The organism is Kitasatospora sp. NPDC101235, assembly GCF_044767505.1.
GTDB lineage: Bacteria > Actinomycetota > Actinomycetes > Streptomycetales > Streptomycetaceae > Kitasatospora.
The window spans coordinates 274,976-331,780 of the sequence record NZ_JBIWNZ010000004.1 but is presented as its reverse complement, the minus strand read 5'-3'; the positions used below and the strand labels follow the sequence as shown (position 1 = coordinate 331,780).

General features: G+C 74.3%; 47 protein-coding genes and 2 pseudogenes (2 of these 49 only partly in view). 23 read left to right on the top strand and 26 right to left on the bottom strand.

From position 1 onward, the window contains the following. A protein-coding gene (locus ACIRRH_RS10275) for a M28 family peptidase (protein WP_403064524.1) crosses the window boundary here: on the bottom strand, positions 1-1,489 show its 5' portion. The gene continues 143 nt to the left of window position 1, outside the view; 1,489 of the gene's 1,632 nt are visible here — the first part of the coding sequence; the start codon lies at positions 1,487-1,489; its stop codon lies off the left edge, out of view. Positions 1,490-1,640: 151 nt separating this feature from the next. Here ACIRRH_RS10275 and ACIRRH_RS10270 point away from each other — a divergent pair, with 151 nt between their 5' ends. Continuing rightward, on the top strand, positions 1,641-1,823 hold the full coding sequence (locus ACIRRH_RS10270) for an antitoxin (protein ID WP_224280119.1): 183 nt from the start codon (positions 1,641-1,643) through the stop codon (positions 1,821-1,823). An 80-nt stretch (positions 1,824-1,903) separates the two neighbouring features. On the opposite strand, the gene ACIRRH_RS10265 is transcribed toward ACIRRH_RS10270, so the two are convergent. Both ACIRRH_RS10265 and ACIRRH_RS10260 read right to left on the bottom strand, forming a co-directional pair. Further along, entirely contained in the window at positions 1,904-2,092 is a 189-nt protein-coding gene (locus ACIRRH_RS10265; protein ID WP_403064520.1) for a hypothetical protein, read from the bottom strand. A 166-nt stretch (positions 2,093-2,258) separates the two neighbouring features. Then, positions 2,259-2,785: pseudogene (locus ACIRRH_RS10260) on the bottom strand (DinB family protein). A gap of 420 nt (positions 2,786-3,205) precedes the next feature. Here ACIRRH_RS10260 and ACIRRH_RS10255 point away from each other — a divergent pair. After that, entirely contained in the window at positions 3,206-4,084 is an 879-nt protein-coding gene (locus tag ACIRRH_RS10255; RefSeq protein WP_403064517.1) for a class I SAM-dependent methyltransferase, read from the top strand. Positions 4,085-4,263: 179 nt separating this feature from the next. Here ACIRRH_RS10255 and ACIRRH_RS10250 read toward each other — a convergent pair whose 3' ends face one another. Beyond that, a complete protein-coding gene (locus ACIRRH_RS10250) occupies positions 4,264-4,458 on the bottom strand; it encodes a hypothetical protein (protein WP_403064514.1) in 195 nt (64 codons plus the stop codon). A 160-nt stretch (positions 4,459-4,618) separates the two neighbouring features. On the opposite strand from ACIRRH_RS10250, the gene ACIRRH_RS10245 reads away from it, so the two are divergent. The 3 genes from ACIRRH_RS10245 to ACIRRH_RS10235 all read left to right on the top strand — a co-directional run bounded on the left by ACIRRH_RS10245 (position 4,619) and on the right by ACIRRH_RS10235 (position 6,929). Beyond that, positions 4,619-5,506, top strand: a complete 888-nt coding sequence (locus tag ACIRRH_RS10245) for an oxaloacetate decarboxylase (RefSeq protein WP_403064511.1) — start codon at positions 4,619-4,621, stop codon at positions 5,504-5,506. Next, a complete protein-coding gene (locus ACIRRH_RS10240) occupies positions 5,503-5,820 on the top strand; it encodes a hypothetical protein (RefSeq protein WP_403064508.1) in 318 nt (105 codons plus the stop codon). Before ACIRRH_RS10245 ends, ACIRRH_RS10240 begins: the two co-directional genes overlap by 4 nt. 122 nt (positions 5,821-5,942) lie before the next feature. Continuing rightward, the gene (locus ACIRRH_RS10235) at positions 5,943-6,929 is read left to right on the top strand and encodes a bile acid:sodium symporter family protein (protein ID WP_403064732.1); all 987 of its coding nucleotides are present in this window, start codon (positions 5,943-5,945) and stop codon (positions 6,927-6,929) included. Here the strand turns inward: ACIRRH_RS10235 and ACIRRH_RS10230 are convergent. From ACIRRH_RS10230 to ACIRRH_RS10205, 6 genes are all read right to left on the bottom strand, one after another. Next, the gene (locus tag ACIRRH_RS10230) at positions 6,895-7,377 is read right to left on the bottom strand and encodes a hypothetical protein (RefSeq protein ID WP_403064505.1); all 483 of its coding nucleotides are present in this window, start codon (positions 7,375-7,377) and stop codon (positions 6,895-6,897) included. The two genes, ACIRRH_RS10235 and ACIRRH_RS10230, sit on opposite strands and share 35 nt — an antisense overlap. Positions 7,378-7,662: 285 nt before the next feature. Next, positions 7,663-8,505 (bottom strand): hypothetical protein, encoded by an 843-nt coding sequence (locus tag ACIRRH_RS10225; RefSeq protein ID WP_403064502.1) that lies wholly within the window; start codon positions 8,503-8,505, stop codon positions 7,663-7,665. Then, a complete protein-coding gene (locus ACIRRH_RS10220; RefSeq protein ID WP_403064499.1) occupies positions 8,502-10,343 on the bottom strand; it encodes a GMC family oxidoreductase in 1,842 nt (613 codons plus the stop codon). The genes ACIRRH_RS10225 and ACIRRH_RS10220 overlap by 4 nt, the downstream gene beginning before the upstream one ends. Next, positions 10,340-10,813: a hypothetical protein gene (locus tag ACIRRH_RS10215; protein ID WP_403064496.1), complete on the bottom strand. Its 474-nt coding sequence runs from the start codon at positions 10,811-10,813 to the stop codon at positions 10,340-10,342. The genes ACIRRH_RS10220 and ACIRRH_RS10215 overlap by 4 nt, the downstream gene beginning before the upstream one ends. Before the next feature lie 229 nt (positions 10,814-11,042). After that, positions 11,043-12,110 carry a TIGR03617 family F420-dependent LLM class oxidoreductase gene (locus tag ACIRRH_RS10210; RefSeq protein WP_403064493.1) on the bottom strand — a complete coding sequence of 356 codons (1,068 nt, stop codon included), beginning with the start codon at positions 12,108-12,110 and terminating at the stop codon, positions 11,043-11,045. A gap of 99 nt (positions 12,111-12,209) precedes the next feature. After that, complete coding sequence (locus ACIRRH_RS10205; protein WP_403064490.1) at positions 12,210-12,839, bottom strand: TetR/AcrR family transcriptional regulator; 630 nt, start codon at positions 12,837-12,839, stop codon at positions 12,210-12,212. A gap of 110 nt (positions 12,840-12,949) precedes the next feature. On the opposite strand from ACIRRH_RS10205, the gene ACIRRH_RS10200 reads away from it, so the two are divergent. Beyond that, positions 12,950-14,479 carry a carboxylesterase/lipase family protein gene (locus tag ACIRRH_RS10200; protein WP_403064487.1) on the top strand — a complete coding sequence of 510 codons (1,530 nt, stop codon included), beginning with the start codon at positions 12,950-12,952 and terminating at the stop codon, positions 14,477-14,479. A gap of 149 nt (positions 14,480-14,628) precedes the next feature. Here ACIRRH_RS10200 and ACIRRH_RS10195 read toward each other — a convergent pair whose 3' ends face one another. Next, positions 14,629-15,309: a type 1 glutamine amidotransferase domain-containing protein gene (locus ACIRRH_RS10195; RefSeq protein WP_403064485.1), complete on the bottom strand. Its 681-nt coding sequence runs from the start codon at positions 15,307-15,309 to the stop codon at positions 14,629-14,631. Between the two features lie 189 nt (positions 15,310-15,498). Between ACIRRH_RS10195 and ACIRRH_RS10190 the strand changes: the two genes are divergently transcribed. Then, on the top strand, positions 15,499-16,410 hold the full coding sequence (locus tag ACIRRH_RS10190) for a LysR family transcriptional regulator (RefSeq protein WP_403064482.1): 912 nt from the start codon (positions 15,499-15,501) through the stop codon (positions 16,408-16,410). Between the two features lie 8 nt (positions 16,411-16,418). Here the strand turns inward: ACIRRH_RS10190 and ACIRRH_RS10185 are convergent, their stop codons facing one another. The 8 genes and pseudogenes from ACIRRH_RS10185 to ACIRRH_RS10150 all read right to left on the bottom strand — a co-directional run bounded on the left by ACIRRH_RS10185 (position 16,419) and on the right by ACIRRH_RS10150 (position 23,718). Next, a complete protein-coding gene (locus ACIRRH_RS10185; protein WP_403064479.1) occupies positions 16,419-17,252 on the bottom strand; it encodes an ABC transporter permease subunit in 834 nt (277 codons plus the stop codon). Then, the gene (locus tag ACIRRH_RS10180) at positions 17,249-18,280 is read right to left on the bottom strand and encodes an ABC transporter ATP-binding protein (RefSeq protein ID WP_403064476.1); all 1,032 of its coding nucleotides are present in this window, start codon (positions 18,278-18,280) and stop codon (positions 17,249-17,251) included. The genes ACIRRH_RS10185 and ACIRRH_RS10180 overlap by 4 nt, the downstream gene beginning before the upstream one ends. A gap of 102 nt (positions 18,281-18,382) precedes the next feature. Continuing rightward, complete coding sequence (locus tag ACIRRH_RS10175; RefSeq protein ID WP_403064473.1) at positions 18,383-19,810, bottom strand: RtcB family protein; 1,428 nt, start codon at positions 19,808-19,810, stop codon at positions 18,383-18,385. A gap of 76 nt (positions 19,811-19,886) precedes the next feature. Further along, a complete protein-coding gene (locus tag ACIRRH_RS10170) occupies positions 19,887-20,360 on the bottom strand; it encodes an archease (protein ID WP_403064470.1) in 474 nt (157 codons plus the stop codon). Positions 20,361-20,424: 64 nt separating this feature from the next. Continuing rightward, a complete protein-coding gene (locus ACIRRH_RS10165) occupies positions 20,425-21,663 on the bottom strand; it encodes a styrene monooxygenase/indole monooxygenase family protein (protein WP_403064467.1) in 1,239 nt (412 codons plus the stop codon). 159 nt (positions 21,664-21,822) lie between these two features. Continuing rightward, positions 21,823-22,575 carry a thioesterase II family protein gene (locus tag ACIRRH_RS10160; RefSeq protein WP_403064465.1) on the bottom strand — a complete coding sequence of 251 codons (753 nt, stop codon included), beginning with the start codon at positions 22,573-22,575 and terminating at the stop codon, positions 21,823-21,825. 194 nt (positions 22,576-22,769) lie between these two features. Then, positions 22,770-23,003: pseudogene (locus tag ACIRRH_RS10155) on the bottom strand (transferase); the annotation flags it as partial. A gap of 121 nt (positions 23,004-23,124) precedes the next feature. Further along, positions 23,125-23,718: an AAA family ATPase gene (locus tag ACIRRH_RS10150; RefSeq protein ID WP_403064463.1), complete on the bottom strand. Its 594-nt coding sequence runs from the start codon at positions 23,716-23,718 to the stop codon at positions 23,125-23,127. A gap of 218 nt (positions 23,719-23,936) precedes the next feature. On the opposite strand from ACIRRH_RS10150, the gene ACIRRH_RS10145 reads away from it, so the two are divergent. After that, a complete protein-coding gene (locus ACIRRH_RS10145; protein ID WP_403064460.1) occupies positions 23,937-25,487 on the top strand; it encodes an AMP-binding protein in 1,551 nt (516 codons plus the stop codon). Between the two features lie 166 nt (positions 25,488-25,653). Then, complete coding sequence (locus ACIRRH_RS10140) at positions 25,654-25,836, top strand: hypothetical protein (protein ID WP_224281393.1); 183 nt, start codon at positions 25,654-25,656, stop codon at positions 25,834-25,836. A gap of 46 nt (positions 25,837-25,882) precedes the next feature. Here ACIRRH_RS10140 and ACIRRH_RS10135 read toward each other — a convergent pair whose 3' ends face one another. From ACIRRH_RS10135 to ACIRRH_RS10125, 3 genes are all read right to left on the bottom strand, one after another. Further along, on the bottom strand, positions 25,883-26,869 hold the full coding sequence (locus tag ACIRRH_RS10135; RefSeq protein WP_403064456.1) for an ABC transporter ATP-binding protein: 987 nt from the start codon (positions 26,867-26,869) through the stop codon (positions 25,883-25,885). Between the two features lie 136 nt (positions 26,870-27,005). Beyond that, positions 27,006-29,840 (bottom strand): hypothetical protein, encoded by a 2,835-nt coding sequence (locus ACIRRH_RS10130; protein ID WP_403064453.1) that lies wholly within the window; start codon positions 29,838-29,840, stop codon positions 27,006-27,008. Then, positions 29,837-33,166, bottom strand: coding sequence for an FtsX-like permease family protein (locus ACIRRH_RS10125; RefSeq protein ID WP_403064450.1), 3,330 nt, complete (start codon positions 33,164-33,166; stop codon positions 29,837-29,839). The genes ACIRRH_RS10130 and ACIRRH_RS10125 overlap by 4 nt, the downstream gene beginning before the upstream one ends. Positions 33,167-33,585: 419 nt before the next feature. On the opposite strand from ACIRRH_RS10125, the gene ACIRRH_RS10120 reads away from it, so the two are divergent. Continuing rightward, positions 33,586-34,320 (top strand): ABC transporter ATP-binding protein, encoded by a 735-nt coding sequence (locus tag ACIRRH_RS10120; protein WP_403064447.1) that lies wholly within the window; start codon positions 33,586-33,588, stop codon positions 34,318-34,320. Positions 34,321-34,761: 441 nt separating this feature from the next. Here the strand turns inward: ACIRRH_RS10120 and ACIRRH_RS10115 are convergent, their stop codons facing one another. Both ACIRRH_RS10115 and ACIRRH_RS10110 read right to left on the bottom strand, forming a co-directional pair. Next, complete coding sequence (locus tag ACIRRH_RS10115) at positions 34,762-36,381, bottom strand: alpha/beta hydrolase (RefSeq protein ID WP_403064444.1); 1,620 nt, start codon at positions 36,379-36,381, stop codon at positions 34,762-34,764. Between the two features lie 296 nt (positions 36,382-36,677). Beyond that, entirely contained in the window at positions 36,678-37,283 is a 606-nt protein-coding gene (locus ACIRRH_RS10110) for a TetR/AcrR family transcriptional regulator (protein ID WP_403064441.1), read from the bottom strand. A 183-nt stretch (positions 37,284-37,466) separates the two neighbouring features. Between ACIRRH_RS10110 and ACIRRH_RS10105 the strand changes: the two genes are divergently transcribed. The 9 genes from ACIRRH_RS10105 to ACIRRH_RS10065 all read left to right on the top strand — a co-directional run bounded on the left by ACIRRH_RS10105 (position 37,467) and on the right by ACIRRH_RS10065 (position 49,836). After that, positions 37,467-38,642, top strand: a complete 1,176-nt coding sequence (locus ACIRRH_RS10105; RefSeq protein WP_403064438.1) for an FAD-dependent monooxygenase — start codon at positions 37,467-37,469, stop codon at positions 38,640-38,642. A 56-nt stretch (positions 38,643-38,698) separates the two neighbouring features. Beyond that, a complete protein-coding gene (locus tag ACIRRH_RS10100) occupies positions 38,699-39,220 on the top strand; it encodes a MarR family winged helix-turn-helix transcriptional regulator (protein ID WP_224283549.1) in 522 nt (173 codons plus the stop codon). 112 nt (positions 39,221-39,332) lie between these two features. Further along, a complete protein-coding gene (locus tag ACIRRH_RS10095) occupies positions 39,333-39,833 on the top strand; it encodes a hypothetical protein (RefSeq protein WP_403064434.1) in 501 nt (166 codons plus the stop codon). Further along, entirely contained in the window at positions 39,830-40,696 is an 867-nt protein-coding gene (locus ACIRRH_RS10090; protein WP_403064430.1) for an NmrA family NAD(P)-binding protein, read from the top strand. The genes ACIRRH_RS10095 and ACIRRH_RS10090 overlap by 4 nt, the downstream gene beginning before the upstream one ends. A 380-nt stretch (positions 40,697-41,076) precedes the next feature. After that, on the top strand, positions 41,077-45,021 hold the full coding sequence (locus ACIRRH_RS10085; RefSeq protein ID WP_403064427.1) for a Pls/PosA family non-ribosomal peptide synthetase: 3,945 nt from the start codon (positions 41,077-41,079) through the stop codon (positions 45,019-45,021). A 47-nt stretch (positions 45,022-45,068) separates the two neighbouring features. Then, positions 45,069-46,394, top strand: coding sequence for a M1 family metallopeptidase (locus ACIRRH_RS10080; RefSeq protein ID WP_403064424.1), 1,326 nt, complete (start codon positions 45,069-45,071; stop codon positions 46,392-46,394). Positions 46,395-46,502: 108 nt separating this feature from the next. Beyond that, positions 46,503-47,882: a serine hydrolase domain-containing protein gene (locus ACIRRH_RS10075; protein ID WP_403064421.1), complete on the top strand. Its 1,380-nt coding sequence runs from the start codon at positions 46,503-46,505 to the stop codon at positions 47,880-47,882. A 308-nt stretch (positions 47,883-48,190) separates the two neighbouring features. After that, the gene (locus tag ACIRRH_RS10070) at positions 48,191-49,024 is read left to right on the top strand and encodes a GNAT family N-acetyltransferase (RefSeq protein ID WP_403064418.1); all 834 of its coding nucleotides are present in this window, start codon (positions 48,191-48,193) and stop codon (positions 49,022-49,024) included. After that, positions 49,021-49,836: a lysophospholipid acyltransferase family protein gene (locus ACIRRH_RS10065; protein WP_403064415.1), complete on the top strand. Its 816-nt coding sequence runs from the start codon at positions 49,021-49,023 to the stop codon at positions 49,834-49,836. Before ACIRRH_RS10070 ends, ACIRRH_RS10065 begins: the two co-directional genes overlap by 4 nt. 32 nt (positions 49,837-49,868) lie before the next feature. Here the strand turns inward: ACIRRH_RS10065 and ACIRRH_RS10060 are convergent, their stop codons facing one another. Continuing rightward, positions 49,869-51,419, bottom strand: coding sequence for a DHA2 family efflux MFS transporter permease subunit (locus ACIRRH_RS10060; protein ID WP_403064729.1), 1,551 nt, complete (start codon positions 51,417-51,419; stop codon positions 49,869-49,871). 219 nt (positions 51,420-51,638) lie between these two features. Between ACIRRH_RS10060 and ACIRRH_RS10055 the strand changes: the two genes are divergently transcribed. The 3 genes from ACIRRH_RS10055 (at position 51,639) to ACIRRH_RS10045 (ending at position 54,669) form a co-directional block, all read left to right on the top strand. Continuing rightward, positions 51,639-52,316 (top strand): TetR/AcrR family transcriptional regulator, encoded by a 678-nt coding sequence (locus ACIRRH_RS10055; RefSeq protein ID WP_403064412.1) that lies wholly within the window; start codon positions 51,639-51,641, stop codon positions 52,314-52,316. 283 nt (positions 52,317-52,599) lie between these two features. After that, positions 52,600-53,562, top strand: a complete 963-nt coding sequence (gene pip / locus ACIRRH_RS10050; protein WP_403064409.1) for a prolyl aminopeptidase — start codon at positions 52,600-52,602, stop codon at positions 53,560-53,562. Positions 53,563-53,670: 108 nt separating this feature from the next. After that, positions 53,671-54,669, top strand: a complete 999-nt coding sequence (locus ACIRRH_RS10045; protein WP_403064406.1) for a YdcF family protein — start codon at positions 53,671-53,673, stop codon at positions 54,667-54,669. A gap of 180 nt (positions 54,670-54,849) precedes the next feature. Here the strand turns inward: ACIRRH_RS10045 and ACIRRH_RS10040 are convergent, their stop codons facing one another. Beyond that, on the bottom strand, positions 54,850-55,398 hold the full coding sequence (locus tag ACIRRH_RS10040) for a PaaI family thioesterase (RefSeq protein WP_403064403.1): 549 nt from the start codon (positions 55,396-55,398) through the stop codon (positions 54,850-54,852). Positions 55,399-55,621: 223 nt separating this feature from the next. On the opposite strand from ACIRRH_RS10040, the gene ACIRRH_RS10035 reads away from it, so the two are divergent. Further along, positions 55,622-56,805 carry the 5' portion of a PHB depolymerase family esterase gene (locus ACIRRH_RS10035; RefSeq protein WP_403064400.1) on the top strand. 295 nt of this gene lie beyond the right edge of the window, so the window shows 1,184 of its 1,479 coding nt (coding positions 1-1,184); the start codon lies at positions 55,622-55,624; its stop codon lies off the right edge, out of view.

Sequence of the window (56,805 nt, the reverse complement as noted above, 5' to 3'; positions counted from 1 at the left end):
CGTTCGCGATCACGTCGATGTTGACGTCGAAGGCGCCCATGTCGATGTTGCCCAGGTTGTCGCAGGCCTTGTGGTAGCACGCGTCGTACGCGACGCCGGCCGTGCCGCCGTAACGGGCCGCCTGCTCCGGGGACTTGACCTTCTCGGCACCGGTGTCGGTGCCGCCCGCCGGGATGCCCGCGTCGATGAACGGGCCGTAGTCGGAGCGGCCGTTGAAGGCGGTCGGGTCGTGCGGCAGGCCCCGGCCGTCCAGGTAGCCGTTGATGTCCCGCTCCAGCTGCGCCGAGCCCTCGGGGCCCGCGCCGCCGCCGGCGCTGCCGGAGCCGTTGTAGACGAACTGCGCGTAGTTGGGGGATGCGATCATGTCGAAGTTGAGGTACAGGCCGATCTTCTTCCGCTCCGCGTCGGAGAGGGAGTTCACGTACGTCTCGGCGCCCTTGAGGCCGAACTCCTCGGCCGACCACCAGGCGAACCTGACCTTGTTCTTCACCGGGTGCACACTGAGGTTCTTCGCAACCTCCAGGATGCCGGCCGAGCCCGAGCCGTTGTCGTTGATGCCCGGCCCCTCGGGGACGGAGTCGAGGTGCGCGCCGACCATCACGGTGTGGGCCGGGTCGCCGCCGCGGGTCTCGGCGATGACGTTCCAGGTCTTGCGCGGCTCCATGAAGGTGCGGATGTCCAGGGCCACCCGGACGGGCCCGGCGGCGGCCTCGGCGGCCAGGGCCTCGCCCGCGGCCTTGGTGATCCCGCCGGTCGGGATCCTCCCGGCCGTCGGCTCGCTGAGCGTCCCGTTGAGGTTGCCCTCGGTGTTGTTGTAGATGATCGCCCCGGCGGCGCCCGCACCGGCCGCGGCGGCCTGCTTCTCGGCGAAGCTGCACCCGCCGCGCCGGATCAGGGCGATCTTGCCGGTGAAGGCGCCCGCCGGGTAGTCGGCGGGCGTGCAGCCGGTGGTGGCACCGACCGGTGCGACCGCCAGGTCCGCGGTCAGGCCCGCCTCCGGACCGCTCACCGAGTACGTCATGGCGATCACCGGCACCGACTCGGCCTTCGGGGAGACCACGTCGAGGCGCTCCGAGCGGGCCTCGAAGAAGGTGTACACGAACTCCTGCTTGGACACCTCGAGTCCGGCCCGCCGCGCCTGCTCGTAGACGTACTGCGCGGACTGGTCGTGCCCCGTCGAGCCGGCCACCCGGGTGTCGCCGTTGCGGTCCGCGATCAGCTGGAGCGCGGCCAGGGTGGCCCGGGCGTCCCGGGCGCTGCTCGCCTCGACCAGCCGGGAGGCCAGCTTGGCGCCCTTGCGCGCCGGGTCCGGGTCGGCCGAGGCGGTGCCCGCGCCGGCCAGCAGCAGCGGGGTGACCAGGGCGGCGACGGTCAGGGCGGCGCCCGCGCCACGCCGGGTGACGGCGGTTCGCGGGCGCCCTGGAGTGGTGGCGCGGTCGTGCGGGGTGAAACGGTCGAGCGGGGAGGTGGAGCGACGGGTACGCAGCATCAAGGCAACTCCTTCCGACGGGCCGTGAGGTCATGATTTGACATGATCGGAATCCCGTTGCCAAGCCTTTACGCACGCCGCGCGGATGCGACCCGCCGCACGTGCGGCGATATTGGAGGAGTGGGGGCGTCTCATCCAGGAGTGTGACCAGATGTCCATGATGGATAAGCTCAAGAGCCTGCTGAAGGGCCACGAGGAGCAGGCCGAGAAGGCCGTCGACAAGACCGGCGACGCCGTCGACGAACGCACCCAGGGCAAGTACGGCAGTCAGGTGGACGCCACCGAGGAGCAGCTCAAGAACCAGTTCCGCAACCAGTCGCCGCCCCCGCAGTAGCGGGTTCCGCGGGGCGCCGCACCCGGTGCCGTCCGACCGGTTCCACTGCCCGGTCCGGCCGCCCCGGCCGGACCGGGGTTTCAGTCCTGCCTGCGCCCGGGGTCCGCCGTCCGGGGAGCCATCGCCCCGGGAAGGCCGTCGTCACCTTCCCGGCCGTCGCCGCCTGCGCCGCAGTTCTCGCAGGGCGCCGGGCCGGGCCGTTCGCGCAGCCGTCCGCACTCCGGGCACACCCGGTCCAGCCAGCAGGCCGACTCGCCGCCTTCGTCCATGCGGTCGATTCTGCCCGGAGCACCTTCCCGAACGCGAGTGGACGCTGTCCACGGCCGGGAGCGCGGGCGGCCTGCAGCAGACCGTGCCGAACACCGGCCCGGTGCCGGGCAGGTCTCGCCCGCACGGCCGGAGTCCGCCATCCGGCCGTGAGCAACGCCCGGACCGTCACACGCCGGCGACGCCGTCGACGCACTCCCGGAGCAGGTCGGCGTGGCCGTTGTGGCGGGCGTACTCCTCGATCAGGTGCACCAGGATCCAGCGCAGCGAGACGCTGTCCGCACCGATCACCGCCGCGGCCTGCGGGGAGAGCGGGCCGTCGCGTCCAGCGGCTCGTCCGCGGTCAGTTCCCGGCCCCGGGCGATCTCCGTCTGCCAGTCCACCAGCGCCTCGGCCAGCCCGCGCGCCGGGTCCAGCCGGTAGCCGTCGGCGTTGTCCGCGCCGTGCACCGACGCCACCTCCTGACCGGCGAACACCCTTTGGTACCAGTTGCGTTCGACCTCGGCGAGGTGCTGCACCAGGCCCAGCAGGGTCATCGGGGAGGGCGGGACGGACGCCAACCGCGCCTGCCGGTCGTCGAGCCCGTCGACCTTCCGCGCGAGCGTGGCCCGCTGGAAGTCCAACCAGCTCTCCAGCATGGCGCGTTCAGCTGCGTGCGGGGGCGGGATCGGCCGCCCGTCCGGGGTGAGTGCCATGGCTGCCACTCTGGCACACGCCCCCACTCGTCCCACTCGAGCCGGTGACCGCCGAGCGCGAGCCGAGCCCCTTCCGGCGCGGGATGCTGCTCGTCGCCCGGGCTTCCACGCCGGCCGAGCGGGCCTGGCCGACCGGGAGCATCGTCGAGCCGGAGCGACCGGACCGGCCGGGGCCCTCGGAAACCCCCCGGCACAACGGCGGATTCACAGCCCTCGGAACATTAGGCCGCACGGGCGAATCGGAAGCGAAAACGAAGGCGCACGCCCATGTCGAACGTCGGAGCGAAAGGCCGGATCCAGGCCGTTCCACACCTGGCTCCCTCCGGCCCCGGCATCGCTATGATGATCCGCCTCACGTCCTCGGCGTCCCCTCCGCGGCGTGACCCGCCACCGCGCCCCGCCGTCCCCCTGGAGGCCGCCGTGCCCACTTCCGAGACCGCGGCCGAGGCCGCAGTCCACTCCGCGCCGCTGAAGCGGGACGACATTCCCGGCTGGTTCTTCAGCCTCGACCGGGCCGCCTTCAGCCACCTGCTGTCCGCCCAGAGCACGGCCGGCGTCACCGGCGACATCCTGGAACTCGGCAGCTACCTCGGTCGCAGCGCCGTCCTGCTCGGCGACCACCTGCAGCCGGGCGAGCGGCTGACGGTCTGCGACCTGTTCGACTCCGAGGCGGGCGACGCCGAGAACGCCGCCGAGATGAACATGTCCTACCGCAGGACCCTCACCCGCAGCGCCTTCGAGGCCAACTACCTCGCTTTCCACGGCGCGCTGCCCGAGATAGTGCAGGCCCCGACCTCGGTGCTGGCCGACGGCCGCATCCGGGCGGGCAGCTGCCGCTTCGTCCACGTCGACGCCTCCCACCTCTACGAGCACGTCGCCGGGGACATCGCCGTGGCCCGCGCCGCGCTCACCGAGAACGGCCTGGTCGCCCTGGACGACTACCGCTCCGAGCACACCCCGGGCGTCTCCGCCGCGGTCTGGGAGGCCGTCTTCACCGGCGGGCTGCGGCCGGTCCTGCTCACCCCGATGAAGTTCTACGGCACCTGGGGCGACGCGGCGGCCGCCCAGGCGGTCCTGCGGGAGCGCGACTGGCGGGCCGAGGGGTACACCGTGGACGAGGACACCATCGCCGACGCCCGGGTACTTCGCCTCAACTACCAGGTCAAGGCCCCGGTCCAGCGCTCCACCTCACGCCGGATCGCCCTGGAGCTGCTGCCCCCGGTCGCGACCAAGGCCACCCGCCGGATGCTCCGGACGCTGCGCGAACGCCGCGCCGCTCCCCCGGTCCCGAACGCCTGACCCCTCGCCGGGGCCCGCCCCTCACCGGCCGGGCCCCGGCGCCGCCTTCGCCCCGTGCACCCCTGCGGGCACCGAGCCGAGCACCCCGCCACCGCGGCGGCGATCGGCATCCCGAGCGACACCACCGGCCGACACCTCCCGGCCGGGCCGCGAACACCGCCGGCCCCGCCCCGGCCACTTCAGCCCCGGCCCCTCTCCAGCCCCGCACCGACGCCGGTGACCACCAGCCCGGCCGTCAGCTCCCCGACGGAGGAGCCCGGGTGCGGCGCAGCCCGGAGCGCGCGGCCGATCCCGGTCAGCGCCGGGCCGGCGCCGAGGAGGGCTCGCGCCGACCGTCCCTGCCGTCGCAGCGCCAGTCCATTGCGGGTGACCATATTGTTGGGACTTCTTATTTTCTCCGCCGCTTCACTCCAATGAGTGAACCTCATTTAAAGATTTGCCCACGGAACATTAAAGGGCACATAGTGATGACACCTCAGTTCGGTCTGGTGAACACCAAGTTCAGGCAAAGTCATCCCCAGTGAGGAGAAGACCTTGTTCCACGGAAACACGGCATCGGACAACCCCGGGCAGCGGCTGCGCGCGGAGATCGCGGGCCCGGGGACGACGCCGCTGATCGGCGTCTACGACATGTACTCGGCCTCCATCGCGGCCGAGCACTACGACGGCATGTTCGTCTCCGGCTTCGGCTTCGCGGCCTCCTACTACGGGCTGCCCGACATCGGTTTCATCGCCTGGCCCGACATGGTGGGCTTCGTCGAGCGGCTGCGCGGCGCCTTCCCCCGGCACCACCTGCTGGTCGACATCGACGACGGCTACGTCGATCCGGAGGTGGCCTGCCACGTCGTGCGCAGGCTCGAACGGATCGGCGCGTCGGGCGTGATCCTGGAGGACCAGAAGAGGCCCCGCCGTTGCGGGCACGCGGACGGCAAGCTGGTGCTGCCGCTGGAGGAGTACCTGGAGAAGCTGGAGCTGGTCCTCGCCAACCGGACGGACCTGGTGGTGGTCGCGCGCACCGACGCCACCGAGGAGGACGACATCCTGCGCCGGGCCCGGGCGCTCGCCGCCACCGACGCCGACGTGGTGCTGGTGGACGGCGTGCGCAGCGAGGAGTGGATCCGCCGGATCCGCCGGGTGGTCGGCGACAAGCCGCTGCTGTTCAACCAGATCGCGGGCGGCAAGTCGCCCCGGCTGTCGCTCTCGGAGCTGTCGGACCTGGGTGTGGACGTGGCCATCTACAGCACGCCGTGCCTGTTCGCCGCGCACCGGGCGATGGACGAGGCGCTGGCCGGTCTGAAGGAGGCCGACGGGCGGCTGCCCGCCCCGGCCCGGGGGCGGGAGCAGGTCGGCGTGCGGGAGTCCACCGAGCTGCTGGAGCGGAACGTCTCGCGCTCCCGCGGGCTGATGGCGGTGACGGCATGAGTGCCGGGCTGCGCGGGCCCGCCCCGCCCTCGCCGGCCGCCGCCCTGCGGGCCACCGCGCTGGGGCTGGCCGGGGCCTGTGCCCTGCTCGCGGGCGCCGCGGCGCCCGCGGCGGCCGGCGGCGGGCTGATCACGGTCGTGGACAACTCGAACGCCGACTCCTGGCTGGAGGTCGACCGGACGGCCAACCTCCAGAACGGCAGCGGCTCTGCGGGCAGCGACCACGACGGTGCCGGTTCGCTGGTGGGCGGCCTGCTCGGGCCGGGGTCCTCGTCCGGGCCCTCGCTCCGCCCGGTGACGGGAGGCGGCCCGTGACCGACCGCCTGGCGCGCCCGGAGCAGGCACCAGGGCTCCGGGCGCGCGGGGAACGGACGCAGTCGCAACGCGGCCCCCGGCCCCGCTCCTGCGGGCTGCTGCCCCGCCGGCTGGACCCGTACATGGCGGCGCTGGCCGGGACGGTCGGGCTGGCCGCGCTGTTCCCGGCCTCGGGCGCCTCGGCCCGGGTCGCCGGGGTCGCCTGCGACCTCGCGGTGGCGCTGCTGTTCTTCCTCTACGGCGCCCGGCTCTCCACCCGCGAGACGCTGGCGGGGCTGCGCCACCTCCGGCTGCACGGGCTGGTGCTGGCCGCCACCTTCGTCCTCTTCCCGCTGCTCGGGCTGGCCACCGCGCTGCTCACGCCCGTCCCACTGACCGGGCCGTTGCAGACCGGGGTGCTCTTCCTCTGTCTGGTGCCCTCCACGGTGCAGTCCTCGGTGGCCCTCACCGGCGCCGCCGGGGGCAACGTCCCGGCGGCGATCTGCGCGGGCACCTACTCCAGTCTGGCGGGGCTGGTGCTGACGCCGCTGCTGGCGGCCTGGCTGCTGGGTTCGCACACCGCGCTGTCCGCGGACGGGCTGCTGCGGATCGGGCTGCAGCTGCTCGCGCCGTTCCTGCTCGGGCAGTTGTCGCGGCCGTGGCTCGGCGGTCTGCTCTCCCGGCACAAGCGGGTGCTCACCCCGGTGGATCGCGGCTCGATCCTGCTGGTCGTCTACACGGCGTTCAGCGCGGCGGTGTCCCAGGGCATCTGGGGCCTGGCCACCCCCCTCGCGCTGCTCGGACTGCTCGCGGTGCTGCTCGCCCTGCTGGCCGCCGCGCTGGCGGCCACCGGGCTCGGCGCCCGGCTGCTGGGGCTCGACCGTCCGGCAGCCGTGGCGGCGGTGCTGTGCGGTTCGCAGAAGAGCCTGGCCAACGGCCTGCCGATGGCCGCCGTCCTGTTCGGAGCGCAAGCCGGGCTGATGGTGCTGCCGCTGATGCTCTACCACCAGCTCCAGCTGATCGTCGGCACCGTCCTCGCCGGCCGCTGGTCGCGGGCGCCGGCGGCGGCCGCGACCGGCCCGGTCCCGGCCGCGCTCAGCGGCCCGGGCGCTCCGCCAGCGCCCGGGTGATCCCCCGGCGCAGCCTGGCCGAGGCCCCGGGCTGCCGACCGAGCCGGTACAGCCGTTCGGCCGGCAGCTCAGGCCGGCGGGCCAGCGCCAGCACCGCCGCGAACGGGCGGCCGCCCTCCGCCAGCCGGTCGCCCACGAGATCGACCAGGTCCCCCAACGCCGCGCCCGTGAGGGCCGAGTGGGCGGCGATCAACCGAAGCAGGCAGTTGTCGTTCCATGTGCTGTTGCGCCGGGCGGACAGCGAGGCCAGCAGGTCGGTGGGCGCGGCGGCATTCGAGGCTATCGCATGCCAGACGAACGGGTACTCCCCCTGCGCGAGTTGGCGCAGGACGTCCGGATTCGAGGTCCGCTCGGCCAGCCGCAGGTAGTCCCCGCCGTTGTGGAGGTGCTTGAGCGCCTCGGCGTCGTCCGCCGTGTCCATCGCGTCCATCGCGTCCATCGCGTCCATCGCGTCCCGCCGCGTCCGTGTCGTTCACGTCGAGGCGCGACCCTAGCAGGCGGCCGACCCGCCCTCAGCCCCCTGCGGCAGGGATGCTGAGGGCGGTAGCCGGGAGCGTGGCAGCGGCCCCTCGGGCGGCAGCGTCCAGGTGTCCGGGGCTCCGTGCCCGGGCGGGCGGTGAGGGTCAGTGTGACCCCGCCGTCCGCGAGGACGGTGTACGGCATGGCCGACCAGACCCGGCCGTAGGCGACGTCCCGCCGCCCGGGGTGCCGCCCGGGGCGAACACCGGGGCCCTCACAGGACGTAGTAGGCGCGGTTGTGGGCGGCGACCGGCGGGGACTGGTAGGTCCAGACCCCGGCGGCCGGGGCGTCGGCGATCAGGTGGCCGAGGTCGCGGGCGGACTCCTCGGCAGGGTTGCCGAGATCGAGCCGGACGCGTTCCGCGGTGCGGTCGTCCAGGGCGTAGTAGCGGTAGGGCTGGTAGACGTTGAGCGGCCCGGCCAGCAGCTTGCCCTCGTCGTCGGTGCCGTAGCCGGTGATCGGGGTGTTGTTGACCGACTCGGGGGTGAGGCCGACCAGGTTCACGTCCAGGGCCAGGAGTTCCTCCTCGTGGCGCCTCAGTCCGTCCGGTCCCAGGGTGGCCCGACGGCAGGAGACCGACCAGCGTTCACGCACGGCCGGCGAGTTGAGGGAGGGCAGGGTGGTCTCGAACCAGCCCGGGTGCTTGGGCTCGGCGTACAGCCGGCGCCCGGCGTCGATGGCCGTCGGGTTGTCGCAGAGCACGTGCAGCCGGGCGATGCCGAGGAGCTTGGTCTGGTCGTAACCCCTGGCGTACTGGCCGTAGTTGACCACCGGCATCCGTTCCTCGGCGAAGAGCGGGTGGGCGATCAGGTTGATCTCCAGCTCCTGGGTGATGCCGCCGCCGTTCGGATACTGGGCGAAGTAGAGCTGGTAGTTGAGCGAGACGCAGGCCCCGCCGTCGAAGGCGGCGACGTTCAGCCCCGGGTGCCGCTTGGCGAGCAGTTCGCGCGCCCGCTCGCGGTCGACCAGGTAGTCGACGCCGATGTTGTGCAGTGCGCCGTAGTGGAAGGGCAGGTGGTACGGCTCCGGTACGGGCGGCAGCGGCAGGCCGGTCATGAGGGCTCCGAGGACGAGGACGAGGACGAGAGCGGGGGCAGGGACGAGGGAGACGGCGAGCGCGGTACGGGGGTACGGGAGGCGGCCGGGGTCAGTACGAGTGCCGGGCGGTGCAGCTCCAGCAGGTCGCGGTGCATCCGCCCGGCGCTGCGCAGCGCGAGGGCGGCCATGGTGAGCGAGGGGTTGGAGGTGCCGAGGGAAGGCATCGAGCCGCAGCCGACGGCGTACAGGTTGGGGTGGTCCCAGCAGCGCTGCCAGTGGTCCACGACCGAGTTCGCGGGTGAGTCACCCATGATGTGGGTGCCACCCCCGTGGCCGGCGCCCCGGTAGCCGTGGACGGCTCCCCGGTGTTCGAGCCGCCCCGGCCATCCGGCCGCCGGGTAGGCGGTGTGGTCCTCGGCGCCGAGCAGCGCGAACAGCTGGTCGGAGACGGCCCGGGCGGAGGCCATCCCGTCGCGGACGTACTCCGAGAGGTCGTAGCGGACGACCGGACCGGGCAGACCGAGCGGGTCGCGCCGGTCCCGGTCGAGGGTGACCCGGTTGGCCGGGTCGGCGGGCTGCTCCAGCTCGAACTGGAGCGAGAACTGACGGCCCAGCCGGTCACCGAGTCGCTCCCGCAGTTCCTTGCCGCGCAGGCCCTCCGCGAGCAGCGCCGCCGCCTCGGCCTCCGGCGCGCCGCCCGCCCAGGACCAGCCCCAGTTGCCGATCTCGATCCGGAACGGCGCCCGGCGGTCGCGCCCGGGACCGAAGCGGAACGCCTCCAGGCCGCTGGTGGACCCGGGGCCGCGATAGGGGCCGACCGGGCGGGGCATCAGCCCCCAGGTGAGCAGGGCCGGGTGGTCCATCAGGTTCCGGCCGACCTGGTCGCTGCGGTTGGCCAGGCCGGAGAGGAGCAGCAGCCGGGCGTTCTCGATCGCGTGCGCGGCGAGGACGACCAGGTCCGCCTCCACCCGGTGGGCCGTGCCGCCCGCGAGGTACTCGACTGCCCCGGCCCGCCCGGTTTCCGGGTCGGCCAGCACCCGGCTGACGACGGCCTCCGTGCGCAGTTCGATCCCGGCCGCCCAGCGGGCCTGGGTACGCAGCGGGGTGTACTTGGCGCCGCTCGGGCAGGCCGGGACACAGCCGGCGCTGCCCGCGCAGAGCGGTCCGTCGGCGGAACCGGGCCTGGTCGGCACGCCGTTGCGGGCGTGCGGGGTGGCGGTGACGGCGAGCCGGGCGGGGCCGGGAACGGCGGGGTCGCGGACGGTCCGGCCGTCGAGGGCCCGGGCCAGCTGCCGGTCGAGATGGCTGCCCGGGATGGCGCGCATCGGGTAGTCGTAGCCGTCCGGAATGGGCAGTCCGACGGCGCGGCGCTGCTCGTCGGCGTCGGCAGCGACCCCGAGTTCCCGTTCGGCCTCGCGGTAGTGGGGTTCCAGGTCGTGGTAGCCGATCGGCCAGTTGCGGCCGTGGCCGAGGTCGCCGGTGCGGAAGTCCTCGGGGTGCATGCGCGGGGTGAGCCCGGTCCAGAGCAGTCCGGTGCCGCCGTTGACGCGCAGGTAGCCGCTGGCGTAGGGCAACGGCCCGTACTGGCGGAGGTGGCCGGTGGCGGTGAAGCCCCCGTCCGGGCGTCCGGTGAGGTCGGTGACGTCGGGTGACGGCGCCTCGGGGCTGTGCGGGTAGGGCGAGGTGGGTGGTCCGCCGCCGGCCGCGCGGTGGGCGGTGGCGGCCTCGGCGCCCGTGGGAGCGGCCCGTCCGGCCTCCAGGACGAGGACCCGCCAGCCCTGTGCGCCGAGGCGGTGGGCGACCAGTGTCCCGGCGAAGCCCGCTCCGACCACGACGACGTCCCAGCGCGCGTTCATCGGCCCTCACCACCGTTGTTCGGTGCCGCACGTCGGGGGGCCTCGGCTCCCCGCAACGGCTCAGCGCCTCCCCGGGCCTCAGTGCCGCCCGGGACCTCGGCGCCTCGGGGCGCCTCGGCCCAGCTGCCGTGTCCGGGGGCGGCGGCGCCGGGCGGGGTGGCGTGGAAGGTCCGCCAGACCAGTCCCTGGTCGTGGGCACGGGCGGAGGAGGGCGCCTCGCCGGGCCAGGCGCCGACGTACCAGAGGTGGACCAGGGCATGCTCGTCGCGGACCCGGTGGGCCAGCGTGGTGCGGTGGTGCTCGTCCGCCATGCCGGTGGCGCGTAGCTCGGGTACGTCGAAGCCGGTGAGCTCGGCGCAGACGCGCAGGAACTCGTCCAGGTCGGCCAGGGCGTCGACGTACGCGTTCGCGGCGGGGTCCCAGCGCTCCGCCAGGTCGTAGTCGGCCGGGTGGTCGTCGGACACGGACACGCGGGCACCCCCACGATCGACAACGGGTGGCCGAGGCATGACAGGCCGTACGGCGCAACGGACCGTACGACGCGACAGGCCCCACAACGTGGCAGGCCCGGGGTGCCGATCCTCGCCGAACCGCCCGGACTGCCACCGCGATCCTGCCGCCCGCCCTCACCCCCGGAGACGCGTTGCACGAATCTGCCCGGACTTCGTCATCCCTTGCCCGGTCAGCAGCCCGCCACGATCACCCGGCGTCCGCTTCCGGTCGGCCCAGCGCCCGGACCGCCGACAGGACGTCCAGGCCCAGCTCCGGATCGGCGTCCTCGGGCAGACTGACGGACAGCCGGGTGACCAGACCCGCGTACCGGCGGTGGATCTCCCGGGCGACCTCCTCGACCGGGCCGCAGACCGCGAAGGTGTCGAACACCTCGTCGTCGATCAGCCCGGCCATCTCCGCCCAGCGCCCGCGCACCGAGTGAGTGTGCAGTTCCTCCTGGAGCCCCTCCCAGCCGTGCTGCGCCAGCACCGGGCGGTAGGCCGGCGTGGAGGCGTAGAACGCGAGCCGCTCGCGGGTGGCCGCCCGGTTGGCCGCCAGTTCCTCCTCGGTGCGGCCGGTGGCGGTGAGCACGCTGCCGACGACCTCGAACGGCCGCTCCGTCCACGCGGCCCCCTCCGCCTCGGCCCGCGCCCGCTCCTCCGTCAGGCCGGGCAGCACCTGCTCAGCCAGGTAGGCGGTGGAGGAGAACGGGTGGCTGAGGAAGCCGTCGGCCACCGCCCCGGCGGTCCGGGTCATCAGCGGCCCGACGCCCGCCAGCAGGATGCGCGGCACCCCGGACGGGACCGGGTCCGGCGAGAACACCGGCGTCATCACCGTGTGGGTGTAGAACTCACCCCGGAAACGCAGCCGTTCGCCGGTCTGCCAGCTGTGCCAGATCGCCCGCACCGCGTGCACGTACTCGCGCATCCGGGCGGCCGGGCGGTCCCAGGGCATCCCGAAGCGCTTCTCGATGTGTGGCTTGACCTGCGAGCCGAGCCCGATGACGGCCCGTCCGCCGGAGGCCGCGTGCAGCCCCCAGGCCTGGTAGGCGAGCGTCATCGGGGTCCGGGCGAAGGCCACCGCGATGCCGGTGGCCAGCTCGATCGACTCGGTCCGGTCGGCCGCGCGGGCGAGCTGGAGGAACGGGTCGTACGCGGTCTCGGCGACCACCAGCCGGTCCATGCCCCGGCGTTCGGCCTGCTCGGCGGCGTCCAGGATGCCCGCCGGGTGTCCGGAGGCGGTGGCGTCGAGGCGGAGGGCGGCGGGTCGGTCCATGGCGTTGTGCTCCTGGTCGCGGGCGGCGGTGCTACCCGGGTAGCCTGCCACGCCTCGGCCCGTGCCCCGGACGGACCGCCGTCACCTCCACCCGCCGCCTCACCGACGGCCCCCGGCCCCACCCGCACCGCCCGGCAGCGCGAACAGCCGTTCCAGGTGCCGGTCGACGGCCGTGAGCACGGCGGCGGGCTCGATCACGTCCAGCTCCAGCAGCGTGGTGAACCCGGTGAGCGCGAGCAGCAGGTCGGTCTCCACCACCGGGTCGCGGTCGGACGCCAGGTACCCGTCGGCGATCGCCTGCCGGACCACCTGCTCGACCATCGCCCGCCCCTGGAGCAGGCCGTCGCGGGCCCGTGCGTGGACCTCCTCGTCGTGCAGCGCCTCCAGCACGTAGGCGGCGCTCATCCGGCTGGTCGCCCGCGCGTCGGCGTGCAGGGGAAGCAGTTCGACCAGCATGACCCTCAGCACGTCACGCGGGTGCGGCCGCTCGCCGAGCGCTCCCAGTGCCCGGCCGACCCGCAGTGCGCTCTGCTCGCCGGCGAAGTCCATCGCGAAGGAGAGCATCTGCGCCCGGGAGTCGAAGTAGTGCTGGAGCTGCCCGAGCGAGATGCCGGCCTCCTGCGCGACCTCGCGCATCGTCAGGTGCGTGGCGCCGCGCCGCTCCACGACCCGCCACAGCGCACGGGCGATCATCTCGCGGCGTTCCCGGTGGTCGACCTGCTTCGGCATGGGCGGCGGCTCCTCGGGCTCTCTCCACGCGCGGCGGACTCTTTTCCATACGCTTGACACAATACAGTCGACCGATAACGTGGAAAGCCTTCCGAGGGAGGAGCGTCCACATGCCGGAGCAACCCGTCGTCCGCACCACCGAGGGACTCGTCCGCGGCCGCTGGGAGCCGCAGCGCGGGCAGGACCAGCGACAGGAACAGCGAGCGGGCCGGGAACTCGCGGTCTTCCGCGGCATCCGCTACGCCCAGCCACCCGTCGGAGCCCTCCGCTTCGCCGCGCCCGTCGAGCCCGAGTCCTGGGACGGCGTCCGTGAGGCCGCCGCCTTCGGCCCCGTCGTCCCCCAGTCCGGGCCGCTGCCCGCCGAGTCCCCCGGAACGTCCGAGGACACCGACTGGCTGACGCTCAACGTCTGCACACCCGATCCGGGCGCGGCCGGGCTGCCGGTCCTGGTCTGGATCCACGGCGGCGGGTTCATCTCCGGGGCCTCCGGCGACCCGCTGTACGACCCGACCGCCCTGGCCTCCGCCGGGCTGGTCGTGGTGAGCATCAACTACCGCGTGGGCGCCGAGGGTTTCGCACTGCTGGAGGGCGCCCCGGCCAACCGGGCCTTCCTCGACCAGATCGCCGCCCTGCACTGGGTCCGGCGCAACATCGCCGGGTTCGGCGGAGACCCGGCGCAGGTGACCGTCGCCGGGCAGTCCGCCGGCGCCGGGTCGGTCGCCGCCCTGCTGGCGATGGACCAGGCCCGCGGCCTGTTCCGGCGAGCCGTCGCCCACACCGTGCCGGGCAACCACTGCACGCCCGCCCTGGCCGCGGAGGTCACCGCCGAGCTCGCGAAGCTGCTCGGTACGGCCCCCACCGCCGCCGCGCTGGCCGAGGTGCACCCGTGGCGCCTGGCCTCGGCGGTCACCGAACTCGGCACCGCGCTGCCGGAGCACCTCGCGCGCTGGGGCCGCCTGGCGCACAGCGGCATCGCCACGGTCCCGGTGGTCGACGGCGAGGTCCTGCCCGGCTCTCCGTGGTCGGCGCTCGCCGACGGCGTCGAGCTGCTGGTCGGCCACACCCGGGACGAGTTCCGGCTGTTCAGCGTCCTCAGCGGACGGCACGGCACCTTCACCGAGGAGGAGGCCCGGCTTTCGCTGGATCTGTTCGCCCCGCCACCGGGTGGCCCGGACGCCTACCGGGCCGCCTTCCCGGGCGCGACGCCCTCCGAGCTCGTCGAAGCCGCCAGCTCCGACGCCCTGTTCCGGGTGCCGTCCCTCCGGCTGGCCGAGGCCAACGCGGCCGCCGGCGGCACCTCGTACCTCTTCGAGCTCGCCCTGCCCGCTCCCGCCCTCGGTGGCGTCTTCGGCGCCTGCCACGGTCTGGACGTGCCGCTCGCCTTCGGCAGCCTGGACAGCCCGGCGGCGCGGCACGTCCTCGGCGACCCGCCTCCGCCGGAGGCGGTCCGGGTCTCGGCGGAACTGCGGCAGGCCTGGGTCCGGTTCGCCACCACCGGCGACCCGGGGTGGCCCGCCTTCGATCCGGACGGGCAGCTCACCCGGGTCCTGGACGCCCGCTCGGAGACCGTCCGCTACCCGGAGCAGGCCACCCGCCGGATCTGGACGGGGAGCCCCCTCACCGCCTACGACCTCCGCTGACGGAGGCCCGGCACGACGGGACGCCCGAGGGCCGGTCCGGCGGATCCGCGACAGGCCCTGGGCACCCCACCCGTACGGGTGAGCGACGGGTGCGGCACATGCGCGCGCTCCGTCGCTCACCCGCTCGCATGGGGCCCGCTGTGCGGCCGCTACTTCGCCGCGTCCGCCAGCAGCTTCAGCAGCCCGGCGGCCACCAGGGCCGAGGAGGCCGGGTTCTGACCGGTCACCAGGTTGCGGTCGACCACCGCGTGCGGCGCCCAGGGCTCGCCCTCCTCGAAGTCCACGCCGAGCTCGACCAGCCGGTCCTGGAGCAGCCACGGTGCCCGGTCGGCCAGGCCGGCCTGGGTCTCCTCGGCGTTGGTGAAGCCGGTCACCCGGTATCCGGCGAAGGGCGAGACGCCGTCCTCGGTCCGCGCGGCGAGCAGTGCGGCCGGACCGTGGCAGACCACTCCGAGCGGGCGCCCGGAGGCGAGCGCCCGGGTCAGCAGCCGGCCGGAGTCGGCGTCGACCGCCAGGTCCTCCATCGGGCCGTGGCCGCCCGGGTAGAACACGACGTCGTAGTCGGCCGGGTCGACCTCGGCCAGCACCAGCGGCTGCCGGAACTCGGCGATCTTCGCCAGTTCCTCGGCCATCGCCGGATCGGTCAGGCTGGCCCGGTCCGCCACCGGGACGACGCCGCCCGGGGTGGCGACGGTGACCCGGTGGCCGGCCTCGGCGAAGGCGCGGTACGGGACGACCGCCTCCTCCGCCCAGAAACCGGTCGGGTGCGCGGTGCCGTCGTTCAGGGTCCAGACCTTCGAACCGGTGAGGACGAACAGGATGTCGGCCATGGGGCGTGCCTCCAGGGGTGCCGGGTTCTGCGCCGCGACGGCCTGCCGCGGCGCTCACGCCGTCGACGCTAGACGCGCCCGGCCCGCGGGAACCAATGGGCCACGCGATGTGAGGCATCGGGATTCCGATGCCTCACCCGGATCGTCGAGCCGACCGTCGAGCCATCGGAATCCCGTAGGCTGGCCGGCATGAGCGATCGGCTGACCACCGGCTCCGGCCCGCTGGACCTCAACCAGTTGCGGACCTTCCTCGCCGTGCACCGGGTGGGCTCCTTCACCGCGGCCGCGCACCTGCTGGGCCTGTCGCAGTCCACGGTGACCGCGCAGATCCGGGCGCTGGAACAGCGGCTCGGCCGGGAGCTGTTCCAGCGCGGGGCCCGCGGGGTCAGCCCGCTGCCGTGCTCCGACGACCTCGCCGCCCGCCTCGCCGTGCCGCTGGACCAGCTCGCGGGCCTCGCCGACGGGCGCGACGGCGGCGTGCCGGAGCCGGTCCACCTCGCCGGGCCGGCCGAGTTCCTCGGCACCACCCTGCTGGCCGAGCTGGCCCCGCTGGTCACGGAGGGCGTCCAGCTGCGGGTGACCACCGGGCTGACCGACCCGCTGCTGGCGGAACTGCGGGCCGGGCAGCACGACCTGGTGATCGCCACCCGGCGTCCGCGCGGCCGGACGCTGCTCGCCGAACCGCTGGCCGACGAGGAGTTCGTCCTGGTCGCGGCCCCGGTCTGGGCCGAACGGCTGGCCGGCCGGGAGCTGCCCGGTGCGCTGACCGAGGTCCCACTGCTCAGCTACGCCGAGGACCTGCCGATCGCCCGCCGCTACTGGCGGCACGTCTTCGACCGGCGGCTGCACGCCCGGGCCGCGGTCACCGTGCCCGACCTGCGGGCGGTGCTCTCTGCGGTCACCGCGGGCGCGGGCTGGAGCGTGCTGCCCGGCTACCTGTGCAGGGCCGAACTCGCCTCCGGGGCCCTGCGGTTGCTGCACGAGCCGGCCGATCCGCCGATCAACACCGCCTACCTGGTCCGCCGCCCGGCCGGCCCGGCCAACCCCCACGTGGCCCTGGTCCGCGAACGCCTGCTGGCCGCGGCCCGCAGCTGGGGCTGACGCTCGGCTCAGACCGCCAGGTCCCGCCGTTCCAGCAGTCGGAAGGCCGCCGCCAGCCCGAGCAGCCCCACCCCGATCAGCACCCCGAAGGCCGCCCACGGCACCCCGCCGTGGGCGAGCACATCGCCCGGCGCGTAGTAGTGGAACGGGCTGACGTAGCGCAACGACCTGACCGGGGACCAGGCCAGCGCGACGAAGTTGACCGCGAACCCGACCGCGCCGAACGCGACGGCCGCGCCGATCACATGGGCCCGCCGCCGGCTGAGCGCCGAGACCGCCAGCACCGGTCCGGTCAGGCAGAACGCGAGGGCGCAGCCGAGCAGTCCGGCGGTGAACACCGCGCCCTCCGGGACGGCCGCGCGCAGCGGCGCGGAGATCGCCACTCCGAGCGCGAGGGTCAGCGTGGCGGCGGCGTTGAGCAGCACCGTGGCGGCGATCAGGGCGCCGGCCCGCTCGGCGAGCAGCCGGCGGCGGGAGAGCGGGCGGGTCATCAGCAGCTCGATGGTGCCGGACTCGACGTCGGCCGCGACGGCGGCGGCGCCGAGCGAGCCGATCGCGGTCAGCAGGAGGGCGATCCAGAACGGGTGGGTGAGTCCGGCGCCGAGCAGGCCGGGGTAGCTGGCGATGGAGACGTCGCCGTTGGAGCCGCTGAAGGCCTTGAACGCGCCGGGCGGGGTGCGGCGGGCACCGAACAGCTCGTCGGTCGGAACGGTACTGGCGATCACCACGATCAGGGTCTCGAAGACGACCATCCCGAACAGCAGGGAGAGCAGCATCCGGCGGCGCCGGTGCAGGGCGAGCCAGACCAGCGGGAGGCGGCGGTTGACGGTACCCGGCTTCACGGCCGCTCCTCCGGCTCCGGCAGGCGACAGCCGTGCGGGTACTCCTCGGCCCCGAAGGAACCCTCGGCCCCGGCGGACTCCTCCGCCCCGACGGACCGGTAGAGGTCGAGGAAGGCCTCGTCCAGGCCCGCCTCCTCCACCGTCAGGTCGGCCACCGCCTGTTCGGCGAGCACGGTGCGCACGGCCGCGACCACCTCGTCGGGCGGCACCAGCAGCTCGACCCGCGGACCGTCCCAGCGCGGGGACCACCGCTCGGCGGCACCGAGCGGCCTGGCACCCCGCCCGTCGCCGAGGACCAGCCTGACCCGGCGGGCCCGGGCCTGGCGCAGTTCGGCCACGGAGCGGACGGTGACCAGCCGTCCGTGGCGGACGATGGCGACCCGGCCACAGGTCCGCTGCACCTCGGGCAGCACGTGGCTGGAGAGCAGGACGGTCCGCCCGGCCGCGGTCTCCTCGGCGAGCAGTTCGTAGAAGGTCTCCTGGACCAGCGGGTCGAGCCCCTCGCTCGGTTCGTCCAGCACCACCACCGGCGGCCGGTGCTGGAGCGACTGGACGAGCCCGAGCTTCTGCTTCATGCCGCGCGAGTACTCCCCCACCGGTCGGGCCAGGTCGGCCCGGGAGAGCTTCAGCCGCTCGCACAGCTCGCCCTGGCGCGGCACCGGGGCGCCCTGGAGGGCGGCGAGCAGGTCGAGGGTCTGCTGCCCGGTGAGTTCGGGGTAGAGCCGCAGTTCGCCGGGCAGGTAGCCGATCGAGGGGGCGAGCCGACCGTGGTCGGCCACCGGGTCCAGGCCGAGCACCCGCACCTGCCCGTCACTGGGGCTGAGCAGGCCGACCAGGCAGCGCAGCGTGGTGGTCTTGCCGGCGCCGTTGGGGCCGAGCAGGCCGAACACCTCGCCGGCCTCGACCGACACGTCCAGCCGTTCGATGCCGACCGTGGCGCCGTAGCGCTTGGTGAGCGAGCGCAGTTCGATCACCGGGCCGCCTCCGGTGCCACGGCGATCCACGGCCGGCTCCGGGTTCCCCGGCATGACCACCTCCTGTGACGGGTGCGCTGCTGCAACGGATGCGTCCGACATCCAAGCGCGCCCGGCCGGGCGAGTCGAGGGACGCGCCCGGACCGGCGCGGCGGCTCACCCCTTGCACACGCCCAACGGCACCAGCCGGGCGACCTGGCGGGCGAGCCCGACGGCCTCGGTGACGGCGGCCACCGCGTCGACGTCCTTGTACGCCTCGGGCGTCTCCTCGGCCAGCGCCCGCCAGGAGGCCGGCCGCACCGCGATCCCTTGTGCCTCCAGCTCGCTCTTCAGCCGCTCGCCGCGCACGGTGCGCAGCGCCTGGTGGCGGCTCAGCACCCGCCCGGCGCCGTGACAGGCGGAGCAGAAGGCCTCGTTGCCGGGCAGGCCGACCATCACGTACGAGGCGGTGCCCATGGTCCCCGGCACCAGCACGGGCTGCCCGGCCTCCGCCAGGTCGGCGGGCAGGTCGGGGTCGCCGGGCGGCAGCGCCCGGGTGGCGCCCTTGCGGTGCACGCACAGCCTCCGCGGTTCGCCGTCCACCTCGTGGGTCTCCAGCTTGGCGAGGTTGTGCGAGACGTCGTAGACCAGTTCCAGCCCGACGCCGAGCGCGGTGGCGAAGGCGCGGCGGGCCGCCTCGGAGAGCAGCTGCCGGTTGGCCCGGCCGTAGTTGGCGGCGGCGGTCATGGCGCCCAGGTAGGCGTGACCGCGCGGGGAGTCGACCGGGGTGCAGGCGAGCTGGCGGTCCGGGAGCTCGATCCGGTAGCGCTGCAGTTCGCGGTCCATGGCGCGGACGTGGTCGGTGCAGATCTGGTGGCCGAGGCCGCGCGAACCGCAGTGGATCATGACGCATATCTGGCCGGGCCGCAGTCCGAAGGCCGCGGCGGTCCGGACGTCGTGCACCCGGTCGACGGCCTGCACCTCCAGGAAGTGGTTGGCCGAGCCGAGGCTGCCGACCTGCTGCAGCCCGCGCTCGACGGCCCGGGTGCTCACCTCGCCCGGGGCCGCGCCGGCCAGCACGCCGCGGTCCTCGCAGCGTTCCAGGTCGCGGGGTACGCCGTGGCCGTGCTCGACGGCGTAGCGGGCACCGCCGAGCAGGAGTTCGTCCAGTTCCTCCGGTCCGGACAGCCGCCACAGGCCGCCCCGGCCCAGGCCGCGCGGGACGGTGCGGTCCAGCAGGTCCATCAGGCGGCCGATCCGCTCCCGGTCGAGTTCGTCCCGGCTGACGCCGGCCGCCAGCAGCCGGACCCCGCAGGAGATGTCGAAGCCCACCCCGCCGGGCGAGACCACTCCGCCCCGCTCGACGTCGGTGGCGGCGACCCCGCCGATCGGGAAGCCGTAACCCCAGTGCACGTCGGGCATCGCGTAGGAGGCCCGGACGATCCCGGGCAGCGTCGCCACGTTCGCCACCTGCTCCAGCGCCTTGTCCCCGGCGGCCTGCGGCAGCAGCTCGCCGGTCGCGAACACCACGCCGGGCACCCGCATCGGCGGGCGCGGCTCGATCCGCCAGCGGTGCCGGCCCGCCTCGGCCAGTGCGATCTCCACCTCGCTCACCCCGCTCCGCTCACCCGCTCCCGACGAGCCGTCCCGACGGATTGTCCGGACGGCCTGTCCGGGCGGTTCAGACGTCGACGGTGGCCCGGCAGGTCCAGCCGTCCGGCCCGGCGCTCAGGTCCAGGTCGTGCAGAGAGACGGCCTTCGGCACGGCGCCGACCAGGGCTGCCGTGGCGGCGTCCGCCATCCGGAAGCGGACCGTCACCCGGCGGGCCCCGTCCAGGCCCTCGATCGGGCCGACCGCCACCGCGACCGGCAGTTCGCCGTCGGCGTCCATCCGGTAGATGACCTCCTCCAGGACGCCCGCGAGCAGGTCCGGGTCGCTCACCGCGAGGACGGTGCAGCCGCGCTCGCCGACGATCCGCGCGCCGGTGAGGTCGGCGAAGCTGCCGACGACGGCGTGCACCAGCTCGCCGATGCAGCCCTCGGCCGTCGGCGCCCAGGCCTCGACCCGCAGGTCGGCCGTGTGCGGCACGCTCCGGTGGCCGCTGGCGGACCGGCCGGCGGGCTCGCGTCCGTCCACGAGCGACGCCTCCCGCACCCGTTGCCCTCCTCCCTCCAGCGTCGTCCCGCGGGCCACCCGGAGGCAAGTGCGGGCGGGTCCGTCAGGCTCCGACCGAGGCCAGGTAGGCGGCGGCCAGCTCGGGGGTGGCCAGCCAGGCGGCGTGGTCGCTCGGCTCGGCGTAGGTGTTGGCGAGCCGACGACCGACCTCCGGGTGGTCGGCGGCGGCCGCGAACACACCCTGGAGGTGGTCCGGCACGGTCAGCATCGCGGCCGTGAACTCCACGCTGTGGCGGGCTTGTTGCTGCCAGAACCGTTCGGCGGTGCGGCACATCCAGTCGGCCGTGTACGGGGCGTCGCCGTGCTCGACGACGGCCCGGCGGTAGGCCTCGGCCGCCCGGGCGGCGTTGTTGGCGCCCTGTCCGGTGATCGGGTCGGTCACCACGACCGCGTCGCCGAGGCCCAGCACGTGGACGGCGTCCACGCCCGAGCCGAGCTCCGCCACCGGGTACCGCACCACCGGGGTGACCGCGCCGAACAGGCCGGCCCCGGCGTCGGTCGGCTCGGCCTCCGTCCAGAGCTCCGCCTCCCAGGGCAGGTACTCGCCCAACAGTTCGCGGATCCGGTCCAGTTGGACGTCCGGCGGCGGTGCGTCGCCGAACGCGTCCAGCGGGCTGCCGGGCAGCGCCTCCCAGAGCAGGATGTCGCAGGGGCCGGAGAGGGTGAGCGCCGGCTGCAGGTACAGCTCGCCGAGACCGGGCAGGGCGTTCATCCGGGCCCTCGGCCCGGCGCCCGGGTCCGGGGAGCCGACGCCGTGCGCGTACAGGCAGGACAGCGCCCGCTGCGGCCGGTCGAAGGGCGAGCGGACGGCGTCGCGCTCGAAGATCCCGGACAGGGCGCCGCGTCCGGCCGCGACCACGGTCAGCTCGTGCCGGCGGGCCAGCTCGTGCAGCCCGCCACGGTCCAGCGTCCGGTACTCGACCTCGCCGCCGCGCTCGGCCAGCAGCTCCAGCCAGCCGGCCAGCTTGAGCCGCTGGTCCACCGACTGGGCGGGCTCGTCCAGCGTCATGGTGTACTCCAGGGCCCGCACGCCCGGGGGCGCCGCCAGCACCGCCTCCACCGAGGACACGGCCGGCGCCTGCTCCGCCCAGAGGTCCAGCCCGGCCTCCGCCTCGATCCGCAGCGCGGGGCCGAACATCGCCTGGGTGGACAGCACCCGGCCACCGCGCAGCTGCTCCGGGGTGCGCTCGGCGACCAGTGTCACCCGGTACCCGTCCGCCACCAGCCCGAGCGCGAGCTGGAGGCCGGCCTGGCCCGCTCCGACAACGGCGATCCGGCGCACGGCTTCCTCCCGATGATCTGCTGATGATCCGTCAAGCAGGCACAGTAGTCGAGCGGGAGCGCTCCGGTCACCGATGCGGGCACATCGGTTCGACGGCCGGCGCGGTGTCCGGTTCGCGTTCCCGGTGGGCTGCCGCCCCGGGCGCCCGCCCCGACCGGCTCAGCCGCGCAGGTGCGCGGTGAGCAGCTCCACCACGGACTCGGTCCGATCGGCCAGGTAGAAGTGCCCGCCCGGGAAGACCCGCAGGTCGAAGGCGCCGGTGGTGTGCCGCTCCCACTGGACGACCTCGTCGACGGTGGCGTGCGCGTCGGACTCCCCCGCCATGGCGGTGATCGGCAGCGACACGGTCGCGTCCGGGGCACTGCAGTAGGTCTCGACGGCCGTGTAGTCGGCCCGCAGGCTCGGCAGGATCAGTTCGCGCAGGCCGGGCATGGCGAGGACCCGGTCGTCCGTGCCGCCGAGCGCGGAGATCTCGGCGAGCAGTTCGTCGTCCGGCAGCTGGTGGACCGTGGTCGTCCGGGGCAGCGAGGGCGCGCGGCCGGCCGAGACGAACAGCCGCTCGGGCCCCTTCACGCCGTCGCGCTCGAAGCGCCGGACCGTTTCGAAGGCGACGGCCGCGCCCATGCTGTGCCCGAAGAAGGTGAGCGGCCGGTCCGCCCACTCCCGCAGTTCCCGGGCGAGCTGCTCGGCGAGCCCGGTCACCGAGTCGATCGTCGGCTCACCGATGCGGTTCTGCCGGCCCGGGTACTGGACGGCGAGCACGTCGGCGTGCGGCGCCAGCGCGTTGGCGTACTCCAGGTAGTAGCTGGCCGAGCCGCCGGCGTGCGGGAAGATCACGATCCGGGCGGGCGCGGAGTCGGACGGGTTGAACCTGCGGAACCACGGATTCTCGACGACGGCGCTGCTGGGCATGCGGGGTGTGACCTCTCTCCGTGACGGACTCTGCCCCCAGTCTGGCAGTGCCGGGAGCGGCCGCGGGAGCGTTCTGGCGATCATGGCCCCGGGTGGGCCGGTTGTCGCCCGTGCTCCCCGGCCGGTGCCCCCTCGCCGCCCGGGGCCGGCTGCTGCTGGGCCCGGACCGGCGGCCCGGCGGCCTTACGGACCGGTCAGGCCCGCCGTACGGCCAGTACGGCGGCGCTGGCCGGCGTGGTCAGCACCTCGGTGGCGCCCAGGACGGGGTGGGTCAGGTAGCGCAGGCGCAGCTCGTCCACCTCGCCCTGGAAGCGCGGCGGCCAGTGCACCGAAGGAGTGAAGTCGTCCAGCACCAGCATGCCGCCGGGGGCGAGCAGGTCGACCACCTTCTCGGGGTCGTCGCGTTTGCCGCCGCCGTCGCAGAAGAAGTGGATCACCATCGCCGCGTACGAGAACCCGCCCTGCGCCGTGCGCTGGGACCTGCTCTGCGGGATCGGCCCGGACGGCCATCGGCACGGCCGGTTCGACGTCCGGGCCTGCGACCGAGGTTCAGCCCGCAGCCCCGAAGCGCACCGTCCGGGCGCGGGAGCGGGAGACGGAGTCCAGCAGCAGCACGGACGAGGCCTCCGGCGTCGGCATCGGCCCGCCGGAGCGCACGTGCCGGGTGAAGGCGGCCATCAGCCGCTCCAGGCCTCGGCGATGGCGGGCGAAGGCCCGGCTGGAGGCGTGCCGGCCGCGGGCCCGCTGACCGTCCAGCGCGGTGACGGCGCCGACGTCGAGCAGCACCAGGTGCAGTTCGCGGCCCTGGCGGACCGCCTCCCGGGCGAGCCAGCGCCGCATCCAGGCGCGGCTGCCGCAGTCGTGCACCAGCAGCGGACCGCCGGCGCGCACCGAGGAGCGCAGCAGCCGGAAGTGCTCCAGCCGGGCCCAGGGCCGGTACACCGCGTACGGCAGGGCGGCGGGCATCACCGCCTCGCAGGCCTCGTGCACCGTCCGCGGGTCCACGGACCGGACCGCCGCCCCGGACCAGCGCCGCAGCAGCGTGCTCTTCCCGGCCCCCGGGAGCCCGGACACCACCACGACGGCGTCGGCCGGGTAGGCGGTGACGAACCCCGCCCCGGCCTCGCCCCGCAGATCGACCACACCACACGGCGCCACGACCGCGTCCACCCCGCTGCCCACCAGCCCGAGCCCCCGTTCACGTCCGACCGGGAACCCTAACAACAACGTCGGACGACTGCTCGCCCCGGCCGGGTCCGCCCCCGCGCCCGCCGGTGCCGGTGGGGCCCCGGTCGACCGCAGTGCATCCGTGGGACCGGCCGTCCACTAGGCTGACGCACCGTCAGACAGGAGGGCTGGCCATGACTGAGGCGGCTCCGACGTACACCGGGTCGGTGCTGGACGGGCTGGCGCGCGACCCCGCTCGGGTGGCGATCCGGTACGGGGACGAGGCGTGGAGCGGGCAGCGGTGCCTGGACCTGGTGCACCGCACCGCCCGTGCGCTGGAGCGGGCCGGGCTCGGGCGCGGGGACGGGGTGACGGTGCTGGCCGGGAACCGGCCGGAGGCACTGCTGGTGCGCCTGGCCGCGAACCTGCTGGGCTGCCGGGTGGCGATGCCGTTCCCGGACGGGCCGGTCGCGGAACAGGTGGCGCTGGCGGAGTTCGCCGGGACCTCCGCGCTGGTCTTCGACCCGGCCCGGTGCGCGGCGGCGGCCGAGGGGTTCGGGCGGGCCGTGCCCTCGGCCGTCCTCCTCTCCCTGGGCCCGTCACCGCTCGGGCTCGGCACGGACCTGCTGGACCTCGCCGCAGCCTGCTCGCCCGCCCCGCTCGAACCTCGCTACCGGCCCGAGGACGTGATGGCGGTGCGGTTCACCGGCGGCACCACCGGCCGCCCGAAGGGGGTGCTGCGCCGCTTCGCCCGGCCGCCGCGCCCACCGCTGCTGTCCGGCTCGGTCTTCCTCCTGTGCACTCCGCTCTGCCACGGCGGCGGCACCTCGGCGGACCTGGCACTGGCCTCGGGCGGCACGGTGGTGATGCAGGACGGGTTCGACGCCGGGGCCGTGCTGGCGGCGGTCGAGCGGCACCGGGTGTCCCGGACGTACCTGCCGCCGCACCTGCTGTACCGGCTGCTGGACCACCCGCTGCTGCCCACGACCGACACCGGCAGCCTGCGCCGGGTCGGTTACACCGGCTGCGCGCCCTCGCCGAGGCGCCTCGCCGAGGCGACCCGGCGGCTGGGCCGGGTGCTGCACCAGACCTACAGCCTGACGGAGTGCGGTCCGGTCGCCCGGCTGAGCCCGGACGAGCACCTGGCACCGCGGCTGCTGAGCACCGCCGGCCGCCCGTACCCGGACACCGGGCTGCGCATCCTGGACGAGGGCGGCGCCGAGCTGCCGCCGGACCGGACCGGGGAGATCTGCGTCCGCACGCCGACCGCGATGGCCGGCTACTGGCGCGACCCGGAACTGACCGAGCGGGTGCTCCGGGACGGCTGGCTGCACACCGGCGACCTGGGCAGCCTGGATGCGGCCGGCTATCTGACGGTGGCCGGGCGGCGGGACCCGATGGCGATCGTCGAGGGGCACAACGTGTTCCCCCGCGAGATCGAGGAGCCGCTGCGCACCCACCCCGAGGTGCGCGAAGCGGTGATGTTCACGACCACCGACCCGGACCGCCTGGAGCGGGTGCACGCCGCCGTCGCCCTCACCCCCGGCTCGCGGCTGACGGCCGAACAACTGCACCACTGGGGCCGGGCGCACGGCCTCGGCCGGTGCGCCCCGGACGCCCTCCTGCTGCTCCCCGCGATCCCGCTGAACGGCCTCGGGAAGCCGGACCTCACCGCCCTGCGGGCCCAGGTGGCCGGCGGGACCGGACGGCCGTCCGCCACTGCAGGGGCGCGCGACAGGGCGTGACGCGCCCCACAAGTGCTTCGAGCGCCCACGCGGGCGACCTCTCGTGCGCCACCCGGCGGGAAGAACCGTCCGTGGGCACTCGACCGTGCGGCCCGACCTGCCGACACATCCCCGGCAGCGTCGTACGTCTCGGTGTGGGCCGCACCGTCCCCCAGGAGGCACTCCCTTGACCTGGCTACGCGTCCTGACCGCACTGGGCATCCTCGCCGTGGCGGCCAGTGCCCTGATCGTCTTCGCCCTCTGCACCGCCACCTCCCGCGGCGAGCGCGCCGCGCAGGAGGCGCCGCCCGACCTACGTGCGGACGCCGAGGGCAGCGGCCTCTTCCAGCGGACGGGCGGCGACGGCTGACCGTCCCGGGAGGCGACGGCCGCCGCCCGACCGGACGCGCTCCGGGTCAGTGCCCGGCGAGGTCGTCCGGGCGGACCTCGATGTGGTCGGCCGCGAGGTCGACCGCCACCCGGTGCTCCATGCCGAGCGACTCCAGGAACTTGACCGGCAGCTGCACCCGGCCGCTGCGGTCCAGCATCACGTACTCGCGCTCGTTCACCGACTCCTCGCCGTGCTCGTCCGTCACGGTGCGGCGCAGCACCTCGCTGGCGGTCCGCCCGTCCCGGATCGCGACCGTGCGGCGGACCTCACCCGCGACCATCGGGTCGTGGGTGACGATCACGACGGTGGCACCCAGCTCGCGGTTGACGGTGCGGAAGGACTCGAAGATGACCCCGGCGGTCTCCGAGTCCAGCTCCCCGGTGGGCTCGTCGGCGAGCAGCACCGGCGGGTTGTTGGCCATCGCCACCGCGATCGCCGCCCGCTGCTGCTGGCCGCCGGAGAGCTCGTTGGGCTTGCGGTGGGCGAGCCCGCCGATCTCCAGCGCCTCCATCAGCTCGGCCACCCGGGCCGTCTGCTGCTTGGCCCCGCCGGCGCCCGAACGACGACCGCGCAGCTGCATCGGCAGGGCGATGTTCTCGGCGACGGTGAGGAAGGGCAGCAGGTTGCGGGCGGTCTGCTGCCAGATGAAACCGACCACCTCGCGCCGGTAGCGCAGCCGCTCCTTGACGGACATCTCCAGCAGGTCGCAGCCGGCCACGGTGGCGGTGCCGGCGGTCGGCACGTCCAGCCCCGCGAGGATGGTGAGCAGGGTGGACTTTCCGCTGCCGGAGGCGCCGACCAGAGCGACCAGGTCGCCCTGTCCGATGGTCAGTTCCAGGCCTTGGAGGGCCTGGACCTCGACCCCCTCCGCGCTGAAGATCCGGACCAGCCGGTCGCAGACGATGGCCGCCCCCGCGCCGTGCGCCTTGGGCGAGGCGGCGGCGAGGGCCCGCTGCTGGAGCTCCTGGAGGCTGGGGGCCTCGGCGACCGTCCGCTCCTGGGGAGTGCTCATCACCGCTCGTCTCCTGTCTCGACTGTCTGCTTCATCGCACCGCTCTCCACTGTCCCGGCGGACCGGGCCGCTGTCACGGCCCGGCCGCCGCTCCCGGCCGCCGCTCCCGGCGTGTCCGCCGCTGTCGTTCCCTGCCTCATTGCCGCTCACCCGCACGCAGTTCGGTGGCGATCTGGCGCCGGCCGGCGACCAGCGTCTCCACCACCACGCCGAGGCAGACCACCAGGGCCAGACCGGCGGTGGGCAGCAGCACCGGCATCACCACGGGGGCCAGGGTGTCGCCGACCGGGGCGCCGACCAGCGCCGAGAGGTCGAAGGCTCCCCCGAGCAGGGCGACCGCGGCCATGGCGACCAGACCGCCGCCGACAGCCGCCGCCAGGGTCTGCGGCAGCGACTCGGCGACGATCAGCGCCAGGCCCTGCCGGGGCCGCAGGCCCATGGTGCGCAGCCGGGCGAGCACCGCCGTACGGTCCGGCGCGGCCCGCAGCAGCGTCAGCAGCACGGCCAGCAGGGCGAACCCGGCGGCGGCGAAGCCCGCGTACCAGAACAGACGTCCGGCGGCGTGCTGCACCGGATCGCCGGCCAGCTCGGCGATCTTCTCGCGGCTGCTCTGCACCACGTAGCCGGGGGGCAGGCCGTCGGCGCTCTTCCCCGCCTCCTCGGCGTCCTTGCTGATCAGCTTGGCCAGGCCCGTCACCTGATTGTCGCTGCCGATGCCGCGTTCCTTCAGCAGGGCCCGGACCCGGCCCGGGTCGACGTCACCGACCGCGAACCACTTGTTCACCTTGCTCTCCCGCTTGAGCTCCGGCAGGTGCTCTGCCGCGGAACCGGTCGGCACCACGATGAAGGGCCTGCCCGATTCCGGCAGGGCGGGCGTGGCGTCGACGATCCCGGCCACCACGGTGGACATCTCGCTGCCACTGGGCGTGCGCACCTGCGGCGCGCCCGCGGTCAGGCGCTGGGCCAGGCTCCGGCTGAACAGCGCGGGCACCGGGCTGTCCTTGCCACCCGGGGCGGCCAGCTTGGCCAGGTCGAACCCACCGACCCCGGCGGTGCGGGAGATCTCCGCGTAGGCGTCGGGCTCCACCACCACCAGGACGGCGCCGGTGTTGTCCCGGTCGGCACCGATGAAGACGGCCCGGTCCTCGATCCAGGCCCCGGTCGCCGCCCGGACGCCGGGCAGTTGGCCTGCCGCCTTGGTGAAGTCGTCCGGCAGGGTGGCGTAGACCGGGACCGTGATGGACACGTCGCCGCCGGTGGCGATGCGCGCGGCACGCGTCCGGGAGTGGTCCACCGTGTCGATCACGGTGGCGCCGAAGCCGGTGGCCGTGACGGCGATCAGCAGGGCGAGCAACGGCAGCGCGGAGGGCCGGCGGCGGCCCGAGTTGTCGCGGGCGGCCCGGACCAGGCCGAGGAAGCCGACCAGGCCGCGGCCGCGGCCGGCGAGTGCGGCCAGCCAGCCGACCACGACCGGCTCGATCCGGGCCAGCAGCAGGCCACCGGAGACGGCGAGCAGCAGCGGGGCGGCCGCCAGCAGCGGGTCCACTCCACCACCCGGGTGGCCGACGCCGCGACGGCGGACCTCGGCCACCGCCGCGGCCGTGACAGCCAGCACGGCGAGCTCGCCGATCACCCGGCGCCAGCCGCCGGCGGTCCGCGGGCGCGCCCAGAGCAGGGCGGCCCGGGCCGGGAAGGCCAGGATCGCGAACAGGGTCACGGCGAGCGCCAACAGCACCGGGCCGCCCCACCGGGGGGTGGGCAGCAGCACCAGCGCGAGGGCCGTCCCGAGCACGGCGGCGGGCAGCACGGTCACCGCGCCCTCACCGAGCAGCCGCAACAGCACTCCGCTGCGCGAGCCGCCACGGGCCTGGAGCAGCCTGATCTCGGCCGTGCGGCGGTCCGTGCTGAGCGCTGCGGCCAGGCACAGCACCACGACCGCGACGCCGGCGACACCGGCCGGCCCGATGGCGCCCAGCGGGGCCGCGGCCTCGTAGCGGGCCGTGGCCCGGGCGAGGACGTCCGGCATCAGCGAGGTGACACGCAGGTCGGCCCGGTGGGTCGAGCCGACCAGGGCGGTCATGCCGGGGCCGGAGGAGTACGAGCCGAGGAGCTCGCGAGTCCGGTCGAGCCGGTCGGCGCGCAGGGAACCGGCGTCGACGGGCAGCCGCCAGAAGTTCTGGCCGCCCGAACCCCAGCCGGCCAGCGTGGTCAGGCTGCCGCCGTCGACGAAGCCGCTGGTCCAGTACCACGCCTGGTCGCCCTTGACACGCAGGCAGGCCCTGGCCGGACAGCCGATGCCCTCCCAGAACGGGTCCTGGGGATCGTTGACCCGGAAGAGGCCGGCCACCACGGTGCTGCGCAGCGGGGCGGGTCCGTCGGTGCCGCTCTCGATGACGTCGCCGAGCTTGATGTTGACGGCCTCGGCGGCCTTCTGGCTCAGCACGATCGGCAGCGGGCCGTCGGCCGGGGCGGGGCCCGGCCAGGTGCCCGCGGTCAGCGTCACCCGGTCGGCGAGGCCGTGCAGGTAGAGCAGGCCGAGCGCCGGGTCGGCCTTCTCGGAGAGCCTCGTGTACCCCGGGTTGATCATGCCGCGCTCGGTCCTGACCCGGGTGCCGTAGACCTGACCCGACGTGGTCAGCGGGAGGTCCCGTCCGATCCGCTCGCTCAGCTTCTGCTGGGTGGCCTCCAGGCTTGCCGTGGCGTCGTCGCGAGTCGTCTCGGAGGTGTACTCCAGATTGGTCACGTTGGCGCCCAGGCTGCGCGTGAACTCCTGGAGCGCGGTGTCCGCGCCCCGGTCCTGAATGCGTGGGAAGGCCGCCGCCAGGAAGACGGTGACGAGGGCGAGGCCCGCCGTGAGCAGCGCGGCCAGCGGCATCGCGCGCAGCCGGGTACGGACCCACGGCGCGGGCCGGTGGGCGCGGGTGGGCCCGGGCGTGGGGGTGGGCACGGTGGTGCCGGCCTTGGTGGTCACATCTCCTCCACGTGGCGCAGCCGGGCGGCCACGTCTCGACGCCGGCGCCCGATCAGGAAGGCCGACAGCAGCGGAACGACGGCGATCGCGGCCGTGAACAGCAGCGCCTGACCGAGTGGCAGCTCGACCAGCGCCTCCGGCACCGGGCGGCGGGCGGCCGGGGTCAGCACCACGAAGGGCACGATCAGCCGGACGAGCAGGGCACCCAGGGCGAGGCCGACGATCCCGCCGAGGCCGACCAGCAGCGCGTTCTCGGCGGCGGCGGTGCGGGCGGCCTGCTTGCGCGGGGCGCCCAGGGCGAGCAGCAGCGCGGAGTCCCGGGAGCGTTCGCGGGCGGAACCGGCCACGGCGGCGGCGAAGCCGATCGCGGCGAGCACGGCGGTGACGATCGCGATGGCCATCAGCGCGCTCTGCGGGGCGGCGCCGACCGGGTCACCGAGGAGGCCCTCGGAGACCTCGTCGTAGAGCGCGAGGTCCTGGCTGCCGGGGGCGCCGCGCAGGGCGGCGGCGGCCTCGGCCGGGACGCGGTCGCCCGGCCCGGCGGCGGGCAGCCACCACTCGGTGCGGGTGGGCAGGTTGCGGTCCTGGACCGCCAGCACCCGGGCGACGGTGCCGAGGTCCATCACCAGGGCCTGTTGTCCGACCACCGGCACGGCCTCGACCACGCCGGTCACCTTGACCGGGACGACGAGCCCGCCGAACGGCACCCGGACGGTGTCCCCGACCGACGCTCCGACGGCCTTCAGGTAGTCCCGGGTGGCGACGCCGTTGACGGTGGCCGGAACGGGCGTCCCGGTCGGGCTCAGCACGGCGCGCACCAGGTCGCCGCGGCCGTCGGCGGAGTGGTAGCGGACCGTGAACAGCGCGTCGGCACCGGCCGTTTCGGAGGCGAGCGCGGCCACCGGCGAGCTGTCCGTACCGCCGCGGACCGTCGGGGGCTTGAGGCTCCAGCCGGCACCGGTCGGCACCGGAACGGCGGTGGCCGGTCCCCCCGCGCTCTCGGAGACGGCCAGGTTCCGTACGGTGACCTCGCCCTCGCTGCGATCGCCGAAGGTGACGGTCGCGCCGACCACGGTCAGCGGAGCGGCGACCGAACCCACCGGGGCGTCGACCAGCGCGCCGAGCGTGATCGAGGAGCGGACCTGGCCGTTCGGCGGGAGGTCGCCGAACGCGACCTTGTGGACCAGGCCGAACCGGTCGCGCAGCAGCAGCCGGACTTCGGGGTGGACCTGGCCGCTCCTGGACGACGGGACCGGCTGGTCCTGCTGACGCACCGCGATGTCGGCGTCGATCCGCAGCGGGCTGCCGGGCAGCGGGATGCCGGCCGGGGCGGGTGCGGCGAGCGTGCCGAAGACCTCCGCGCCGGTCTTGCCGTCGAGCAGGTCGGAGCGGACCGGGACGCGCTCGGCGAAGGCGGCGGCGTCCACCGCCAGCAGCTGGCTCCTGCCGCTCGGCAACGACTGTTCGTCGCGCACCACCGGGACCAGCCGGTCGCCGCCGGGCAGACCGCCGTAGCGGCCGCCCTGACCCATCAGGGCGTTGTGCGAGCCGGAGATGCGCAGACCGCCGGCCGTGCTGAAGGCGGCCTGGTCGCGCTGGGAGGCGGTCCAGGTGGCGTGCTGGCCGAGCGCCAGGACGCCGGTGGCCACGGCCATGACGAGCAGCAGCACGGGTCCGGTGGCGCGGCCGGGGCGGCGGGCCAGCTGCCAGCCGACCATGGCGGGGCCGAGGCCTCGGCCCCGGGCCGCCGCACGGGCGCCGAGCCGGGCGACGAACGGGAGCAGCCGCAGCACCACCAGGGTGCCGGCGCACAGGGCGAGCGCCGGGGTGGCGACCAGCAGCAGGTCCACGTCGAGGCGTCCGGTGGAGTCGGCGGACAGCCCGCCGCCGTACTGGTCGAGCTGCTGGTAGGCGAGCGCGGCCAGGGCGAGCACGGCGAGGTCGCCGCCGTTGCGGGCTATGCCGGAGACCACGGCCTGACGGCGGCCGACCCGGCGACGCAGGGCGGCGCCGACGCCGCGCACCACGCTCGGCACGGTGGCCAGCACGACGCAGGCGAACGCGCAGACCACGGCCACCGGCCAGAGCGTCCAGCTGATGCCGGTCTCCAGGGCGACCTGGTGGGAACTGCCGAGGCCGGCCAGCGCGCGGACCAGGAACGGGGTCAGCAGCGGGGCGAACACCGCGGCGGGCAGGGCCAGCAGCAGCGACTCCAGGGCGGTGAAGGAGCCGAGCTTGACCGCCGAGGCACCGCGCGCGGCGAGCATCTCGTTCTCGGACTCCTGCCGCGCGGCGATCAGGTGGACGACCAGCAGCAGGGCCGCCGCGGCGAGCACTGCCAGCTGGAGGGCGCCGATCAGCAGGGTGGACCGGGCGACGACCATGCTGTCGGACAACTCGTGCATGATGTCCGGCAGTTCGGTCTTCGCGCCGAGCGAGGCGGTGGCCCGCAGGTCATTGGAGAGGCTCTGGGCACGGTCGCCGACAGCCTGCGCGACAGCCTGGTCGGCGCCGGAGAAGTCGGCGTCCAGCGACCAGCCGCGGCCGCCCTGGACCAAGCCGGCCGCGGTGAAGGCGCTCTGGTCGACCATCATCGGGCCGAAGGTGGTGAAGCCGCCGACCTCGATCTCGCGGCCGCCGACCGGGTCGATCCGCCAGTACGGGGCGGTCGGGTCGGTGGCCCGGTAGACGCCTGTGATCCGGACGGTCAGCGGCGTGCTGTCGACCCGGTCGACGAGCCGGACCTCGGCGGGCAGGGCCTGCTCGGTCAGGCCGAGCCGGCGCAGCAGGCTCTGCGGGACGGCGACCTCCGGGGCCGCGGACCGGACCGGCCCGGCGGCGGCGCCCGGCCAGGCGCCGGCCAGCAGTTGGACCCGGCCGCGGTCGAGGTCGGCGAGGACCGTCAGGTCGAGCTGGGCGCCGGGGGCCTGGCCGGCGGGGGCGGGGGCGCTGCCCGCAGGGGCGCCGGAGCCGCTTCCGCCCACTGTGTCGCCGTTCGCTGCGGCGCCGGAGCCCGGCAGGCCGTAGGAGCGGCTGCGCATCACGCTGTCGGTGTGCACGGGCAGGTCACCGAAGAGCTTCTGCCGGTACGCGGCGAGTGCCCCCTCGTCCTTCGTCCGCTGGTCGAGCCCGTGCTCGCCGGTCACCGCCACGATGGTCCGGGCATGACCGGGCCCTTGGAGCGCCTGCCGCAGGCCGGCCTCGCCGACACTGTTGTTGAAGGCCACCAGGGCGGTCAGCACGGACGTGGTGATCAGCACCGCAAACAGGACGGCGGCAGCCAGCGGCACTCGCGCGCGCAGTCGGCGCACGACGAAGCCGAGCATCAAGTTCCTCCCCCGGATTCATGTCCCCGGTTGCATCCCCGAGCCCCGCTCATCGGTCCGATCCGAGTACAAATCGGCCATAGATGGACACATCGCAAGCACACCGGCGCATTGACCACCGGCAATCGGTCGCCGGATAGCGGACGATGCTGTCAGATTCGATCCAGGAACGGAAGGGACTTGCGCGAATCAAGTAAGCAATGAGCAAATTCGTTTCATTGATAGCATCCCGGCCGGGGATGCCCCCGCTTGAATGCCATGCACACTTCACAACTCCGGCTTCAGTGCGTCCAGTTGGCCCGGGACACCGTCTTCTCGGATTCCCGCCCGGGAGCGCGAACCACCGGAGCAGTCATATCCGTAGAACCCGACGGAACCCGGACGGAACCGGGTTGCCACGCCCACAGGGGGGACGTCGCATGACGCAGCACCAGGCCTCCACCGCCGCCGACACCGCCACCCGGCCGATGGTGGCCGTGACCGACCTCCGCCGGAGCTTCGGCACCGGCGAGCGGGCCGTGCACGCCCTACGCGGCGTCTCGTTCAGCGTCGGCCGCGGCCAACTCACCGCGCTCAAGGGCCGGTCCGGCTCCGGCAAGACCACCCTGCTCAACCTGGTCGGCGGCCTGGACACGCCGACCGGCGGCAGCATCGCGCTGGACGGCATCGACCTCGCCGGGCTGGACGAGGACGGCCGGCTCGCCCTGCGGCGGGAGCGGATCGGCTTCGTCTTCCAGTCCTTCGGGCTGATCCCGATGCTCACCGCCGCCGAGAACGTCGGCGTGCCCATGCGGCTGCGCAAGGCCCCGGCAGCCGAACGCGAGGAGCGCGCGCACACCCTGCTCGCCCTGGTCGGCCTGGCCGACCACGCCAACCAGCGCCCCGGCGAGCTCTCCGGCGGGCAGCAGCAGCGCGTCGCCATCGCCCGCGCGCTGGCCAACGAGCCCAGCCTGATCATCGCCGACGAGCCGACCGGTCAGCTGGACTCGGAGACCGGCCGCTCGATCATGGAGTTGCTGCGCGCGGTGGTGCGCAGCGAGGGCGTCACGGTGCTGGTCGCCACGCACGACCCGACGCTGATGGAGCTCGCCGACCGTGTGATCGAGGTCCGGGACGGGCGGATCATCGAGGAGGAGGCGGAGCGGGCGGCGTAGCGGGACAGTCCCGGGCGGGGTCGCAGCCACGGGGCATGGCGAAGGCGTGGGGATGCGGGGTGCGTCCCCACGCCTTCGCCGTGCCCGCGTTCAGCCCTTCGCCGGGACGATCGTCGGGCGCGGAGGCGAAGGTAGGCCGGGTCGGACCCCAGGCCTGGGAATCGATGAATGAAAGTGTGACAGTACGTCATTTTCGGTGATTCGCCACCGCTGCGACCTTCATCGCCTCACCGGAACTCCATTGTCAGCGGCTTGGGCTACGGTCGCCGACAACTCGCAGGAATCCGCTGCACCGGAGGTTTGATGACGATCTGCTGCCGCATTCTCCGGAATTTCCCGGCCTTGCGGGAACTCGCCCGGAAAGCACGGACGTGGTGGCCGGCAGCACCGCCGACCACCACGACCGTCACCTCGTCCCCCGGGTCACCGGGGGCTGTTCCGTCAGACCGCCGGGAAGATCTCCGCGTCCGGCTTCAGCAGCTGGCCGGGCTGCGGCGCGGTGCCGTCCACCAGGTAGCGGGTGACCAGCTGGTTCAGCGCCTTGCTGCGGCCCACGGCACAGTGCTCGATCGAGTCGACGCTGACCAGCACGGCGTTGCCCAGCTCCTGCTGCATCCGCTGGGCGAACTTGTACTGGGTGGCCGGGTCGTAGAGGTTGCCGATCACCATCACGGTGTTGGAGGTCTTCTTGTTCCACGGGCCGGAGAAGCGCTCGGCGTCCCGGGCCGGAGCCGGCCAGCTCGCGCACGCCGGCGCGTCGAAGGCCTGGTAGCGGCCGAAGGTCGGCGCTTCCTTCTCCCAGACCTTGGCCGCGTTCGCGAACACCCGGTCGTTGGAGGGGTACGGCTTGTCCTGGCAGTTGACGGCCAGGTAGGAGTCGTCCGCGGTGTACTCGGAGTCGACCGGGGCCTCCCGCAGCGCCGCCCGCGGGACGTTCACCGAGAGCAGGTTGGCGTCCTCGTCCGAGACGTTCGCCTTCGGGGCCAGCAGGGCGGTCGCGGCCGGCTTCTGGAACACCTGGTAGGTCGCCTGGAGCGACTTGGCCAGCGGGGCCAGCTTGGCCTGCGAGTACAGGGCGCTGGCCACCTCGCCGGTGAAGCTGCTCAGGGTCACCTGGGAGCCGTTCGGCAGCGTGATCGGGCTGGTCCGCAGGTGGTCGCGGAGCTGGTCGAACTTGGCCCGGGTGTCGCCCTCGCCGAAGGCGCAGCGCGGGGCGCCGGCGGCCTGGCAGCGCTTCAGGAACTCGTCCAGGGCCAGCTCGAAGCCGCCCGCCCGCTGGCGGTCGTACTCCATGCCGTTGTGCAGGCGCAGGTTCGGGTCGACGTTGCCGTCGACGATGATCGCGCGGACCTTGTTCGGGTACATGTTGGCGTACGTCGAACCGATCAGGGTGCCGTAGGAGAAGCCGGCGAAGGTGAGCTGGGAGTCACCGACGGCGCGGCGCATCCGGTCGAGGTCGCGCACCACGTTGATGGTCGACATGTGCTCGATCAGCGGGCCGGCGTTCTTGCTGCACGCGTCGCTGTAGTCCTGGTCCGCGTCCAGCGTCTCGTTGATCTCGGCCTTGGTGACCGGCACGCCGACCATGCGGTTGGTGACCGCGTCGGCGTCCTCCTGGGTCTTGAAGCACTTGAGCGGGTTGCTCCGGGCCACGCCGCGCGGGTCGAAGCCGACCAGGTCGAACCTGGACTGCACCTCGGCACCGAAGCGGGAGGTGGTCGCCCACATGTAGCCGCTGCCGCCCGGGCCGCCGGGGTTGAGGAACAGCGAGCCGATCCGCTTCGACGGGTCGCTCGCCCGCCGCCGCATCATGGCGATGCCGATCTTCTCACCCGACGGGTTGTCGTAGTCCAGCGGCACGGGGTAGACGGCACAGTCGTAGATGCCGGGGTCCGGCTTGCTCGGGTCGGGGTTGCACGGCGTCCAGGCAACGGGGTCGACCTTCGCCTCGGCCAGGCCCGGGGCCTGGTCGAAGGGCGCCGCCGACGCGGCGACGGCGGTGCCGGTGACAAGCGCGAGGGCGCAGGTGACTGCTCCGGCCAACGTGGATATGCGGGACAAGGAACCTCCTCCGTACTGAAAGGGCGGCCCCAGCCTGTCAGCCGGAGATCTCTCTGTGAAGACCTGGGAGCAGCGGAAATCATCCGCTCGACATTCCGCGGATCGCAGAACATTCTGTGAATGAACCAACTTGACGGTTGATTGACCTGATGCTGCATCAACCGAACGCATCACCCCCCGCCGTAGGCCGTCCGGTTCGGCGGAGCCGGCCCGGGGTCCGGTTTCCCGGCGCGGCGGCGTGCCGCCGGACGCGGCCCGGACGGCGTCCGGCTCGCGCAGGCCGGGTCGGACACGCCTCAGCCGGCGGCCGCCCCCCGCAGGGCGGCCGCCACCAGCCCCTGGATCGCGTCGGCCGCGGGCTCCCCGCCGCCCACCAGGTGCTCGAAGACCAGGCCGTCGATGCAGGCCAGCAGCGTGGTCGTCCGTCCGTCGGGGTCGGGTACCCCCTGGGCGGCGAGGAACGCGCGGACGGCGGCGCGCCCGGCGTTCTCCCGCGGGACGAGGATCTCGCGCAGCTCGGGATCGCGCACGCTCTCCACCGCGCAGGCATACCGGGCGAGCGAGCGCCGCCGCCCGTCACCGGACAGCCGCCGCCGCATCAACGCGCCGATTCCGTCGGCCAGTTCCGCGGCCGAACGGACCGGCACCTGCTCCCCCATGGCGTGCAGCTCGCCCTGGTCCAGCTCCACCAGCCGGCGCACCAGCGCGGTGAGCAGCGCCTGCCTGGTCCGCAGGTAGGCGGAGGTGGTCCCGACCGGCAGCCCGGCCGCCGCGTCGACCGCACGGTGGGTCAGTCCTCGCACGCCGAGGTCCGCGAGCACCCCGATCGCGGCGTCCGCCAACACCGTCCGCCGGTCCGGCCGCCCCGCATCGTCCCGCTTCCGATCCTCGTTTCGCCGCATCCCCCCTTTCTACCGGGCCCGTGCCACCCCTCCGCGCACCCGCCCGGTCCGGGCCGGCCACCGGCCGCCGCCGTCCCACCGCCCGGGCGGACCCGAGCCACCCCCGTCCGCCTGTCGAAAGCCTCGTAGTACGCTCCTTCTACAGCTGTAGAAAACAGCGCGGCGACACGGGAAGGACCGGGCATGAGCGGCAACAGCGCGGTGGTGGTCGGAGGCGGGATCGGCGGACTGGCGGCCGCGATCGGGCTCCGGCTGGCGGGATGGGACGTGACCGTGGTCGAGCGGGCGGCCGTCCTGGACGATGCGGGCGCCGGCATCTCACTGGCCGCCAACGGGATGCGCGCGCTCGCCGCCCTCGGCGTCGGCGAGGCGGTCGAGGCGGCCGCGCGCCGCCAGTACACCGGTGGCACCCGGACGCCGGACGGGCGTCGGCTCGCCGCGATGGACGGGGCCGCGCTGGAACGCGAACTGGGCGCCCCGATCGTCGGCATACCCCGCGCGGCCCTGCACCGCATCCTGCGCGAGGCGCTGCCCGCCGAGTCCCTCGTCATCGGCGCCGAGGTCACCGAGCTGGACACCACCCGGCCGTTCCGGGTCCGGGCCGGCTTCGACGGCACCACCCTGGAAGCCGACCTGCTGGTGGCGGCCGACGGCATCAACAGCCGTATCCGGCGCCGCCTCTTCCCGGCCCATCCCGGGCCGGCCTACAGCGGCTCGACGGTGCTGAGGGCGATCACCGAGCACCCGGTCGACGGGCTCAAGGCCGACTTCGAGCTGACCTGGGGCCACGGCGCCGAGTTCGGCCACATCGCCTTCCCGGACGGCACCGCCGAGTGGCACGCCGTCCTGAACGCCCCGGCCGGGATCCGCTACCGGGACCCACTGACCGAGGTCCGCCGCCGCTTCGCCCGCTGGCACGAGCCGATCCCCTCACTCCTGGCCGCGACCCGACCGGAGGCTGTACTGCACCACGACGTCAACGCGCTGGCCACCCCGCTGCCGTCGTACGTCTCGGGCCGGATCGCGCTGCTCGGCGACGCGGCGCACGCCATGACGCCCCACCTCGGCCAGGGCGCCTGCCAGGCACTGGAGGACGCGGTGACCCTGGCGGCGGCGCTCACCGAGGCCCGGACGGTCGAGGGCGCGCTCGCCCACTACGACGCGGCCCGCCGCCCGCGCAGCCAGACCGTGGCCCGCGACGCCCGCCGGGCCGGCCGGATGGGCCAGCAGCTCGCGAACCCGCTGGCGGTCGGTCTGCGCAATGCGGCAATCCGGCTCACCCCGCCCGGCGCAATGGTCCGGACCGTCCTGCGGCACGCCGACTGGGCGCCACCCCGGATCGCTCCCCGTGCCGCCTAGGCAACAATCCGAGGCCCCGCTTGACCGGGAATCAGGTTAGGCACCATATTACTTTCGTGACCCAGCAGCCCGAGACCGGCCCCACCGCCCCCAGCCTCGACCAGGCCCGCCGCCAGATCGCCCGTTACGGCCTCACGGCCGATCCGCAGGCGATCTTGGTCGCGACCCGGCTGATGGCGGCGGGCGCCCGGCTCGGCCAGGCCGGTGAGGTGCACTTCGGCCGCTTCGGCCTCTCCACCGGCCGCTACCGACTGCTGGCGGACCTGGAGGACCACGGCGGCGAGAAGTCCCCCTCCCAGCTCGCGACGAGTCTCGGCGTCTCCCGGGCGACCGTGACCGGCCTGGTCGACGGCCTGGAGCGGGAGGGCCTGGTGGCCCGTCGGCCGTCCACCGAGGACGGCCGCGGCAACGTGGTGATCCTCACCGCACGGGGTGCCGACAGGCTGCGGGAGCTGGCACCCGAGCACTTCACCCGGATGCAGGCCCTGGTCGGGGGCCTCTCCCCCGAGGAGCGCACCACCTTCCTGGACCTGCTGGCCCGGGTGGTCGCGGGCATGGACGCGCTCACCGAGGACTGATCCGCACCCAGGCGGGCCGCCGTCCGGCAGCCCGCCTCTCCTCAGCCCCAATAGTTAGGTACCTAAGCACAAATACTTAGGCACCTAAGCGCAATGGAAGGAAGTCCGACCCATGAGCAAGAAGATTCCCGGCGCTCCCCCGCCCTTCGTCCTGTGGCGCGAGGTCCTGGTCGCCTACGCCATGCCCGCCGCCACGGCCGGGGCCGGCGGAGCCGTCACCGGCCAGCCGCAGCTGGTGGCCGCCGCGCTCACCACCATCGGCGGCACCTCCGCCCTGGTGGCCGCCGCACTCGGCGCCGTGCTGCGCCGCCGCCCCGTGCGCGCCCGCCCCGCCCGCACCCCGCGCCCGCTCGCGGCTGCCGCACTCGGCCTGGCCGCCGCCGCCCTGGGCCTGGCCGCCGGCCTGGCCGCCGGCCTGGCCGCCGCCCGCTGGCTGCCGCAGGTCCCGGCCCTCGCCGACAGCCCGTGGCCGCACCGGCTGCCGGTCGACCTACCGGTCTCCTCGGCGATCGCCGCCACCATCACCACCTGGCGCTGGCGCGGCAGCCGACCGACCCGCACCCCGCAGCACCGACTCCCCACCGCACCCCAGCCCGAAAGGCAGACATCATGATCGTCATCATGGGCGCCGGAGGCGCCACCGGCGGCGCGACCCTGCGCAGCCTCGCCGCCCTCGGCGCACCGAGCCGCGCCCTCAGCCGCGACCCCGCCCGGCTGGCCGCCGCGCTCGACGAGCGCACGCTCGCCCGCACCGCCACCCTCCCGGCCGACGCCGCCGATCCGGCCTCCCTGCGCGCGGCCTTCCGCGGCGCACACCAGCTCTTCCTCACCATGGCCAACGGCCCGCAGCAGGTCCGGTACGAGCTGAACGCGATCGAGGCAGCGGTCGACTGCGGCGTGGAGCACATCGTCAAGGTCTCCGCGCCCGCCGCCGAGCCGGACTCCCCCGTCGCCGTCTCCCGCGGCCACCACCTGATCGAGGAGCGGCTGCGGTCCTCCGGCGTCACCACCACCGTCCTGCGGCCGTACGCGTTCATGCAGAAGCTGCTGCTCCTGGCGCCCGGCGTCGCCGCCGCCGGGGTGGTGCACGGCGCGCTGGGGCAGGCGCGGTGCAACTACGTGGACGTCCGGGACATCGGGGACGCCGCGGCCGAGGTGCTCACCCGCCCCGAGCTGGCCGGCGGCACCTACCCGCTCACCGGCGGACGGGCCTACAGCCACCCGGAGCTCACCGCGCTGCTGGGCGAGCTGCTCGGCCGACCGGTCCGCTACCTCGATCTGAGCCCGTCCGAGCTGCACACCCACCTGGTCGGCCGGGCCGGCATGCCGGACTGGCTGGCCACCCACGTGGTGGAGATCCAGCAACTCGCAGTGGTCCGCAAGGAGACGCCCGACGACACCTTCCTCCGCCTCGCCGGACGCGCTCCGCGCACCCTGGAGGCCTTCCTCGGCGAGAACCTCCACCGGTTCCGCTGACCGTCGGGCAGCACGGCGGGCCGGGCCCGGACCGACAGGACCGGCCCAAGCGGCCCGGCCCGCCACCCGAAGGGAGCAGCATTCACTGTGTCATGGATCACGATCGAAAAATCGATCTGACGATCCGTCAACTCGACTGACATCTCGTCACTTCAGGGAAGAGAAGCCACAGTTAATAACTGACGTGTCGTCAGATTCAGCCATTCCGGCGTCAGTTGGACCGAGTTTCCACTCCTGCCCGGTCGCCGCCCCGGGGCTAGCATCGGTCGGGTTGTCCGCTCCGGCCCCGGAGTGGGATCACCCGGTCAGGCGGTGCTCCCGCCGCCCCAGGGGCCGGGCATCGGTCGGAACGGGGCGAGGACGAGGAGCGCACGGCTGCCATGACAGCTGAACCGAGCCACCCGGAGCAGTACGCCACGCCGCCACAGGAGCCGACGCCGCAGGCCGAGCCCGTGCAGGGAGTGCAGGTGGAGCCGGGGCCCCCGGCCGACCCGGCGCGCGCCCTGTTCCCCGGCCGCCCGGCCGCCGCCCCGCGCACCCTGGTCGACGTGCTGGACGCCACCGTGCGCGCCCACCCCGACGAGCCCGCCCTGGACGACGGGCAGACCGTGCTCAGCTACCGCGCGCTGGCCGCCGAGGTCGAGCAGCTGCGCCGCCGGCTGGCCGCCGCCGGGATCGGCCCGGGCGACCGGGTCGGCGTGCGCGTGCCCTCGGGCACCAACGACCTGTACGTCTCGATCCTCGCGGTGCTCGCCGCCGGGGCCGCCTACGTCCCGGTGGACGCCGAGGACCCGGACGAGCGCGCCGAGCTGGTCTTCGGCGAGGCCGCCGTCGCCGCCGTGCTCGGCGCCGGGCGCGACCTGGCGACCGCCGCCGAGCGGGCGCCCGCCCTGGAACGCCGCCCCGCCCCGGCCGACGACGCCTGGATCATCTTCACCTCCGGCTCGACCGGCAAGCCCAAGGGCGTGGCCGTCAGCCACCAGAACGCCGCCGCCTTCGTGGACGCCGAGGCCGCGCTCTTCCTCCAGGAGGAGCCGATCGGCCCCGGCGACCGGGTGATGGCCGGCCTCTCGGTGGCCTTCGACGCCTCCTGCGAGGAGATGTGGCTGGCCTGGCGGCACGGCGCCTGCCTGGTGCCGGTCCCCCGCTCCCAGGTACGCAGCGGCGCCGACCTCGGCCCCTGGCTGGCCGAGCAGGAGATCACCGTGGTCTCCACCGTCCCGACCCTGGCCGCACTGTGGCCGGCCGAGGCGCTCAACGAGGTGCGGCTGCTGATCTTCGGCGGCGAGGCCTGCCCGCCCGAGCTGGTGCAGCGCCTGGTCACCGAGGGCCGCGAGGTGTGGAACACCTACGGCCCCACCGAGGCCACCGTGGTCGCCTGCGCCGCCCTGCTGACCGGCGAGGGCCCGGTGCGGATCGGGCTGCCGCTGGACGGCTGGGACCTCGCCGTGGTGGACGAGGCCGGCGTGCCGGTCGCCCCCGGCGGCACCGGGCAGCTGGTGATCGGCGGGGTCGGTCTGGCCCGCTACCTCGATCCGGAGAAGGACGCCGAGAAGTACGCGCCGCTGCCCTCGCTGGGCTGGGAACGCGCCTACCGCAGCGGCGACCTGGTCCAGGCCGACCCGGCCGGCCTGCTGTTCCTGGGCCGCACCGACGAGCAGATCAAGCTGGGCGGCCGCCGGATCGAGCTCGGCGAGGTCGACGCGGCCCTCCAGGCTTTGCCGGGCGTGGCGGGCGCGGCGGCCGCCGTGCGGACCGCGCGCGGCGGCAACCAGCTGCTGGTCGGCTACCTGGTGGTCCAGGACGGCTTCGACCGCGAGCGGGCCGTCGAGCGGCTGCGCGCGGAGCTGCCCGCCGCCCTCGTCCCGCTGCTGGCGACCGTCGAGACCCTGCCCACCCGGACCTCCGGCAAGGTCGACCGCAACGCCCTGCCCTGGCCGCTGCCCGAACTGGAGACCGCCGGCCCGAGCGAGGAGCTGTACGGCACCGAGGCGTGGCTCGCCGAGCAGTGGTCGGAGATCCTCGGCGTCCGGGTCGGCGGCCCGCGCGACGACTTCTTCGCGATCGGCGGCGGCAGCCTGGCCGCCGCCCGGCTGACCACCCTGCTGCGCACCCGCTACCCGAGCGCGGCCGTGCTGGACGTCTACCAGCACCCGACGCTGCGCAAGCTCGCCCGGCACCTGGAGCGCACCGCCGGTGAGAGCGCCGCGGCCCGGACCGTCACCCTGGTGCCGACCAGGGCCAAGCTGCTCCAGCTGCTCCTGCTGGTCCCGCTGTTCACCGTGGTCGGCCTGCGCTGGACGGTCGCCCTGCTGGCCGCCGGGAACCTGCTCACCCACCTCGGCGACTACCCGTGGGCGCCCACCGCCTCGTGGTGGTGGGTCTGCGCGGGCGCGCTCGCGCTGTACAGCGCTCCGGGCCGGCTCGCGATCGGGGCCGGTGGCGCCCGGCTGCTGCTGCGCGGCCTGCGCCCCGGCAGCTACCCGCGCGGCGGCGCCGTGCACCTGCGGCTGTGGGCGGCCGAGCGGCTCGCCGAGCTGAGCGGCGCGACCGGGCTGTCCGGTGCCTGGCTGATCCCCTACGCCCGCGTGCTGGGCGCCAAGGTCGCCCGCGAGGTGGACCTGCACTCGCTGCCGCCGGTCACCGGGATGCTCAAGCTGGGCCGGGGCTGCGCCGTCGAGGCCGAGGTCGACCTGTGCGGCTACTGGCTGGACGGCGATCGGCTGGAGGTCGGCCAGGTCAAGGTCGGCGCCGACGCGGTGGTCGGCACCCGTTCGACGCTGCTGCCCGGTGCCCGGGTCGGCAAGCGCGCCCAGGTGCTGCCCGGCTCCAGCGTCACCGGCCAGGTGCCGACCGGCCAGCGCTGGGGCGGCGCGCCCGCCGTCAAGCTGGGCCGGGCCGAGTGGTCCTGGCCCAAGGAGCCCCCGGTCCGTCGGCCCGCCTGGGCCGCGCTGTACGGCGCCGGCGACGCCGTGCTCGGTCTGCTCCCGGTGGCGCCCGCCGTGGCCGCGCTGGCCGTGCTCTCCCGCTTCGTCGACCAGGGCGCGGGCCTCGGCCCGGCGCTCGGCGGCGCGCTGCTCGGCCTGCTGTCCGCCACCCTGGCGTTCGGCGCGGTGTACGCGGCGCAGCTGGTGGCGCTGGTCCGGCTGCTGAGCCTCGGCCTGGTGCCCGGAGTGCACCCGCTGCAGGGCCGGGTCAGCTGGCAGGCGTGGACCGTCACCCAGCTGATGGACCGGGCCCGGGAGGTACTGTTCCCGCTGTACGCCGGGCTGGTCACCCCGCTGTGGCTGCGGGCACTGGGGATGCGGGTCGGCCGGGGCGCCGAGGTGTCCACGGTGCTGGCGCTGCCCAGCCTGACCACCGTCGGGGACGGTGCGTTCCTGGCCGACGACACCCTGATCGCGCCGTACGAGCTGGGCGGCGGCTGGATGCGCCTGGGCCAGGCGAAGGTCGGCGACCGGGCCTTCCTCGGCAACTCGGGGATGACCGCGCCGGGCCGCTCGGTGCCCAAGCGGGGCCTGGTGGGCGTGCTGTCGGCGACGCCGGCGAAGGCGAAGAAGGGCAGCTCGTACCTGGGCATGCCGCCGGTGCGTCTGCCACGCGCCGTGGACGAGGCGGACCAGAGCCTGACGTACGAGCCGCCGACCCGGCTGCTGTGGGCACGCGGGCTGGTCGAGCTGGCCCGGCTGGTACCGGTGCTCGCCTCGGGGGCGCTGGGCCTGCTGACGGCGGCGACGCTGTCCTGGCTGGCGGCCGGATCCCCCGTGCTCGCCGCATTGCTCTCCGGCCTGGTGCTGCTGGCGGCCGGCGCACTGGCCTGCCTGGTCGCGGTGGCGGCCAAGTGGCTGCTGGTCGGGCGGTTCCGGGCGGTGGAGCACCCGCTGTGGAGCGGCTTCGTGTGGCGCAACGAGCTGGCGGACACCTTCGTGGAGATGCTGGCGGTGCCGTGGCTGGTCGGCGCGGTGCCGGGCACCCCGGTGCTGAACCTGTGGCTGCGCTCGCTCGGCGCGCACGTCGGCCACGGGGTCTGGTGCGAGAGCTACTGGCTGCCGGAGGCGGACCTGGTCACCCTCGGCGACGGGGTCACCGTCAACCGGGGCTGCGTGGTGCAGACGCACCTCTTCCACGACCGGATCATGCGGATGGATACTGTGGTCCTCCGCGAGGGCGCCACCCTGGGCCCGGGCGGCATCGTGCTGCCCGGCAGCACGGTGGGCGCGCGCAGCACGCTGGGCCCGGCCTCGCTGGTGATGCGCGCCGAGTCCGTCCCCGCCGACACGCGATGGCTGGGCAACCCGATCGAGGCGTGGCAGACCACGTCGTGACCACCTCCCCGTCCCCCCGTCCCGGCCCGCAGGAAGCGCACGTCCCCGTGAAGCCCAAGCACGTCCCCGCGGCCGCCGGTGCCCCGGACCCGTACTTCCCGAACAGCGGCGACCACCGCTACCGGGTGCACCGCTACGAGCTGGCGCTGGACTACCGGCCCGGGCCCAACCGGCTGGCCGGCTCGGCCCGGCTGAGCGCGGTGGCGGACGCGGCGCTGGCCGAGTTCGCGCTCGACCTCGCCGAGTTCCGGATCGGACGGGTGCTGGTCGACGGCCGGGCCACCCGCTACACCCACCGCGGCAACAAGCTGCGGATCCGCCCGGCCAAGGCGCTCGCGCCGGGCGCGGCGTTCACCGTCGAGGTGCACTACACCGGCAACCCCCGCCCGGTGCGCAGCCCGTGGGGCGGCCTGGGCTGGGAGGAGCTGACCGAGGGCGCGCTGGTGGCGAGCCAGCCGGTCGGCGCGCCGTCCTGGTTCCCGTGCAACGACCGGCCCTCCGACAAGGCGACCTACCAACTGGCCGTCACCACGCCGTCCCCGTTCACGGTGGTGGCGAGCGGCCGGCTGCTGACCCGCACCACCAGGGCGTCCAGCACCACCTGGGTGTACGAACAGAGCGCGCCGACCCCGACGTACCTGGTGACGGTGTCGATCGGGCACTACCGGGCGGTGCCGCTGGCGGTGCGCCCGGCGATACCGCAGACCGGCTACGTGCCGGAGCGGCTGGCCGTCGCGTTCGCCCGGGACTTCGCCCGGCAGCCCGAGATGGCGGCGTACTTCGGCGAGGTCTTCGGCCCGTACCCGTTCGGCGAGTACGCGGTGGTCGTCGCGGACGAGGAGCTGGACGTCCCGGTGGAGGCCCAGGGCGTCGCCACCTTCGGCACCAACCACCTCGGCGGCGGCTGGGAGCGCGAGCGGTTGATCGCGCACGAGCTGGCCCACCAGTGGTTCGGCAACAGCGTCACGATCGCCGACTGGCGGCACATCTGGCTCAACGAGGGCTTCGCCAAGTACGCGGAGTGGCTCTGGTCCGAGCACGCCGGCGGCCCGGGCGCGGCCGTGCACGCCGCCGCGGCGCACCGGCTGCTGGCCGGACTGCCACAGGACCTGCGACTCGGCGACCCGAGCCGGAAGCTGATGTTCGACGACCGGCTGTACCAGCGGGGCGGACTGGTCGTGCACGCGCTGCGGCGCACGCTCGGCGAGGACGCGTTCTTCGCGATGCTGCGGGACTGGACCGGCGCCAACCGGCACGGCGTGGTCGCCACCGCCGACCTGCGCGCGCACGCCGCCCGGTACACCACCGCGCCGCTCGGACCGCTCTTCGAGGCCTGGCTGGAGCGGCCGGAGCTGCCGCCGCTGCCGGACTGAGCCTGTCACCGGGGTCGGGACCGGATGCCCGGGGCCGGATTATTCGATCGGTTCCGGGGCCGGGCTGGGCTACTCTCCGTGCACATGTCGATGAGTCCAGAAGCCCACATGACCGACCTGCCCGGCGAGCTGCTGCCCGCCACCCGCCGCGCCCTGCTGCACCGGCTCGCCGTCGCCCAGGCCGAGGGGCGCACGCCCTCGATGGTCGCCGGGGTGCTGCGCGACGGGCAGCCGGTGTGGAGCGGCGCCCGCAGCATGATCGACGGTCACGCACCGACCCCGGACGTCCAGTACCGGATCGGCTCGCTCACCAAGACCTTCGTCGCCGTGCTGGTGCTGCGGCTGCGCGACGAGGGCCTGCTCGACCTCGCCGACCCGCTCGCCCGCCACCTGCCGGGCACCCCCGCCGACGACGCGACCATCGCCCAACTGCTCTCGCACTCCGCCGGTCTGGCCGCCGAGACCCCCGGCCCCTGGTGGGAACGGACCGAGGGCTCGCTGCGGCCCGGCCTCGGCGACATCCTGGAGGCCGAGCAGCCGCTGAAGCACCCGGCCGGGCGGGTGCACCACTACTCCAACCCCGGCTACGCGCTGCTCGGCGCGCTCGTGGCGAAGCTGCGCGGCGAGCCCTGGGGCGAGGCGCTGCGCCGCGAGGTGCTGGCCCCGCTCGGCATGGACCGCACCACGCTGCTGCCCGAGCACCCGCACGCCGGGGGCTTCGCCGTCCACCCGTGGGCCGACGTCCTGCTGCCCGAGCCGCTCACCGACACCGGTCTGATGGGCCCGGCCGGCCAACTCTGGTCCACCGTCGCCGACCTGGCCCGCTGGGCGGCGTTCCTGACGGCGGGCGACGACAAGGTGCTGTCCGCCGACACCCTCGCCGAGATGCGCACCCCGGCCGTCGCCCCGGACGACGCGGAGTGGACCAGCGGCTACGGCCTCGGCCTGCAACTGCGCCGCCACGAGGGCCGGTTGCTGTACGGGCACACCGGCTCGATGCCCGGCTTCACGGCGGGCCTGTGGATCAGCGAGGCCGACGGCCTGGCCGCGTACGCCCTCTCCAACGCCACCAGCGGCGCCAGCGCCGCCTCGCTGGCGGTCCAGTTGATCGCGCTCACCGCCGAACTGGAGCCCCGGCTGCCCGAACCGTGGCGCCCGCTGTCCGAGGTGGACGCGGAGCTGCTGGACCTCACCGGCCCCTGGTACTGGGGCGCCGCGCCGGCCGCCCTGCGGCTGCGGCCCGGGCGGGTGCTGGAGCTCGCCCCGCTCACCGGCGCCGGCCGGGGCTCGCGCTTCCGGCCCGAGCCGGACGGCACCTGGACCGGACTGGAGAACTACTACGCGGGCGAGACCCTGCGGGTGGTCCGCCACCCCGACGGCACGGTCAGCCACCTCGACATCGGCTCCTTCGTCTACACCCGCGAGCCGTACGGCCCGGGCGGCACCGTCCCGGGCGGAGTCGATCCGGAGGGCTGGCGGGCCGTCTGAGCCGCGCGTCGCGATCGCGGCACCGGAGGCGTGACGACGGGGGTGTGCGGTGCGGCCGTACGCCCCCGTGGCGCGTGTTGTCCACCTCCGGCAGACGAGCGCCCGGTGCCGGGCCGGTGACCGCCGGGCCACGGGTGGTCCCATTCAACAGGTGCACATCTGCGCTCCCCCGGGCCGCAACATGAATGCCAACCGGCTCGGAGAGAAACACGGGGACCGGTTCGCGTCCATGCCCAACCACCTGCGGACCGGGACGGTGCCCTGGTGATCCACGGCACCGCCGATCGTGCTGCCCTGGAGGGTCCGCCATGACCACCGTCCCCACGTACACTCCGTCCGCAGTCACCACCGCCCACGACGCCCCGGCGGTCCCCGCGCCCCGCCCCCGGCCCGCCGCCCCGGCCGCGTACACCGTCTCGCTCGCCCGCGACGAGGACGACGTGCGCGCTGCCCAGCGGCTGCGCCACCAGGTCTTCGGCACCGAGCTGGGCGCCGTGCTGCACAGCCCGGTCGCGGGCCTGGACGTCGACCCGTTCGACGAGTACTGCGACCACCTGCTGGTCCGCGAGGGCGAGCAGGGCGCTGTCGTCGGCACCTACCGGCTGCTGCGCCCCGAGGCCGCCCGCCGGGCCGGACGGCTGTACTCGGACGGCGAGTTCGACCTCTCCGCGCTCGCGCCGGTCCGCCCCGGCCTGGTCGAGCTCGGGCGCTCCTGCATCCACCCGGACCACCGGGGCAACGGCGCCGTCATCAACCTGATGTGGGGCGGCATCGCGCGCTACCTGGCCGACACCGGCAACACCTGGGTCGGCGGCTGCTGCTCGATCGAGCTGGCGGACGGCGGCGCCACCGCGGCCCGGGTCTGGGACACCGTCAGCGCCAAGCACCTGGCACCCGAGGAGTACCGGGTCACCCCGCACCGGCGCTGGGACGCCACCGGAGTGGCGCGCGCCGAGCGGGGTGCGCTGCCGGCCCTGCTCCGCGGCTACCTGCGGCTCGGCGCCTGGGTCTGCGGCGAGCCCGCGCACGACCCGGACTTCGACTGCGCCGACCTGTACGTGCTGCTGTCGTTGGAGCGTACCGACCCGCGCTACCTGCGGCACTTCCTGTCCGGCGTACCCGCCGCAGGCGCCTCGTCATGAGCGTCTGGCTGCCCACGGCGACATGCCGGCCCGAGACCTGCCTGGCCGACGCCTCGCCGGAGGTGTCGCACCCCCGGCGGGCACTGCGGCTGGCGGCCTGTCTGGCGGCGGTGCTGGCCGGGGTCGCGCTCAGCCTGCCGGTCCGGCTGTTCCCCTGCCGTGCCCGGACCCGGCTGATCCGGTTGTGGGCACGAGCGGTGCTGCGCACCCTCGGGGTGACCGTCCACCTCGCCGGGCCTCCCGGCGGAGGTGCGGACGGCGGCGTGCTCGTGGTGGCCAACCACGTGTCCTGGCTGGACGTACCGCTGCTCGCCGCCGGGCGGCCGGGCCGGTCGCTGGCCAAGACCGAGGTCCGGCAGTGGCCGGTGCTCGGCCCGCTGGTCGCCTGGGGCGGCACCGTCTTCCTAGACCGCGACCGGCTGCGGACGCTGCCGGACACCGTGGCGGCGGTGACCGGGGTGCTGCGCTCCGGGCACCCGGTGATCGTCTTCCCGGAGGGGTCGACCTGGTGCGGACGGGAGAGCGGCCGGTTCCGGCCCGCGCTGTTCCAGGCCGCGGTGGAGGCAGGTGCCGACGTCCAGCCAGTGACGATCCGCTACCGGCTGGCGGACGGACGACCGACCAGCGTGCCCGCCTTCATCGGGGACGACGGGCTGCTCACCTCGCTCGCCCGGGTGGTCGCGGCCCGCGGGCTGGTCGCCGACGTGACCTTCCTGCCGCCGATACCGCCGCCCGGCCCGCAGCCCAGCCGGGCGGGTGCCCGGCGCGAGCTGGCCCGCACGGCGCAGGCGGCGGTGGAGGGGATCCGCTGATCTCCTGACGCTCCGCCACCGGGGCCGGCCGCTCAGGCGACGCCCGCCCCGGCCAGGTCCTCCGACTGCGACTCACCGGGGACTGCCGGGGCGAGCGGGCGTGCCCGTCCGAGCAGGACGGCGACCAGGACGGCGGTGACGGCGAGCGCGGCCGACCCGCAGCGCAGCGCGAGGTGGATGCCGTCGACGAAGGCACCGTCCACTGCCTGCCGCACCGGTTCGAGCAGCGCTCCGGCCGCGCCGCCGGCACCATGGGCCGCACCGGTGGGCGCGTCCGCGGTCGGGCCGACGGCCTCCGGCGGGACGCCGAGCCGGTGCAGGGCCGAGGTCAGCTCCTCGGTCATCCGGTTGGTCAGGACGGCGCCGAGCACCGCGATCCCGAGCACACCGCCGAGTTCGCGCAGGGTGTTGACGGTCGCCGACGCCATCCCGGTCTGCGCCGGGGCCACCCTCTGGAACACCACGACCGAGACCGGGGTGAAGGTCAGCCCCATGCCGAAGCCCATCGTGAACAGCGTCCACAGGTACTCCGGGTAGCGGGCATGGTCGCCGTAGAGCGACAGCCCGCCGAGACCGAGCGCGCACAGGGCGAGGCCGAACACCATCGGCAGCCGGGGGCCGTACCGGGCGGCGAGCCGGCCGGACAGCGGTCCCGCGATCACCAGCATCGCGGTCATCGGCAGCCCGCCGTACCCCGCGCCGGACGGGGACCAGCCGAGCACGCCCTGCATCATCAACGGCAGGAAGAACAGTGCCCCGAACATCCCGAAGCTCACCATGAACCCGCTGAGCAGCGCACCGCTCAACACACCGTCCCGGAACAGCCGCAGCTCCAGCATCGGCTCGGCCAGACGCAGTTCGAGCACCAGGAAGGCGGCCAGCAGGACGACGGCGAGAGCGCCACAGCCGGTCACCCTGGGGTCGGTCCAGCCGCGTACGGGGCCCTCGATCAAGGCGTAGACCAGCAGGCCGAGGCCCGCCGCCGAGAGCACGAACCCGCCGAAGTCGACCCGCCGGGCGCGCGGTGGGATCACCGGAAGGACCTTGGCGGCGAGCAGCACCCCGGCCACGCCGATCGGCACGTTGATCCAGAACACGCTGGCCCAGCCGAGGTGTTCGACCATCGGGCCGCCGATCACCGGGCCGATCGAGAGGCCGATCGCGGACACCCCGGACCACACGCCGATGGCCTTGGCGCGCTCGCGCTCGTCGGTGAACACGTGACCCAGCAGGGTCAGACTGCCGGGGGTGAGCAGCGCGGCCCCGACCCCCTGGACCATCCGGGCCGCGACCAGCACGCCGATCGTTCCGGCGAGTGCGGCCACGGCCGAGCCGACCGTGAACAGGGCCAGTCCCAGCACGAACATCCGGGTACGGCCGTGGCGGTCGCCCAGCGCGCCACCGGTCAGGACGAGTGCCGCGTAGACGAGGCTGTAGCCCTCCGCGACCCACTGGAGGCCGCTGATCCCGGCGTCCAGCTCCTGCCCGATGCGGGGCAGGGCGACATTGACGACGACGTTGTCCAACATAGCCATGAACATGGCAATACAGAGCGTCAACAGCGCCAGCCGTTTCCGGCGCATGCTCGACTCCCCCATGGAGATCCCTCCCGATCGCTCGCCCCTAACAGTGTTAGGGCCTGATGTGACACGCACACACTGCCCCTAACACCGTTAGATCGCAAGTCATATCCGTGACCTCGGGGTTCGCCCCCGGAGCGGGTCGTGGCACTGTTGGTCCCCCACACTGTTGATCCGCGGACCGCACCGGTCCGCCCGACCGCTGGAGGCCTCCGCACAGCCATGCCGGAGAACGACGACGCGACCCCCGCCCTCACCCGGGAGGCCCTCACCCAGGCCGCGCTGCGCGTACTGGAACGGGACGGCCTGGACGGACTGTCGATGCGCAAGGTCGCCGCCGAGGTCGGCGTCAAGGCGGCCTCGCTGTACTGGCACGTCCGCAACAAGCAGGAGCTGCTCGACCTGCTCAGCGACGCGCTCCTCGCCTCGGCCGAACCCCCGCCCCGCCAGGACGACTGGCGAACGGAACTGCACGATTACTGCTTCCGCTACCGTCGGCTGCTGCTCGACAACCGCGACGCCGCCAAGGTCGTCGCCGGCCGCCTGGCCCCGGGACCGTGCCTGCTCAACCTGATGGAGGACCAGCTCGACCGGCTCCGCTCCGCCGGGTTCTGCGACGCCGACACGGCCATGGCCAGTTACCTGCTGGGTGCCTTCGTCCAGGGCTTCGTGCTCCAGGAGCAGTCACCGATCTCGGCCGCCGAGGTGCTCGGCACCAGCCGCCGGGAGATCGCCGACGCCGCCGGGGACCTCTTCCGCGGCCTGCCCACGGACGCCTACCCCAATCTCGCGGACCTGGCCGACCACCTCACCGGGCCCGACATGGACGCCCGCTTCGAGTTCGGCGTCCAGCGGATCCTCGACGGCCTCGCAGCCCTGCTGCCGCCGGAGCGGCGCTGAGCCCAACTCCCGACCGCCCCACCTCCGGACCGCCCGACCGCCCGACCTCCGGACCTGCGGCAACGTTCCGGCCACCCGGTACGATCAGCGCCGACTCAAGAGCGGGTGAACCGGGAGGGCGGGGCATGGCCGAGGACCGGGCGCCGGAGGTCTGGCTGATCCTGTGCGTCGGGTACGCGTCCTTCGACGCCGCCTTCGGGCTGAAACTCGGGATCCGAACCTCGGGATCCGACACCGGGATAGGCTCCTCGGACCCGCCCGTACGACCACGGAGGAGTCACCGATGCCCGAGCCGTACCCCCTCTACGAGTCCTACGCGCAAGGCCTGTTGGACGTCGGCGACGGTCAGCGGATCCACTGGAACGCCTCTGGCAACCCTGCGGGCAAGCCGGCCGTGGTGGTGCACGGCGGGCCCGGCTCCGGCCACAACCCGGGCTCCCGGCGGTACTTCGACCCGCAGCGCTACCACCTCGTCCAGTTCGACCAACGCGGCTGCGGGCTCAGCCGCCCGCCCGCCGCCGACCCGTCGACCAGCCTGGAGCACAACACCACCGCTCACCTGATCGCCGACATGGAGCGACTGCGCGAGCACCTCGGCATCGACAAGTGGCTGCTGTACGGCGGCTCGTGGGGTTCCACCCTGATCCTCGCGTACGCGCAGGCCCACCCGGAACAGGTCTCCGCGATCGTGATCTGCGGGGTCACCATGACCCGCCCCGAGGAGACCGACTGGCTCTACCGGGGCGTGGGCCGCTTCCTGCCCGGGCCCTGGGAGGAGTTCCGGGACTTCCTGCCGCCCGCCGACCGGGCCGGGGACACCTTCGAGCTGCTCTGCGCCTACAGCCGGCTGCTCAACAGCACCGACGAGTCGGTCCGGCGGGCCGCCGCCAACGCCTGGGCCACCTGGGAGGACGCGGTCATCTCGCACGAGACGCTGGGCAAGCCGAACGCGTACACCGACCGCCCGTCCGACGCGCTGATGACCTTCACCCGGATCACCGCGCACTACTTCTCGCACCAGGCCTTCCTGCCGGACGGCCAACTGCTGCGCGACGCCGGACGGCTGGCCGGAATCCCCGGCGAGCTGATCCACGGCCGACTGGACCTCGGCGGGCCGGTCCACACCGCCTGGCAGCTGGCCAAGGTCTGGCCGGACGCCCGGCTGACGGTCATCGACGAGGCCGGGCACACCGGGAGCCCACTGATGAGTGAAGCGGTCCTGGCCGCGATCGAGCGCTTCGCCTGAGCTCCGACGGACCGGCCCGGGCCGCAGCCGGGCATTCCCCCGGGGCCCTCGACGCCTCCGGGCGCCCGAGCGGTTCGTCCAGGTGGACTACCCCTACGATATTGACACATGATCGCCTATGCCCCAGCCGCCCTGTTCTTCCTGTTGTTCGGAATCGGGGTACTACGCGACCGTCGCCAGTTCAGCAACGCCGTCCTGCTCGGCATCGCCGTCTCCCTCCTCTCCCTCGCCATGCTCGCCGAACTCCGCAAGGCGCCCAGCATGGTGGTCACGCTCGTGGCGGCGGTCATCGTCCTCCTCCCGGCCCTCGGCACGGCGGCCCTGGTCTGGTTCCTGCTCGCCAACGGCCTGACCATGATCCGCAAGGAGGGCAGGCGACCGGCGAACCTGCTGTCGCTGCTCGCCGGGCTGGGCATCCTCGGGGTCATCGGGCTGCTGGTCGCGGCCCTCGTCATCCACTCCCGGCAGCTGGCCGCCCTTGCCGGCACCGCGGTCCTGGTGGTCGGCTACGTCTCCTTCCTGTTCACCTGCTTCGTCGGCTACGCCTTCCTCTACGGCCGCCACCGGCCGCGCCAGGACGTGGACTTCGTGGTCGTGCTCGGCTCCGGGCTGATCGGCGGCGAGCGTGTCCCGCCGCTGCTGGCCAGCCGACTGAACCGGGGCCGCGAGGTGTACGAGGAGCAGGCCGCCCGCGGCAACCCGCCGGTGCTGATCACCTCGGGCGGCCAGGGGCCGGACGAGAAGCTGCCGGAGTCCCACGCGATGGCCGACTACCTGGTCGAACGAGGCTTCCCCGAGGAACACATCGAGCGGGAGGACCGCTCGCGCACCACCGAGGAGAACCTGCTCTTCAGCAAGGCCATCATGGAGCAGGCCAAGCCCGGCTACCGCTGCGTCGTGGTCACCAACAACTTCCACGCCTTCCGGGCCGCGCTGCTCGCCCGCGAGACCGGCGTCAACGGCCACGTCTTCGGCTCGCCCACCGCCCGGTACTACTGGCCGAGCGCGACCATCCGCGAGTTCGCCGCGATCTTCCTCTCGCACAAGCTGGTCAACTTCGGGATCTGCGGCTTCATCGCCCTCTGCGGGGTGCTCGCGGCCCTCTGAACCACCACCGGACTCCGGGCGCCGCGCGCCTCGGGTCTCCTCTGCCCCGGGCGGGCCCCGGTCGCTGCTGCGGCCGGGGCCCGCCCGTTCCCCGGTGCGGGTGTGTCGCGGGTGTGTACGGCGCCGGATCAGGACACCCGGTCCGGACGCCGGATCAGGACGCCGGATCAGGACGCCGGATCAGGACGCCGGGCGGGGAGTCAGGATCGCGCAGGTGGTGGTGGCGTGTGCGTACAGCTTGCCGTTCTCCGCACCGACCACCCTGGCCTCGGCCGTCGCCATCGTCCGGCCCAGGTGCAGCACCACACCCTCGCAGCGCAGCGTCCCGGAGTCGGCGAACAGAGGGCGCAGCATGTGGACGTTGAGCTGGGTGGTGGTGTAGCCCACCCCGGCCGGCAGCCTGCTCAGCACGGCGCAGCCGAGCGCCGAGTCGAGCAGGGTGGCCAGGTAGCCGCCGTGCACGGTGTTCATCGGATTGTGGAGGTGGTCTCCGGGTTCGCCCTGGAACACCGCCATCCCCGGCTTCGCCTCGGCCAGGTGGAAGCCCATGGTGCTGCAGATCGAGGGCTCCGGGATCCGCCCGGCGATCCACTCCAGCAGGAACTCCTCTCCGGTCAGGTGGGCGTAGTCGGCGATCGGCGGGCCGGGCGTCCAGGTGTGGGTCCGGGTGCGCTGCTCCGGACCGCTCGTGGGCTGCGGGCCTTCGGAGGCGATCTCATCGGTGGTCATGGGATCAACCTGCCCGGTCCGGCCGTTCGTCTCAAGTGCCTTCCGCCGCAGGGCGGCTACGGCCCCCGGCGGTTGCCAGGACGCGCAGCAGAGCCGCAGGGCCATGGCGGCCCGCGCCATGGCCGGGCGGCGGACCCCGGATGACCGCCACATGGCACCGGGGCGCCGGGCGCGCCACGCTGCACGGGTCCGACCCCCACTCCTCCCTCACCCAGGAGTCCCCATGCCACTGCGCCCCACCGCAGCGGTGCTGCTCACCGCCGCCGCTCTCGCGCTCGGCGCCACCGCACCCGGCACGGCCGTCGCCTCCCCCGCCACCGCCTCCGTCGCCCCCTCCACCGCTGCGGCCACGAGCGGCAGCTTCCAGCAGGTCACCGGGTTCGGCACCAACCCGGGCAACCTCGCGATGTACACCTACACCCCGGCGGGGCTGCCCAGCGGCGCCCCTCTGGTGGTCGCGCTGCACGGCTGCGTCCAGAGTGCCACCGACTACTACCGCAACTCCGGCTGGACCAAGTTCGCCGACCAGTACGGCTTCGCGGTGGTGTTCCCGCAGACCAGCAGCGCCAACAACAGCCTCTCCTGCTTCAGCTGGTTCGACGCGAGCAAGGCCGCCCGAGGCGTCGGCGAGGCCAGGTCGGTGGTCGAGATGGTCACCAAGGCCGAGTCCCTGTACGGCTCGGACGCCCACCGGGTGTTCGTCACCGGGCTGTCGGCCGGCGGTGGGATGGCCGCCGACCTGTTGGCCGACTACCCCGACGTGTTCGCCGGCGGGGCGATCGACTCCGGGCTGCCCGCCCACTGCGCCACCACCCAGGCCGCCGCCTCCGGCTGCCAGAACTCCGACCAGGGGCTCGCCCCGGCGCAGTGGGGCGACAAGGTCCGGGCCGCGTACCCGGGTTACACCGGGCCGTGGCCCAGGGTCGCGATCTGGCAGGGCACCGCGGACACCGTGGTCAGGCCGGTGAACGCGACCGAGCTGCGCGACCAGTGGACGAACGTCCAGGGCGTCGGGCGTCAGCCGACCAGCACCCGGAGCCTCCCCGGCGGCACCACCCAGGAGCTCTACGCCGACGCGAGCGGAAAACCCGCCGTGGCCCTGTTCACGATCAGCGGGATGGGCCACGGCCTGGCCGTCCACCCGGGCTCCGGGGCCGACCAGTGCGGAGCGACCGGCGCCTACTTCCTCGACACGGTCTGCTCCGGCTACTACACCGCGCAGTTCTGGGGGCTCGACGGCGGCTCCGGCCCCACCAACCCCGGGCTGCCGGCCCCGAGCGGGCTGACCGCAACCGCGTCCGCCGGTTCGGTCGCCCTCGGCTGGCAGGCCGTCAGCGGCGCCGCCTCGTACCAGGTCTTCCGCAACGGGAGCCAGGTCGGCAGCGCCACCGGGACGGCCTTCACCGA

Coding starts and splice junctions, on each gene's coding strand:
- ACIRRH_RS10060 (WP_403064729.1), bottom strand. CDS start 51,419: ATGCGCCGGAAACGGCTGGCGCTGTTGACGCTCTGTATTGCCATGTTC.
- ACIRRH_RS10190 (WP_403064482.1), top strand. CDS start 15,499: ATGAGCGATCGGCTGACCACCGGCTCCGGCCCGCTGGACCTCAACCAG.
- ACIRRH_RS10125 (WP_403064450.1), bottom strand. CDS start 33,166: ATGCTCGGCTTCGTCGTGCGCCGACTGCGCGCGCGAGTGCCGCTGGCT.
- ACIRRH_RS10070 (WP_403064418.1), top strand. CDS start 48,191: ATGACCACCGTCCCCACGTACACTCCGTCCGCAGTCACCACCGCCCAC.
- ACIRRH_RS10220 (WP_403064499.1), bottom strand. CDS start 10,343: ATGAACGCGCGCTGGGACGTCGTCGTGGTCGGAGCGGGCTTCGCCGGG.
- ACIRRH_RS10095 (WP_403064434.1), top strand. CDS start 39,333: ATGAGCAAGAAGATTCCCGGCGCTCCCCCGCCCTTCGTCCTGTGGCGC.
- ACIRRH_RS10200 (WP_403064487.1), top strand. CDS start 12,950: ATGCCGGAGCAACCCGTCGTCCGCACCACCGAGGGACTCGTCCGCGGC.
- ACIRRH_RS10145 (WP_403064460.1), top strand. CDS start 23,937: ATGACTGAGGCGGCTCCGACGTACACCGGGTCGGTGCTGGACGGGCTG.
- ACIRRH_RS10055 (WP_403064412.1), top strand. CDS start 51,639: ATGCCGGAGAACGACGACGCGACCCCCGCCCTCACCCGGGAGGCCCTC.
- ACIRRH_RS10085 (WP_403064427.1), top strand. CDS start 41,077: ATGACAGCTGAACCGAGCCACCCGGAGCAGTACGCCACGCCGCCACAG.
- ACIRRH_RS10195 (WP_403064485.1), bottom strand. CDS start 15,309: ATGGCCGACATCCTGTTCGTCCTCACCGGTTCGAAGGTCTGGACCCTG.
- ACIRRH_RS10205 (WP_403064490.1), bottom strand. CDS start 12,839: ATGCCGAAGCAGGTCGACCACCGGGAACGCCGCGAGATGATCGCCCGT.
- pip (WP_403064409.1), top strand. CDS start 52,600: ATGCCCGAGCCGTACCCCCTCTACGAGTCCTACGCGCAAGGCCTGTTG.
- ACIRRH_RS10075 (WP_403064421.1), top strand. CDS start 46,503: ATGACCGACCTGCCCGGCGAGCTGCTGCCCGCCACCCGCCGCGCCCTG.
- ACIRRH_RS10065 (WP_403064415.1), top strand. CDS start 49,021: ATGAGCGTCTGGCTGCCCACGGCGACATGCCGGCCCGAGACCTGCCTG.
- ACIRRH_RS10180 (WP_403064476.1), bottom strand. CDS start 18,280: ATGCCGGGGAACCCGGAGCCGGCCGTGGATCGCCGTGGCACCGGAGGC.
- ACIRRH_RS10225 (WP_403064502.1), bottom strand. CDS start 8,505: ATGACCGGCCTGCCGCTGCCGCCCGTACCGGAGCCGTACCACCTGCCC.
- ACIRRH_RS10230 (WP_403064505.1), bottom strand. CDS start 7,377: ATGGACGCGATGGACGCGATGGACGCGATGGACACGGCGGACGACGCC.
- ACIRRH_RS10210 (WP_403064493.1), bottom strand. CDS start 12,110: ATGGACCGACCCGCCGCCCTCCGCCTCGACGCCACCGCCTCCGGACAC.
- ACIRRH_RS10040 (WP_403064403.1), bottom strand. CDS start 55,398: ATGACCACCGATGAGATCGCCTCCGAAGGCCCGCAGCCCACGAGCGGT.
- ACIRRH_RS10120 (WP_403064447.1), top strand. CDS start 33,586: ATGACGCAGCACCAGGCCTCCACCGCCGCCGACACCGCCACCCGGCCG.
- ACIRRH_RS10160 (WP_403064465.1), bottom strand. CDS start 22,575: ATGCCCAGCAGCGCCGTCGTCGAGAATCCGTGGTTCCGCAGGTTCAAC.
- ACIRRH_RS10105 (WP_403064438.1), top strand. CDS start 37,467: ATGAGCGGCAACAGCGCGGTGGTGGTCGGAGGCGGGATCGGCGGACTG.
- ACIRRH_RS10045 (WP_403064406.1), top strand. CDS start 53,671: ATGATCGCCTATGCCCCAGCCGCCCTGTTCTTCCTGTTGTTCGGAATC.
- ACIRRH_RS10250 (WP_403064514.1), bottom strand. CDS start 4,458: ATGGTCACCCGCAATGGACTGGCGCTGCGACGGCAGGGACGGTCGGCG.
- ACIRRH_RS10270 (WP_224280119.1), top strand. CDS start 1,641: ATGTCCATGATGGATAAGCTCAAGAGCCTGCTGAAGGGCCACGAGGAG.
- ACIRRH_RS10235 (WP_403064732.1), top strand. CDS start 5,943: ATGGCGGCGCTGGCCGGGACGGTCGGGCTGGCCGCGCTGTTCCCGGCC.
- ACIRRH_RS10090 (WP_403064430.1), top strand. CDS start 39,830: ATGATCGTCATCATGGGCGCCGGAGGCGCCACCGGCGGCGCGACCCTG.
- ACIRRH_RS10110 (WP_403064441.1), bottom strand. CDS start 37,283: ATGCGGCGAAACGAGGATCGGAAGCGGGACGATGCGGGGCGGCCGGAC.
- ACIRRH_RS10265 (WP_403064520.1), bottom strand. CDS start 2,092: ATGGACGAAGGCGGCGAGTCGGCCTGCTGGCTGGACCGGGTGTGCCCG.
- ACIRRH_RS10135 (WP_403064456.1), bottom strand. CDS start 26,869: ATGAGCACTCCCCAGGAGCGGACGGTCGCCGAGGCCCCCAGCCTCCAG.
- ACIRRH_RS10240 (WP_403064508.1), top strand. CDS start 5,503: ATGAGTGCCGGGCTGCGCGGGCCCGCCCCGCCCTCGCCGGCCGCCGCC.